Raw genomic sequence first — 52,471 nt, forward strand, 5'->3', positions numbered from 1 at the left:
CCCTTGCGCAGCGCCCCGCGCCCCCCAATATCCGGGCTATGGATGACATGCGCTCTGACGACCCGCCCCCGCCGCTTCCCGTGCCGCCCGAGGCGCGAATCGCCATCGCCGCGCTGGCTTTGCGCTGGAAGAAGGCGAACGGGCCGGTGATGGGGCTGCTCATCCGCTTCGGCGGCAGGCTGGAAAATCAGCTATCCGCCCTGCCCGCAGGCTTTCGCAACAGCATCGAACAGGTGACGGCGCGGGCGCTGGAAACCTCTTACGGCATCGCGCGTCACGGCGGGCGGCTGCCCGGCAGCGGCGAGCGCGGCACCATGGCGGCGGCGATGACCGCGGGCCTTGCGGGCGGCGCCGCGGGCCTGCCCGGCTCCATCGCGGAACTGCCGTTCACCATCACCGTGCTCTTGCACGCGATCCGGCGCGAGGCGACGAAAGCCGGGTTCGATCCCGACGATCCCTGGATCATGGCCGAGGCTTTGCGCACGCTCAGTTCCGGCAGCCCCATCGCCGCCGACGACGGGATCGACACCACCTTCCTCTCGGCCCGGATCGCGCTGACCGGCCCGGCGCTGCAACGGCTGATCGCCACGGTGGCGCCGAAACTCGCCGCGGCGCTTGGCCAGAAGCTCGCAGCCCAGGCGGTGCCGGTGCTCGGCGCGGTTTCGGGCGCGGCGCTGAACGCGGCCTTCCTGCGCTACTACCGCGAGATGGCGGCGATCCGCTTCGGCCTATTGCGGCTCGCGGAGACCCACGGCGCCGCCGCGGTGCTGGAGAATTTCGCCGAGGCCACGCGCCAGCCCCGCATCACCCGCGCCGGCTGAGCGGGATCAGCGCAGAGCCGCCAGCAGCGCGGGCGACGGCTCGCCGGTCGCCGCCATGCCGCGGCTGCGCTGGAACGCCGTAATCGCCTCGCGCGATTTCGGACCGATCACCCCGTCGGTGCCGCCGGTGTCAAATCCCGCTGCCGTCAGCCGGCGCTGCAATTCCTGACGGTCGGCTTTGGTCAGCCCCGTCGCATCGGGGCCGAAGGCCGCGCGCACCGGCCCGCCGCCGAGGATCCGGTCCGACAGATGCCCGACGCCGATCGCGTAATTCTCGGCATTATTGTAGCGCAGGATGACGTTGAAATTCTGCGTCAGCAGGAAGGCGGGCGTGCCCACGCCGCCCGGCGCGATGATCGAGCCACCCACGGCCAAAGCGCCGCCCCCGGCCCGCGTGACGCCAAGCGCATTCCACTCCGCCGCCGATTTCCCCTTGCCGCGACCCAAAAGGCCCGGGTTGAAGCCCCCCGGCAGGCTGACCTCCATCCCCCAGGGCAGGCCCTTCTGCCAGCCCGAACGCCGCACGTAATTCGCGGTCGAGGCCAAAGCGTCGGTGGGATCGTCCGACCAGATGTCGCGCCGCCCGTCGCCGGTGAAATCCACCGCATATTCCAGGTAGGATGTCGGGATGAACTGGGTATGCCCCATCGCGCCCGCCCAGCTTCCGACCATCCGCGCGGGCGGGATGTCGCCGGCCTGAAGGATGCGCAGGGCGCCGTCGAGCTGGCTCTCGAAGAAAGCGCCGCGGCGGCCATCATAGGCCAGCGTCGACAGCGCCGAGATCACCGGCACATTGCCCCGCCTCGTGCCGAAGAAGCTCTCCAGCCCCCAGAAGGCGGCGACGACATGGCCCTCCACCCCGTAGCGGGCCTCGATGGCGGCAAGCGTGGCGCCATGGCGCGCATACATCTGACGGCCGAGCGAGACCCTCTCGTCCGAGGCCGCGATGGAAAGGTAATCCTCCAGCGAGCGTTTGAACTCGGTCTGGTTGCGGTCCTTCTCGATCACATCGGGCAGGAATCCCGCGCCCTGGAAGGCGGCATTCAGCGTCGGGGCAGAGATCCCGCGGGCAGAGGCGCGGCTGCGGTAGCCCTCGACCCAGGCGTCCCAGCCCGGATTGGCGACCGGGCGCGGCGGCGGGGTCTCGCGGCTGCCGCTGCCTGCCACCGGCGCGCTGCCGCCGACGCAGCCCGAAAGCCATGCCGCGCCCGCAGCGAGAGGGGCGGTCAGAGTGAAAAATCTGCGGGAAATCATGCGCCTGCCTGCCGTTGTTTTCGATTTGGCAACAGATTAGCCCATCCCGACCGCGCCGCAAAGAGCATGAGCCCCGGACGGGCGGCCCGCCGCCCGCCTTATTCCTCGCCGGTTCTCTTCAGCTTCCAGGCGATCTGGCGCAGCATCCCGTGCAGGGTCTGCACCTCGGCCCGGGTCAGCCCCAGCCGGCCCCACATATTGCGCAGGTTCAGCTTCATCCCCCCGGCCTTGCTCTCGGGGAAGAAGAACCCGGCCGCCTCCAGCCGCTCCTCATAGTGATCGCCAAGCCGCCCGACCTCTTCGCGGCTGGCGAATTCGGTGCGCGCCAGCCCCATGACCGAGGGCGCCACATCCGCCCCCTGGCGGCCCCATTCATAGGCCAGGAGAAGCACCGCCTGCCCCATGTTGAGCGAGAAGAACTCCGGGTTCACCGGCACCGTCACGATGGCATTGGCGTGAACCAGATCGGCATTCTCCAGCCCGGCCCGCTCCGGCCCGAACAATATGCCGACACGCTTGCCTTCCGCCGACAGCGCGCGCGCCAGCGCCATCGCCGCCTCCGGCGTGAAGACCTCCTTCACCAGCTCTCGCGGCCGCGCCGTGGTGGCGAAGACGAAATCGCAATCCGCCACCGCCGCCCCCAGATCGGGGAAGATCCCGGCCCGCTCCAGCACCCGCCCGGCCCCGCTCGCCATGGCATTGGCCTTCGGATTGGGCCAGCCGTCGCGCGGATCGACGATCCGCATCCGGTCCAGCGCGAAATTCAGCATCGCCCGCGCCGCCGCCCCGATGTTCTCGCCCATCTGCGGCCGCACCAGCACGACGACCGGCGCGACCGGATCCGATTGCGACATAAGCGCCCCCTCGTGTTCAACGCCCGGCAGATAGCCCGCCCGGCGCCCCCGCACAAGCAAGCCTCATTTTCTGTCTGAAAATATCCCGGGGGGAGTCTGCGCAGCAGACGGGGGGCTGGCCCCCCGCGCCGGTAGCCAAAGCCGCCAAAGCCTGCTAATTCCCCGCCAAACCCTGCCGGAGCCCAAAATGGCCAGTGACGACCGCCCGCAGATCACCCTGATCACCCCGCCCTCGTTCCAGACGGATATCTTCGCCGACCAACTGGCGCGGGTGCTCGACGCGGTGGACATCGCCTGCCTCAGGATCTCGCTCGCCACCAAAGACACCGACAACCTCGGCCACGCCGCCGATCTGTGCCGCGAGATCGCCCATGCCCGCGACGTGGCGGTGGTGATCGACACCCATCTGCTGCTGGCCGAACGTCACGGGCTCGACGGCGTGCATCTGACCGACGGCGCGCGTTCGGTCAGGAAGGCGCGCAAGGATCTCGGCCCCGATGCCATCGTGGGCGCCTGGTGCGGCGCCAGCCGGCATGAGGGGCTGAACGCGGGCGAGGCGGGCGCGGATTACGTGGCTTTCGGCCCGGTAGGCGACACGGGTCTGGGCGACGGCAGCCGCGCCGGGCACGACCTCTTTGCCTGGTGGTCCGAGATGATCGAAGTGCCGGTGATCGCCGAGGGCGGGCTGAGCCTGGACCTGATCGAACGCTTCGCCCCGGTCAGCGATTTCTTCGCCATCGGCGAGGAGATCTGGCGCGCGGAAGACCCGCTCGCGGCGCTGAAGGCGCTGATCGCGCCGCTCGGCTGAGCCGCTTCAGGCCCGCGAAGGGAGGGCTCGCCCCTCCCCCCTCAGACCTTCCTGAACTGAATGTGGCGCTTCAGAAACCGCGTCGCATGGGCGCCGACCATCTCCGGCTCGCCGGTGGTGAGGAATTTCGACTCCGTCCCCGGGCCGAGGAATTCCGGCCTACGCGCAAGGTAATCGGCGAGGCTTTCCGCCACCAGCTTCGCCTGGGAATAGACCCGCACCTGCGGCCCGAGCGCCTGCTGGAACACCTGCTCCATCAGCGGATAATGGGTGCAGCCGAGGATCGCGGCCTCCGGATTGGGCATCCGCCGCTTCAGGGCCTCGACATGGCTTTTCACCAAAGCCTCGGCCAGGATCTCGTCGCCCTGTTCGATCGCATCGACCACGCCGCCGCAGGGCTGCGCCTCGACATCGACACCGATCGCGCGGAAGGCCAGCTCGCGCTGGAAGGCGCGGCTGGAAACCGTCGCCGGCGTCGCGAACAGGGCCACATGTTTCACCGCCACCTCGCGCGGGGGCGAGTTGTCGCCCCATTGCCGCTCGGTCAGCGCCTCGATCAGCGGCACGAACACGCCAAGAACGCGCTTGTCCTTCGGCAGCCAGCTCTCCTGCATCCGCCGCAGCGCCGCGGCCGAGGCGGTGTTGCAGGCCAGAATCACCAGATCGCAGCCCTCGGCCCACAGCCGTTCCACGGCGGCGCAGGTCAGATTGAAGATGTCCTCGGCATCGCGCACCCCGTAAGGCGCATGGGCATTGTCGCCGAAATAGACGAAGGGCACCTCGGGCAGCCGCCGCGCGACCGCATCCAGCACCGTCAGCCCGCCAAGGCCCGAATCAAAAACGCCGACCGCCATCTGCCTGCCTCTCTCTTGCCGGCGGCTTTCCCCGCCTTTTGCCGCGATCATAGGCGCAAGACGCAACCGGAGAAAGTCTTTGCTGCCCGAAGCAGCCGCAAAACCGCCAAAACGCCGCAGCCACAGCAAAATCGCGTGATCCGGTTTTCCTCTGGCGCATGGCTTGTGATAGGGTCCGCCGCGTATTGGAAAGGCGTAACGATGGACTGGGACAAGCTGAGGATCTTTCACGCGGTTGCCGACAAGGGCAGCCTGACGCATGCGGGAGATGTGCTGCATCTGTCGCAATCGGCGGTCAGCCGGCAGATCCGCGCGCTTGAGGAAAGCCTCGACGTGACCCTGTTCCACCGCCATGCCCGCGGCCTGATCCTGACCGAACAGGGCGAACTGCTGTTCGAGGCCACCCAGGCCATGGCCAAGCGGCTCGACGCCGCCGCCGCGCGCATCCGCGACAGCGAGGATGAGGTGTTCGGCGAACTCCGCGTCACCACCACCATGGGGTTCGGCACGCTCTGGCTGGCGCCGCGGCTGGCGCGGCTTTACGAGAAATTTCCCGCGCTCAAGATCGATCTGATGCTGGAGGAGCGCGTGCTCGACCTGCCGATGCGCGAGGCCGATGTCGCGATCCGCATGAAGGAACCGAGCCAGGCCGATCTGATCCGGCGCCGGCTGATGAACATCCGTATGCGGCTCTTCGCCTCGCCGGAATATATCCAGCGTCACGGCGCGCCGCAGAGCATGGCCGAGATGAGCCGGCACCGGCTGATCTGCCAGCATCCGGGCACCCCGCAGGTGGCCGCCGGCGCGCGGCTGGTGCAGGAGATCATGGCGCATGAGATCCCCTCGACCCTGCACGTCAACAATTACTTCGGCGTGCTCCAGGGGGTGATCAACCATCTCGGGGTCGGCGTGCTGCCCGATTACATCACCGAGGACAGCCCCAGCCTCGTGCGGGTTCTGGAGGATGTGGAATCGGGCGAGGTGCCGGTCTTCCTCGCCTATCCCGAGGAATTGCGCCATTCCAAGCGCGTGGCCGCGTTCCGCGATTTCGTGTCCGACGAGATCCAGAACTTCCGCCGCAGCCATCAGAGCTGAGGCGGCGCTCCGGGCGGCCAAAAATCTTCCAGGATTTTTGCAAATTCCTTTGAAGGAATTTGTCTGCCTCCTTTGACGCCGCGCCGCGGCGAAAGGCTGAATTCCGCGGCGATTTCAAAAGCGAAGGTGACAGCCATGCGTATCGCGCATGGCGGACATGCTGCACCTGCGACATCCCTGCTCTTGAACCCTTTGCAAACTGCCCATAAATAGTGCTGCGAGGCGCTGATCAGGGCAACCTGATCGCCCTCACCTCCCTGTTGGACTTAGGCCGAGCTTTGCTCGGCCTTTTTTTTGCGCCTGCCCGTTAGCGCAACCGCCGCTCTGCGGCGTCAGGGGTGCAGCGCTTTCGCGCCAGATTCGCCGCCCCGCCCCGTCCCGGCCCCTTCCCCAATCGCGCCGCATGTCCTAAGAGGCGGGCCAGATTTCCCGTCTGACGCGCCCGGAGGCAGATCCATGACCAAGAGCGAAGCCGCACAAGAGCCCGCGATCACCCCGGAACTGGTGGCCTCGCACGGGATCAAACCCGACGAATACCAGCGCCTGCTGGAAATCCTCGGCCGCGAACCCTCGTTCACCGAACTGGGGATCTTCTCGGCGATGTGGAACGAGCATTGCTCGTATAAGTCGTCGAAGAAATGGCTGCGCACCCTGCCGACCACCGGCCCGCAGGTGATCTGCGGCCCGGGTGAGAACGCGGGCGTGGTCGATATCGGCGACGGCCAGGCGGTGATCTTCAAGATGGAGAGCCACAACCATCCGTCCTATATCGAGCCGCATCAGGGCGCGGCGACCGGCGTGGGCGGCATCCTGCGCGATGTATTCACCATGGGCGCGCGGCCCGTTGCGGCGATGAACTCGCTTTCCTTCGGCCTGCCCTCGCATCCCAAGACCGCGCATCTGGTGAAGGGCGTGGTCGAGGGCGTCGGCTCTTACGGCAACGCCTTCGGCGTGCCGACGGTCGGCGGCGAGGTGCGTTTTCACCGCAGCTATAACGGCAACTGCCTCGTGAACGCTTTTGCGGCGGGGCTGGCCGATACCGACAAGATCTTCTACTCGGCCGCCTCCGGTGTGGGGATGCCGGTGGTCTATCTCGGCGCCAAGACCGGCCGCGACGGCGTGGGCGGGGCGACCATGGCCTCGGCGGAATTCGACGACACGATCGAGGAAAAGCGCCCCACCGTCCAGGTCGGCGACCCCTTCACCGAAAAGCGCCTGCTGGAGGCCTGTCTGGAACTGATGCAGACCGGCGCGGTGATCTCGATCCAGGACATGGGCGCGGCTGGCCTGACCTGTTCGGCAGTCGAGATGGGCGACAAGGGCGGCCTTGGGATCAGGCTGCAACTGAACGACGTGCCGCAGCGCGAGACCGGCATGACGGCCTATGAGATGATGCTCTCGGAAAGCCAGGAGCGGATGCTCATGGTGCTGAACCCCGAGATGGAAGACGTGGCCCGCGCGATCTTCGTCAAATGGGATCTCGATTTCGCCATCGTCGGCGAAACCATCCCCGAGGACCGCTTCCTGATCCTGCACGGCAATGAGATCAAGGCTGATATCCAGCTTTCCAAACTGTCGTCCTCGGCGCCGGAATACGACCGGCCCTGGGTGGAAACGCCCGCGCCCGCGGCCCTCGCGGAAGTGCCGCAGATCGGCGCCATCGACGGGCTGCGCGCGCTGATCGGCTCGCCGTCCTACGCCCACAAAGGCTGGGTTTTCGAGCAATACGACAGCCAGGTCGGCGCCGATACCGTTGTGACGCCGGGCCTGCCGGCGGGGGTGGTGCGGGTGCATGGCACGCAAAAGGCCCTCGCCTTCACCTCGGACGTGACCCCGCGCTACGTCAAGGCCAACCCGTATCAGGGCGGCAAGCAGGCGGTAGCCGAGGCGTACCGCAACCTCACAGCCATCGGCGCGCTGCCTTTGGCCACCACCGACAACATGAACTTCGGCAACCCGGAAAAGCCCGAGATCATGGGCCAGTTCGTCGGCGCCATCAAAGGCATCGGTGCGGCGGTCGAGGCTTTGGACATGCCGATCGTGTCGGGCAATGTCTCGCTCTACAACGAGACCGACGGCCAGCCGATCCTGCCCACGCCGACCATCGGCGCGGTGGGGATCCTCGCCTCGCTCGACGATCTGATCGCCGGGAAACCGGCCGAAGGCGACGTGGCGCTGCTGATCGGCGAGAGCTTCGGCCATCTCGGCCAGTCGGCGCTGCTGGCGGAAGCCTTCGGGATCGAGGCGGGCGATGCGCCGCCGGTCGATCTGGCGGCCGAGAAGCTGAACGGTGATTTCCTGCGCAGCCAGCGCCGCAACATCGTGGCGGCGACCGATCTGGGCGACGGCGGCCTTGCGCTGGCGGCTTTTGAGTTGGCCGAGGGCGCCGGGATCGGCGTCACGCTGACCGTCCAGGACACCGCGGCGCTGTTCGGCGAGGACCAGGCCCGCTATCTGGTCGCGGCCCGCGAAAGCGGCGCGGCGGAGATCGAGGCCGCGGCGCTGGCCGCTGGTGTCCCGGTCACGCGGGTGGGCAGGTTCGGGGGCTCCACGGTCGTCTTCGGGGCGGAAAGCGCGCCGCTCGCGGAGCTTTCCGCGCTCTACCGCAGCGCCTTCGCCTGCGCCATCGGCGGATGATCCGCCGGGCCGGGCCCGAAGATCTGGCGCGGGTGGACCTTGAGACGAAGGCCCGCCCGCGGGAACTGCTGGATCTGGGCCTTCCCTGGCTGGAAACCCTGCATGCCGACGAGACCGGCCGCATCCTGATCCTCGACGAGGAGGGTTTCGCCGGTTTCGCGGTGGTGGAGCAGCTTTATCCGGAAGTGTATTTCCTGGTGAACCTCGCCGTGACCCGCCCCGGGCGTGGCGATGGCCGCAGGCTGATCCGCGCCACGCTGGAGGCGGTTTTCGGCGAGTTGGGCGCGCACCGGCTGTTTTGCGACGTGGCCTTCGACAACGAGGCCGGGCTGAAAGCCTTCGCTCGCGCCGGATTCGTGCAGGAAGGCACGATGCGGCAATGCTGGAAGCGCGGCGGCGAATGGGTGGATTGCCACGCCTTTTCGATGCTGGCGGATGAGTGGCGGGCGGCGCAAGGGGGGCCTTCTGCCCCCCTCTGAGCCTGCGGCTCATTCACCCCCCGAGGATATTTTCAGACAGAAAATGAGGCCTGCCCCGCGCGTTGCAGCGCCTTGCGGCGCGTGGGCCCGCGGCCTAGATTGAACGGGAAGAACAGGAGGCCATCACATGCCGATGGAAGGCAAGGATATCGAAGCCCTCATCCGGGAAGCCTTTCCCGATGCGAAGATCACCATCACCGATCTGGCGGGCGACGGGAATCACTGGGCCGCCGAGGTGATCGACGAGAGCTTCCGCGGCATGAACCGGGTTCAGCAGCAGCGCGCGGTCTATGCCAGCCTGAAAGGCCGGATGGACGGCTCGAACGGCGAATTGCACGCGCTGGCGCTGACCACCAAGGCGCCGGAATGAACTGCCCCGCAACGGGGCTTTGTGAAATAGGGCAGATGCGGGCTCCGACGGCCCGGCTGCGTCCTGGAACCGGAAGGAAGACATGAGATGAGCGCGCAGGACCAGATCCGCGAAAAGGTCGAAACCAACGACGTGGTGCTGTTCATGAAGGGCAGCAAGGCCATGCCGCAATGCGGCTTTTCCAGCCGGGTGGCGGGGGTGCTGAACTATATGGGCGTCGATTATCTCGACGTGGACGTGCTGGCCGATGCCGAAATCCGCCAGGGGATCAAGGATTTCTCGGACTGGCCGACCATTCCGCAGCTTTACGTCAAGGGCGAGTTCGTCGGCGGCTGCGATATCGTGACCGAGATGACGCTGTCGGGCGAGCTGGACACGCTTTTCGAACAGAAGGGCGTCGGTTTCAACAAAGAGGCCGCAGACAAGATCCGCGAGGCGAATGCCTGATCCCCTGGCCCGGTTCCTTTAAAGGAACCGGGCCGGTTTCTTCAAAGAAACCGGTGCGAAATCTTTGAAGATTTCGCATCCTCTCCTGCTCACTCCTGTGCCTTGCAGGACAGAAGCTGCGTCTCCTCGCCGCGCTCGGCCCAGTAGAGCGTGGCCTCATCACCTTTCGTCCACCAGACGTAATGCGCCCCGTCCGAGGGCCAGCCGTAGCGGGCGCCCGAAGCCGAGGGTTCGTTCACCAGAGTGTTCTGCGCGCCCTCGACATGGATCACCGCGAGCGACAGATCGTCGGCGTTCACATAGGTCGCCGGCACCTCCACCCCACGGTCGCACAGATAGCGCGTGGTGGCGAAATCCGTCTGCCCGGCCGCCGCCGGCAGAGCCCCGAGCGCCACCAGCGCCGCCGCATAAATCCGCATCATACCACCTCCGATTGCAGTTTCTCTTCCAGCCGTTCGGCCAAAGCCTCGACCCGCGCGGCGATCTCGGCGAAGGTCTCCGGCACCTGCGGCGGGATCACCGGCACCTCGACCTTCTGCGCCTCGGGCGCCGGACGGCCCTCCAGCTCCGCCACCCGCTCGCGCAGCTGGCGCATCTCATCCTCTTGCGCGGCGGTCTTGTCGGCGAGCATCAGCCCCGCCATCAGAAGCATCTTCGCCTCGGGGAGCCGCCCCATCGAGGCGATCAGCGGCTGCGCCTCGTTGTCGAGATGCTGCGCCGCCGAGCGCAGGAAATGTTCCTCGCCGGGCTGGCAGGAGACGAGGAAACTGCGCCCGCCAATCAGGACTTCGATGTCAGGCATGTGCGGCCTCCTCCAGATGCGCCTCAAGCGCCGCGGAAATCTCGTCGAGTTCGGCCATCTCGCTCAGCCGCCCGGCGCGCAGGGCGTCAAGCTCGGCCAGCATGGCCCGGTTGATCAGCGCCGGATCCACCGCCCCGCCGGCGGCCGCCTCGTGCAGCCGGCGCAATTCCTCGCGCAGGGTGTCAGCGGTGCGGCGCAGACGCATCAGCTCCAGCCCCTGGGCGTCGATCTGGCCGGTCAGCGCCGCGATCCGGTCCTCATATCCGGCGCGCAGGGCCGCCTCGCGCTCGCGCGCTTCGGCGAGGCGTTCGCGCATCCTGACGAGCGTCGGCTCATCAGCCGGGGTTTCCGGCGGAGCCGCAGCCTCGGGTGCAACAGCCTCGGGGGCCGCAGCCACAGGGGCCTCTGGCGCCGCAGGGGCCAGCGCATCCGTCCGCGCCTGTTCCAGCGCGCCCGCCAGCGCATCTACGCCCGCGTCGATCCGCACCAGCGCGGCGGCGATGCGGCGTTCGAACTCCACGATTTCCTGCATTCCTGCCCTCGCTATTCTTCCTGCCCTGCCCGGCTGTGCCATCACGCCGCTTTCTGCCTTGCGCCTTCCCGGCCCCGCCTGCGGCGGCCGGTTCCTGTCCCCGCGCCCGAGGATAACCCGCGCGAATCGTGGAAGAAACCCCCTCGCCCGAGTTTAGCGCGATTTGCGCGCCCCCCTGCCAGGCTTTCTTCCGCCTCCGGATTTATTTCCGGCTTTCTTTCCCGGGGCTTGCCGGACAGCCGCGCGGCCCGGCTTGATCATGGCCCGGGGCGGGGGTATGGGCACTGATGTTTCCGCTATCAGAGCAGAGGATCTGTCCCGTGGATATTGCGACCCTTCGCGCCCGTCACCCCGATCACTGGATGCGCGCAGCCGCCATCCGCACCCTGACGCTCGATGCGGTCGCCGCCGCCAATTCGGGCCATTCCGGCATGCCGATGGGCATGGCAGATGTCGCCACGGTGCTGTTCTCGAAACATCTGAAATTCGACCCCTCGGCGCCGCGCTGGCCCGACCGCGACCGTTTCATCCTCTCGGCGGGCCATGGCTCGATGCTGATCTATTCGCTCTTGTATCTGACCGGATACGCCGATGTGACGCTGGAGCAGATCAAAAACTTCCGCCAGTGGGGCGCGATCACCGCGGGCCACCCGGAATACGGCCATGTCTCGGGGGTGGAGACGACGACCGGCCCGCTCGGCCAGGGCATCGCCAATTCGGTCGGCTTCGCCATGGCCGAGGAAAACCTGCGCGCGCGCTACGGGGCGAAGATCCAGGATCACTATACTTACGTGATCGCGGGCGACGGCTGCCTGATGGAGGGCGTCAGCCAGGAAGCGATCGGCATCGCCGGGCGGCAGAAACTGTCGCGGCTGATCGTGTTGTGGGACAACAACGACATCACCATCGACGGCAAGGTCTCGCTTTCCGACGTGACCGACCAGAAGGCGCGGTTCGCGGCCAGCGGGTGGGACATATTTGAATGCGACGGCCATGACCCCGAGGACATCGACCGCGCGATCACCGCGGCGAAGAAATCGCCCCGCCCGGCACTGATCGACTGCAAGACCCATATCGCGCTTGGCCATGCCGCGCAGGACACGTCGAAAGGCCATGGCGCGCTGACCGACAAGGCGCAGCTTGAGGCCGCGAAAGAGGGCTACGGCTGGAAGCACGGGCCTTTCGAGGTGCCTGCCGAGGTCAAATCCTGGTGGGAATCGCTCGGGAGCCGCGGCGCCGCCGCCCGCGCCGAATGGGAAACCCGTCTCGCCGCCCTGCCCCAGGGCAAACGCGCCGAGTTCGAGCGCACCTTCGCGCTTGAGGTGCCGGGCAAGCTCGCCTCGGCGATCCGCGCGCTGAAGAAGCAGGCGGCGGCGGATCAGCCGAAGCTGGCCACCCGCTCGGCCTCGGAAAAGGTGCTCAACGTCATCAACCCGATCCTGTCCGAGACCTTCGGCGGCTCGGCCGACCTCACCGGCTCGAACAACACCAAGACCGCCGATCTGGGCGTGTTCGACGTGGAAAGCCGTAAGGGCCGCTACATGTACTGGGGCATCCGCGAGCACGGCATGTCCTCGGCGATGAACGGCATGGCTTTGCATGGCGGCATCCGGCCCTATTCCGGCACCTTCATGGCCTTCACCGATTACGCCCGGCCCGCGATGCGGCTTTCGGCGCTGATGGGCCTGCCGGTGGTCTATGTGATGACCCATGATTCCATCGGTCTGGGCGAGGACGGCCCGACCCACCAGCCGGTCGAGCATCTGGCGATCAGCCGCGCGACGCCGAACACGCTCGTGTTCCGCCCGGCGGACCTGACCGAAGTGGCCGAGGCCTGGGAGATCGCGTTCAGCCAGAAGACCACGCCTTCGGTGATGGCGCTGTCGCGGCAGAACCTGATCGCTGTCAGGAAGACCCACACCAACCAGAACCTGACCGCGAAAGGCGCCTATGTGCTGGCCGAGGCCGAAGGCAGTCGCCAGGCGATCCTGATCGCCACCGGCTCCGAGGTCGAGATCGCGCTGAAGGCACGCGATCTCTTGCAGGCCGAAGGGATCGGCACCCGCGTGGTCTCGATGCCGTCGATGGAGCTGTTCGCGGCCCAGGACGAGGCCTGGCGCAAGAAAGTGCTGCCCGCCGGGCCGGTGCGCGTCGCCATCGAGGCGGGCGTGCGCCAGGGCTGGGACCGCTGGCTTCTGGGCGAGCGTGGACGCGAGGCGAAGGCCGGTTTCGTCGGCATGTCGTCCTTCGGCGCCTCGGCGCCCTACGACCGGCTGTATAAAGAGTTCGGCATCACCGCCGAAGCTGCGGCGGAAAAGGTCAAAGCGCTGCTCTGAGCCGCAGCTCCGCGAGAACAGGAAGGGCGGCCCCCGGGGTCGCCTTTTTTCTTTGCCCGGGGGTGCACGATGGTGCAGGCTATGGGGGCGGAGGACATGCCATGCCCCTCTCCCCTGCCCGGCTGCGGCTGAAACGCGCCTACGACCCGCCCGACGCGGCGGATGGCACCAGGGTGCTGGTCGACCGGATCTGGCCGCGCGGGGTGACGAAACAGGCGCTGGCCGCCGATCTCTGGCTGAAAGAGCTGGCGCCCTCGACCGGGCTGCGGCGCTGGTTCGGCCATGACCCGGCGAAATGGGATGAGTTTTGCCGCCGCTATCAGGCCGAAATAGCGGGGCGCGAGGAGTTGGACCAGCTCCGCGCCCTCGCCCGCAAGGGCCCGGTCACGCTGGTCTATGCCGCGCGCGATCAGGACCACAACAATGCCGTGGCCTTGCGCGAGATGCTGCTCTCAGACCAGGGCTGAGGGCCGGCTGATCTGCCCGCCGCCGACATTCGCCGCAACGCCGGTCGTGGTGCGGCACGAGGTCGGCAGACCCTTCGCCACCCGCACGGCGAGGAAGGCGAAGGCCTGGGCCTCCAGCATGTCGCCGTTCAGACCCACGGCCTCGACCGGCTCCACCGGGCAGGAAAGACGCCGCGCCAGCCCCTTCATCATCACCGGATTGTGCCGCCCGCCCCCCGTCACCAGCAGCCGCGAGACCGGACGCGGGAAGTGCTCTGCCCCCTTCACCACCGCGCTGACCGCAGCCGCCGTCAGCGTCGCCGCGGCGGAAGCGGTGTCGAGCTTCTTCGCAGCCTGCACCAGTTCCGCGAAAGCGTCGCGGTCGAGCGATTTCGGCGGGATCTTCAGGAAATACGGATGCGACAGGAACCGATCCAGCAGCGGTTTCTTCACCCGGCCTTTCGCCGCAACCTCGCCGCCCTCGTCACAGTCGCGGCCCGTCCGCGCCCGGATCAGATCGTTCAGCGGCGCATTGGCGGGGCCGGTATCAAACGCCAGCAGCGCGCCTTCCGCCTCGGGGCCGGGCTGGGTCGGGTCGATCCAGGTCAGGTTCCCCACACCGCCGAGGTTCAGGAACGCCAGGGGCCGGGTCGCGCCGATCTTCTTCGCCAGCGCGAAATGATAAAACGGCGCGAGCGGCGCCCCCTGGCCGCCCAAAGTCACATCCGCGGTGCGAAAATCCCAGACCACCGGCAGGCCCAGCACATCCGCGAGAAGCCCGCCGTTCCCCGCCTGATGGGTGCCGCGCCCGCCGGGCTCATGCGCCAAAGTCTGGCCGTGGAAGCCGACGATCTGCGCGCCCTCGAACCGCGCCAGCAATTCGGCATGGGCGGTCTCGACCACCTCGGCAGCCGCCTCGACGCCCTCGCCCGGCCAGCGGCCAAGCGCCGCGCGCAGGACAGCCTGCTCGGCGGGGGAATAGGGGCGGTAGGCATGCGGGCCGAACTCCAGCACCTGATGCCCGTCGGTCAGCACCATGGCCGCGTCCACCCCGTCGAGCGAGGTCCCCGACATCGCGCCAAGCGCCCAGACCGGGCCGTTCATCCACGGATCGCCGCGCATCTTTCCCTTTTACCCCTGCCCCGCTATACCGCTGCAATTCATTGCACGACAGCGCGGAGCGCACCATGGCCTACCATCCGAAATCAGAATTCCTGCGCGTGATGTTCGAGCGCGGCTTCGTCGCCGATTGCACGGATTACCAGGCGCTGGACGAGGCTTTGATCAAAGGGGTGGTGCCCGCCTATATCGGCTACGACGCAACGGCGGCCAGCCTTCATGTCGGCCATCTGATGAACATCATGGTGCTGCGCTGGCTGCAAAAGACCGGCCACAAGCCGATCACCCTGATGGGCGGCGGCACCACCAAGGTGGGCGATCCCTCGTTCCGGGCCGACGAGCGCCCGCTGCTGACGCCGGAAAAAATCGACGCGAACATCGCCGGGATGGGCCGCGTCTTCGCAAAATACCTCGCTTACGGCGACGGGCCGACCGATGCGATCATGCTCAACAATGCCGAATGGCTGGATCAGCTGAACTATCTCGATTTCCTGCGCGACATCGGGCGGCATTTCTCGGTCAACCGGATGCTGTCGTTCGAGAGCGTGAAATCCCGGCTCGACCGCGAACAGTCGCTGTCCTTCCTGGAATTCAACTACATGATCCTCCAGGCCTATGACTTCCTGGAGCTGAACCGCCGCTACGGCTGTCTGCTCCAGATGGGCGGCTCGGATCAGTGGGGCAATATCGTCAACGGGATCGACCTGACCCGCCGCGTGATCGACAAGGAAATCTACGGGCTGACGACGCCGCTCCTGACCACCTCGGACGGGCGCAAGATGGGCAAGTCCGCGAATGGCGCAGTCTGGCTAAACGAGCAGATGCTCAGCCCCTGGGAGTTCTGGCAGTTCTGGCGCAACACGACCGATGCCGATGTGGGCCGGTTCCTGAAGATCTTCACCGAACTGCCGGTCGGGGAATGCGACCGGCTGGGCGCGTTGCAGGGCTCCGAGATCAACGAAGCAAAGATCATCCTCGCCAATCTGGCGACCGCGCTTTTGCATGGCGAAGAGGCGGCAAAGGCCGCCGAGGCCACCGCGCGCGAGGTCTTTGAGAAGGGCGGGATCGGCGAGGATCTGCCCACCGTGAAGATCGCCCCCGCCGAAGTGGCGGACGGGCTGGGCATCGTGCAGCTTCTGGTGCGCGCGGGTCTGGCGGGCTCGGGCAAGGACGCGAAGCGCCTGATCGCCGAGGGCGGCGCGAAGCTGAACGACGAGGTAATCTTTGACGCCGGGCTGCGGATCGGTGCGGGCGAACTGGCCGAGCCGGTCAAGCTGACCGCCGGCAAGAAGCGCCACGCCCTGGTGGTGCTGGAGTGATGCGGCGCCTTGCCTGCCTTGCCGCGCTGATCGCTGCCCCCGCGGCGGCTGAGGTGGCCTGCCCGATGGAACACGCGGTCTACAGCGACGCGGCGACCGGCTTTCACCTGCGCTTCCGCCCGACCGAGCCATGGGAGAGCGTGGGGATGGTCATGGCGGTGTTCGACGCGGATCTTGCGGACGGCCGCCGCCTCTGGGGCGATGTCGCCAGCAACATGGGCACCAGCCGCGACATCGGCAGGCTCTATGACGGCTGCCCGCGCCCCGGCCAGGACGACGCCACCGACGACGAGGTGCTGGAGGGCTGCCGGGTCTGGGAGGGCGTGGTCTACGGGCTGGATTCGGGCCTGCTCATGGAAGGCCTGCCGGGGCCGGACCAGCCCGCGCCGCAAAGCCTGATCCTCGCGGACCTCGGGCGCCAGCTGCGCTATGCGGTGTTCTCCTCGCCGGGCGAGGAACCCTGGGATCAGCTGTTCCTGACCGGCTGCGGCGCCGAATGACGCGGCGGAAATGCAAAGGGGCCCGACAGGGCCCCTTTTTCGTCTTATCCTGCCGGGCGGATCACTCCGCCGGGGCGGCTTCCCCGGCCGGTGCTTCCTCAGCGGGTGCTTCCTCAGCGGGCGCTTCCTCAGCAGCAGGGGCGTCCGCAGCCGGAGCCTCGGCGGCAGGGGCTGCCGTTTCGGCCTCTTCCGCCTCACCCTCGACGGTGACTTTCGCCATCACATCGGGGGCGCCCTCGACCGCGCCGTTGCGCGCAGAATCGCCGCGCTTGATCTGATCGACCACATCCATGCCTTCGATCACCCGGCCCACGACGGTATATTGCCCGTCGAGGAAATCGCCCGGGGCGAACATGATGAAGAACTGGCTGTTGGCGGAATTCGGATCCTCGGAGCGCGCCATGCCGACGATGCCGCGCTGGAACGAGATGTCCGAGAACTCGGCCGCGATGTCGGGCAGTTCAGAGCCGCCCATGCCCGGACCGATGTATTCCACCGGGATTTCCATCCCCTGTACCTGCACGGTGCCCTCGGCCGCGCCTTTGGGCAGCGCCGCGATGGTGGCTTCCAGCTTCCCGGGATTGCCGAACTGAACGTCGCCGGTCTGGGCCATGAAGCCCTCCATCACGCGATGGAAGACCACGCCGTCATAGGCGCCGGATTTCGCCAGCGCGACGATCTGTTCGACGTGCTTCGGCGCCTTGTCCGAAAGCAGGTCGATCACCACGCGGCCATTCGCCTCGCCGGTGATCTCGATCACCAGATTCGGGCCGGGCAGATCGGGCACACCTTCGGCAAGCGCGGGCGCGGCGGCGAAGACGGAGAGCAGCGCGAGCTTACGCAACATCGGCGGCCACCCGGACGGTGATCATGCGGTCGGGCGTCACCGGCGGCTCGCCGCGGGTGATCTTGTCGACATGTTCCATCCCCGAGATCACCCGGCCGTAAACGGTATACTGGCCGTTCAGGAAATGGTTGTCCTTGAAATTGATGAAGAACTGGCTGTTCGCCGAGTCCGGGTTGGCCGAACGCGCCGCGCCGATCGTGCCGCGGTCATGCGGCAGTTTCGAGAATTCCGCCGGCAGGTCGTCATATTGCGACCCACCCGTGCCCGAGCGGCGCGGATTGTAGTCTTTTTCCATATTGGCATGTTCGACATCGCCGGTCTGGGCCATGAAACCCTCGATCACGCGGTGGAACGCCACATTGTCATAGGCCTTGTCGCGGGCAAGCTGCTTCATACGCCCGACATGCTTCGGTGCGACATCCGGGAGAAGCTCGATCACCACTTCGCCGTCCTTCAGCGTCAGGATGATGGTGTTCTCGGGGTCTTTGATCTCGGCCATTGTGCTTCCCTTGCAGGCTTTCGGTCGGGCGCGAGGGTAGCTGCGGGGCAAGGAAAGGGAAAGGGCAAACCGGCCTGATCGGTTGACGGCGGGTCATTTGTCGCCGAAAGAATTGCGCATAATCAGCGGGGCGCGCACCCTTCGCGCGCGCCACAGGAGGAGACCGGGAATGGGCTGGAAAACGCTGGACGACATCGCTTTGGCCGGAAAGGTCGTGCTGACCCGCGTGGACATCAACGTGCCGATGGAAGACGGCCGCGTCACCGACACCACCCGGATCGACAAGATCGCCCCCACGGTCGAGGACATCATCGCCCGCGGCGGCAAGGTGGTGCTTCTGGCCCATTTCGACCGCCCGAAGGGCAAGGTGGTGCCGGAGATGAGCCTCGGCCGCATCGCCCCCGCGCTGGAAGCCAGCCTCGGGCGCAAGGTGGTGTTCTCGCCCGAGAGCACCGGCGCGGCGGCGAAGGCGGCCATCGCCGAAGCCGGGCCGCATGATGTGGTGTTGCTTGAGAACAGCCGTTTCCACCCCGGTGAAGAGAAGAACGACCCCGATCTCGCCGCCGCCTTCGCCGCGCTCGGCGACATCTATGTGAACGACGCCTTCTCGGCCGCGCATCGGGCGCATGCCTCGACCGAAGGCGTGGCGCGGCTTCTGCCCCATGCGGCGGGGCGGCTGATGGAGGCGGAGCTGAAGGCGCTGGACGCCGCGCTCGGGAAGCCCGCGCGCCCGGTGATGGCGGTTGTGGGCGGCGCCAAGGTCTCGACCAAGCTGGATCTGCTGGGCAATCTGGTCGCGAAGGTCGATCACCTGGCGATCGGCGGCGGCATGGCGAACACCTTTCTGGTGGCGCAAGGCGTGAACGTGGGCAAATCGCTGGCCGAGCGCGACATGGCCGAGACCGCCCGCGAGATCCTGAAAAAGGCCGAGGCCGCGGGCTGCCGGATCCATCTGCCGGTCGATGTGGTGGTGGCGCAGGAGTTCAGGGCCGGCGCCGCCAGCCGGATCGTGCCGGTCTCGGCCTGCCCTGACGATGCGATGATCCTCGACGCCGGGCCCGAGACGGTCGCGGGCCTCAGGGCGGTGATGGGCCAATGCGCCACGCTGATCTGGAACGGCCCGCTCGGCGCCTTCGAGATCGCGCCCTTCGACGCGGCGACCGTGGCCGCCGCGCGCGAGGCCGCGCGGCTGACCCAGGCCGGGCAGCTGATCTCGGTCGCGGGCGGCGGCGATACGGTGGCGGCGCTGAACCAGGCCGGGGCGGCGCAGGATTTCACCTTCATCTCGACCGCGGGCGGCGCCTTCCTCGAATGGATGGAAGGCAAGGAACTGCCGGGCGTCGCCGCGCTGCTGGCATAAGCGCGCGCGCTTACGCTAACAGCATTGCAGCGGGGGCGGGTCTGGCGCTAAGGCGCACCGCAACAGAGTCTGATCCGGGAAGGGTATCGCGATGAGCAAGGCAGAAATGACGGCGCAGATCGGCAAGGGCAACGGCTTCATCGCCGCGCTGGACCAGTCGGGGGGCTCGACCCCCAAGGCGCTGAAGCAATACGGGATCGAATCCGACGCCTGGACCGATGAGACCGGCATGTTCGATCTGGTCCATGCCATGCGCGCGCGGATCATCAAAAGCCCGGCCTTCTCGGGCGACAAGGTGATCGGCGCGATCCTGTTCGAGCAGACCATGGACCGCGAGATCGACGGCATCCCGACCGCGACCTATCTCTGGGACAAGCGCCGGGTGGTGCCGTTCCTCAAGATCGACAAGGGCCTTGCCGACGAGGCGCAGGGGTGCCAGCTGATGAAGCCGATGCCGGAGCTGGACGCGCTGCTTTCGCGCGCGGTCAAGGCCGGGATCTTCGGCACCAAGGAACGCTCGGTGATTTCGGCGGCGGATGAGGCCGGGATCAAAGCGGTGGTCGAACAGCAGTTCGCGGTCGGCAAACAGGTGCTGTCGCATGGTCTGATGCCGATCATCGAGCCCGAGGTCACGATCACCATCGCCGACAAGGCCGAGGCCGAGGCGATCCTGCGCCGCGAGATCCTCGCACAGCTCGACGCGCTGCCCGAGGGCGTTCAGGTCATGCTCAAGCTGACCCTGCCCTCCGAGGCGAATTTCTACGCCCCGCTCGTCGATCATCCGAAAGTGCTGAAAGTGGTGGCGCTGTCGGGCGGCTATTCGCGCGACGAGGCCAACCGGATGCTGGCGCAAAACCGCGGCGTGATCGCGTCGTTCTCGCGCGCTTTGTCCGAGGGGCTGAAGGCGCAGCAGAGCGAGGGCGAATTCGACGCCACGCTGAAAGCGGCGGTGGATTCGATCCACGCGGCCTCGGTCGCGGGCTGAAGGCACGAAATCGTAAGGGAACCCCGCGAGACAAGGGATTCCCTTACGATTCGTTTCATGCGATGATTCGCCCGACGCCCCCATGCAAGAGGGGCAGCAGAGGCATCGGCATATGACACGGGTTCAGGCGCGGCGCAGCATCGGCGGGCTGATCTATTTCGCCGTCGCGATCACGCTCGGCATTTATTTCACCTTCGCCGCGGTGCAGGGCGATTACGGCGTGTTCCGCCGGGTCGAGATCAATGCCGAAGCCGCGGTGCTGCGCGGCGAGCGCGACCGGCTGGCGCTGGACCTGGCGGATATGCGCAATCTGACGCATCGCCTGTCGGACAATTACCTCGACACCGACCTTCTGGACGAGCGCGCCCGCGAAGTGCTGGGCTATATGCGCGCGGATGAGATCGTCATTCGCTGAAAGGCCCTGACCGGCGCGCGGGTTGGGCCCCGGGGTCGGCAAGACATCAGAGCATGGCCCGCGCGGCAGGCCATGCCCCGGGATGCGCTCAGGACTTCCGGCGCAGCGCCTCTCTCTCGCGCGCGGCTTCCAGCCCCTCCATGAATTCCTTGTGCTTCTTGCGGCCGGCGGCAGCGCGCTGGATCTCTGCCGGGGTTGCGGGCCGGCTCAGATATTCTGCGAGATTAAAGGGCGCCTTTTGCGAAAAATTCGTCATGTCAGCCTCCGTGCGGCGAGGTGCCGTCACTCCCCTTTAGCAGACCCGTCACCGAAAGGCCCGCGCTTGTTCGGGGCGGATGAACTCCGCTTTTGCGGGGTTCAGGTGTCGCTCACCTGCCGCGAGACAAACCACTGCGTCCCGTCGGGCGAGCGGAAGCCCCCGCGCCGGTCGCCGTCGCCCTTCTCGGTCATCGCCTGTATCAGTTCGGCCCCCGCCGCGAGGGCGTGCGCCAGGGCGGCATCGGGATCCTCCAGATAGAGATGCAGCATGGCCTGAGGCCCTTTTGCCTCGCCCATCATCAGAACGCTGTCGCCGATCCGGCATTCGGCATGCATGATGCCACCCCCCTCCCTCGGGATGACCCTGAGGCGGGTGGCCGCAAACACGGTTTCGCAGAAGGCCAGAACCGCCCCGGCGTCCTCGACCAGCAGATAGGGGGCAAGATCGGTATAGCTCTCGGGTTTGTAAGCCATCCGGGGATGATTTCGGAGGACCCCGCCCCTGTCAAGGCCGGGTGCCGTAAGCGGTATGGCCCTGAGCGGCAGAGCGGCGCTGGCCGGAAAGCGCGACCGGCGCATTTTCGCTTTGACCCAGCAAACTCCGATACACTATAAATGGTTTAACGCTAAACCATTCTCCGGGGAGGAGCGCATGGCACGAAAGCCCGAGCCGAGGCCCAATGTCTCGAAAGACGAGCTGCTGAAATACTACCGCGAGATGCTTCTGATCCGGCGGTTCGAGGAAAAGGCGGGCCAGCTTTACGGCATGGGGCTGATCGGCGGCTTCTGCCACCTCTATATCGGCCAGGAGGCGGTTGTGGTCGGCCTGGAGGCCGCCGCGAAAGAGGGCGACAAGCGCATCACCAGCTACCGCGACCACGGCCATATGCTGGCCTGCGGGATGGAGCCGAAGGGCGTGATGGCGGAACTGACCGGGCGCATCGGCGGCTACTCGAAGGGCAAAGGCGGCTCGATGCATATGTTCAGCCGCGAGAAGCATTTCTACGGCGGCCATGGCATCGTCGGCGCCCAGGTGCCGCTCGGGGCCGGGCTGGCCTTCGCCGACCGCTATCTCGGCAATGACAACGTGACCTTCACCTATTTCGGCGACGGCGCGGCCAACCAGGGCCAGGTCTATGAAACCTACAACATGGCCGAACTCTGGAGCCTGCCGGTGGTTTTCGTGATCGAGAACAACCAGTATGCCATGGGCACCAGCGTGAAACGCTCGACCAAATCCACCACGCTTTACGAGCGCGGCGTGGCCTACGGCATTCCGGGCGAGCAGGTCGACGGCATGGATGTGCTGGCGGTCAAGGCCGCGGGCGAGAAGGCGGTGGCGCATTGCCGCGCCGGCAAGGGGCCCTACATCCTGGAAATGATGACCTACCGCTACCGCGGCCATTCGATGTCGGATCCGGCGAAATACCGCACCCGCGAAGAGGTCGAGAAGATCCGCACCGAGAAGGACTGCATCGAGCATGTCCGCGATCTGCTGACCCAGGGCGGGCTGGCCTCGGACGAGGATCTGAAAGCCATCGACAAAGAGATCAAGGCGCTGGTGAACGAGGCGGCCGAATTCTCGAAGGAAAGCCCGGAGCCGCCGGTGGCGGAACTCTGGACCGATATCACCGTCTGAGGGAGGAGAGACGATATGGCAACGCAGGTTCTGATGCCGGCGCTTTCTCCGACCATGGAGGAAGGCACCCTCGCCAGATGGCTGGTGAAAGAGGGCGATACGGTGAAATCCGGCCAGGTCATCGCCGAGATCGAGACCGACAAGGCGACGATGGAGTTCGAGGCGGTCGATGAAGGGATCATCGGCAGGCTGCTGGTCGCCGAAGGGGCGGCCGGGGTGAAGGTGAATACCCCGATCGCCGTCCTGATCGAAGAGGGCGAGGACGCCTCTTCCGTCGCTGACGCTCCCTCATCGGCCCCGGCCACAGCGAAGAGCGAAAGCGATGAGCGGCCCGCGGCAGCAGTCGCGGCGGTCCCGGCCGCCCCTGCCCCGGTGCAGCCTGCGAAGGGCTGGCCGCATGCCGACCTGCCCGAAGGCGCACAGACCAAGACCATGACCGTGCGCGAGGCCCTGCGCGAGGCCATGGCCGAAGAGATGCGCGCCGCACCCAACGTCTTTCTGATGGGCGAAGAGGTCGGCGAATATCAGGGCGCCTACAAGATCAGCCAGGGGCTGCTCGACGAATTCGGCTCGAAACGGGTGGTCGATACCCCGATCACCGAACACGGTTTCGCCGGGATCGCGGTCGGCGCCTCCTGGGGGGGGCTGCGGCCCATCGTCGAATTCATGACCTTCAACTTCGCGATGCAGGCCATCGACCATCTGATCAATTCGGCGGCCAAGACGCTTTACATGTCCGGGGGCCAGATGGGCTCGCCCATCGTGTTCCGCGGCCCGAACGGCGCGGCGGCGCGGGTGGGCGCGCAGCACAGCCAGGATTACGCCGCCTGGTATGCGGCAATTCCGGGGCTGAAAGTGGCGATGCCCTGGTCGGCGGCCGATGCCAAAGGCCTGCTGAAAACCGCGATCCGCGACAACAATCCGGTGATCTTCCTCGAAAACGAGATCATGTATGGCCGCAGCTTCGAGGTGCCGGTGGGCGACGATTTCACCATCCCCTTCGGCAAGGCCTCGATCGTGCGGGAGGGCCGCGACGTGACCCTGGTCTCCTTCGGGATCGGCGTGAGCCATGCGCTGGCGGCCGCGGAAGAACTGGCGAAAGAGGGGATTGAGGCCGAGGTGATCAACCTGCGCACGCTCCGCCCCATCGACTACGACACGGTGCTGGCGAGCGTGCAGAAGACCAACCGCTGCGTGACCGTCGAGGAAGGCTTCCCGGTCGGGTCCATCGGCGATCATCTCGCCTCCACCATCATGCAGCGCGCCTTCGACTGGCTGGACGCGCCGGTGGTGACCTGCACCGGCAAGGACGTGCCGATGCCCTATGCGGCCAATCTGGAAAAGCTCGCGCTCATCACCCCGGCCGAAGTGGTCGCGGCGGTGAAGTCGGTCTGCTACCGCTGAGGGAGGGGAAAATGGCTGTGCAAATCCTGATGCCCGCGCTGTCTCCGACCATGGAGGAAGGCACGCTGGCGAAATGGCTGGTGAAAGAAGGCGACGAGGTCCGCTCGGGCCAGGTCATCGCCGAGATCGAGACCGACAAGGCGACGATGGAATTCGAGGCGGTGGACGAAGGCGTGGTCGGCAAACTGCTGATCGCCGAGGGCACCGGCGGCGTGAAGGTCAACACGCCGATCGCGGTTTTGATCGAGGAAGGCGAGGACGCCTCTTCCGTCGCTGACGCTCCGTCATCGGCCCCGGCAGCGAAGAGCGAGGCGAAGCCAGGCGATGAGCGGCCCGTAGCCCCCGCCCCCGCCCCCGCGGCAGCAGCCGCGGCACCGGCGGGCGCCCGGGTCTTCGCCTCGCCGCTCGCCCGGCGGATCGCGAAGGAAAAGGGGATCGACCTTGTCGCGGTGAGGGGCTCCGGCCCGCATGGCCGGATCGTGCGCGCCGATGTGGAACAGGCGAAGCCCGGCGCCGCGCCGGCTGCCGCCCCCGCGGTGGCGCCAGCGGTGCCAGCGGCGAAACCCGCCGCACCGGCGGGGGCACCGGCAGAGGCCGTGATGAAGATCTATGCCGACCGCGCTTTCGAGGAAATCGCGCTCGACGGGATGCGCCGCACCATCGCTGCGCGGCTCTCCGAAGCGAAACAGACCATCCCGCATTTCTATCTGCGCCGCGAAGTGCGGCTGGATGCGCTGATGGCCCTGCGCGCGCAACTGAACAAGGGGCTGGAATCGCGCGGCGTGAAGCTCTCGGTCAACGATTTCATCATCAAGGCCTGCGCGCTGGCCTTGCAGGCGGTGCCCGATGCCAATGCGGTCTGGGCGGGCGACCGGATCCTGAAGCTGAAACCCTCGGATGTCGCGGTGGCGGTCGCGGTCGAGGGCGGGCTGTTCACCCCCGTCCTGCGCGATGCCGAGACGAAGACGCTCTCGGTGCTGTCGGCCGAGATGAAGGATCTCGCGGGCCGGGCAAAATTGAAGAAACTGGCGCCGCACGAATACCAGGGCGGCAGTTTCGCGATCTCGAATCTCGGCATGTTCGGGGTCGAGAATTTCGACGCTGTGATCAATCCGCCGCATGGGGCGATCCTCGCGGTCGGCGCCGGGGTGAAGAAGCCGGTGGTGCTGGAGGACGGCTCGGTCGGCGTGGCGACGGTGATGTCGATGACGCTCTCGGTCGATCACCGGGTGATCGACGGCGCGCTCGGGGCGGAGTTCCTGAAGATCGTGGTCGAGGCGCTGGAAAACCCGATCTCGATACTGGCTTGAGACAGGAGCGGGGGTTTCACACCCCCGCCAGCCTGTTGGTTTCCCGAACCAATGGCGAAACCAACAGGCGACCCGTGGGATGTTTTCAGACAGAAAATGCTCAGCCGCGCGCGTCGAGTTGTTCGAGCAGGCGAAGCGCGCGGCGGGCGATGGTGGCGAGGATGCCGCCGGCGATCAGCCAGAGCGCGGTCTGCATGATCACGGCGCCGGTGTAGCCGATGGGCAGCAGCGCGGCCATGAGGCAGGCCAGCGTCAGCGCGGCCATCCGGTGCGGTTTCGCCATCGGGCCGCGGAAATCGGGGGTAAAACCCTCGGCCCGGCCGAATTCGCGCAGGTAGGCGGTGAGGACCGCCAGCGCGCCGCAGCCCAGACCGAGCGCGGGCGATCCGGCGAACAGCCCCGCCCCCCAGAAGAACAGCAGATCCGCCGCGCGGTCCGGCGCCTCGTTCCAGAACGCGCCGCGGGCCGAGGACTTGCCGCCTTCGACCGCCACCATCCCGTCGATCAGGTTGCACAGGAGTCGCAACTGGACCGTGAGCGCGGCGAGGATCAGCAGCAGGCTCTGCCCGATCAGGCCGGAAACGGCTGCCGCCCAGAGGAACAGGAGCCCGAGCCCCGCGAAGCCGACCGAGGCGAGGGAGATCTGGTCGGGGGTGATATCGCTCGCGGCGAGGCGGCTCGCGAGTTTCCCGATCAGCGGGTTGGAGCGCGCGCGGATCGGGCGGCGGTTGGGGCTGTCGGGGGTCTCGCTCATGCTCTCAGGTCCAGAACCAGCGGGTGAGATGGAAGAAGATCGGCGCGGCGAAGACCACGCTGTCGAGCCGGTCGAGGAAGCCGCCATGACCCGCGATCAGATGGCCCCAGTCCTTGACGCCCTTATCGCGCTTGATCGCCGACATCACCAGCCCGCCGAAGAAGCCCATCAGCGTTACCGCCAGCGCCATACCCGCGGCCTGCATCAGCGAGAACGGTGTCATCCACCAGAGCGCGGCACCCGCGGCGCTGGCGGTCAGAGTGCCGCCGATCAGCCCCTCCCAAGTCTTCGAGGGCGAGAGCTGCGGCGCGACCTTGCGCCGCCCGATCAGCTTGCCCCAGACATATTGCATCACGTCCGACAACTGGACGGTGAAGATCAGCCAGGCGATCAGGATGACGCCGCGCCCCTCGTAGCCGGGGATGTTGAGGCTCAGGAGCGCCGGGACATGGCTCACGCAATAGACGCAGATCATCAGCGCCCATTGGGTCTCGGCCACCCGGGTCAGATAGCCCTTCGTCTCGCCGCGCAAAGCCGAGACGACCGGCATCAGGAGGAAAGCGTAGACCGGGATGAAGATCGAATAGAGCCCATACCAGTCGGTCCCGATCAGCCAGTATTGCACCGGCAGGACGACGAAGAAGGCCCCGGCCAGCGCCCAGTGATCGGCGCGCGCCTTGGCGGTCAGCGTAAGGAATTCGCGCAAAGCCGAGAAGGAGAGGATCGCGAACAGGATCACCACCCCCGGCCGTCCCGCGATGAAGGCAAGCGACAGCAGGACCACCATCCCCCACCAGGCGGCGATCCTCGCATTAAGGTTCTCGATCACCGGGTTCGAGCCGTCCGGCGCGACTTTCGCCCGCAGAAGCTCGCCGATCACGGTGGCAAGGATCAGGATCAGCGCAACGCCGAGCAGAAGCCAGATCAGATGCGGGGTGGTGGTCATGAGGGCGCGCCCTCCCGCTGCGCCAGAAGCACCGCCCGGGCGCGGGCAAGGAAGGTGTCCTTCTCCTCGTCCGGCGCCAGATGCAGCGCCGGGCCGAAGGTCAGCGTGCAGATCAGCGGCAGCGGCACGATCTCGCCCTTGGGCATCACCCGGTTCAGGTTCGAGATCCAGACCGGCACCAGATCGACCCCGGGGTTCTGCCGCGCGAGATGGTAAAGACCCGAGCGGAACGGCAACAGTTCCTCCTCGGAAGTGTTGCGCAGCCCTTCGGGGAAGATGATCAGCGAGGATCCTTCGGCCAGCGCAGCCGTCATCAGCGCAACCGGATCCTGCTCGCGCTCTTCGGGGCGGCGGTCGATCAGCACTGCATTGAACACGTCACGACCGATGAAGGCGCGCAGAGGCGTTTTCAGCCAGTAATCCAGCGCCGCCACCGGCCGGGTGCGCTGGCGCAGCATGACCGGCAGAACGGTCCACAAGAGCACGAAATCCGCATTCGAGGTGTGATTGGCGAAATAGACGCGCTGGCGCGGCACCGGTTCGATTCCCGCCCAGATCGCGCGGGGCGAGGTGACGATCCGGGCGAACAGGGTGATCGCACGGCCCATGACCACCGCAGCCGCCGCGCGGATCGCCCCCTTCAGCCGTGAACCGGACACAACGGACAAAACCGGCCTGTCACTCCGTCCTGATATGCTGATCCATGGTCAGCGCGGGCTGGGCGCAGCCGGCCTTGCCGACGACACGCGCGGGCACCCCGGCGACCGTGGTCTCGGGCGGAACCTCTTCGATCACCACCGATCCGGCAGCGATGCGCGAGCAGTTGCCGACCCGGATATTCCCCAGAACCTTGGCCCCTGCCCCGATCAGAACGCCGTTGCCGATCTTGGGATGGCGGTCGCCGTCCTCTTTGCCGGTGCCGCCCAGCGTCACCGAATGCAGCATGGAAACATTGTCGCCCACCACCGCGGTCTCGCCGATCACGATGGAATGTGCGTGGTCGATCATGATGCCCTTGCCGATCACCGCCGCCGGATGGATGTCGACCCCAAAGACCTCGGACACCCGCATCTGCACGAAATAGGCCATATCCGTGCGGCCCTTTTGCCAGAGCCAGTGGCCGATACGATAGGCCTGAACCGCCTGATAGCCTTTGAAGAACAGAACCGGCTGGAGATAGCGGTGGCAGGCGGGGTCACGCTCGTAGACCGCCATCAGATCCGCCCGCGCCGCCGCGCCGATCTCGGGCGCCTGGCCATAAGCCTCGTCGGCGAGTTCGCGCAGGATCTGCTCGCTCATCTCGCCCGAGGCGAGTTTCAGCGAGAAGCGGTAGGCCAGCGCGCGCTCGAAACTGGCATGGTGCAAAAGGCCGGAATGGATCAGCGAGCCGAGCAGCGGCTCGGCCCGGACGGCTTCGACGGCTTCGCTGCAAATCCGGGTCCAGACCGGGTCGAGCGTGGAAACGCGATGTCTGGTTTCGGCCATGGGCAGCTCCTCTTGCGGCAGCCGGAACGGCGGGCGGGGCCGCCCGTTCCGGCAACGGTCCCCCGGATTATCGCGCAGCCCGGGGGAAACGGCAATCTGGAACTGCGCCGCCTTACGGACCAACCGCGATCCGCCGGAACGGCCCGGGTCCGAACCGGGTCGAGACCTGGGCGACCGCGATGGCGAAGGAACTCCCCGCGCCATCCGCCGCCTGCATCGCGGCGCTGTAGGTCAGCGCGGGCTCGCCGGTCGGGTAGCTGGCCCGCACCGACTCGCCCGACATCACCCGCACCAGATAGCTCTCGCTTTCCTCGCCCAGAGGAACCTCGCTCTGCTGCCAGTTGTCGCCGTCGATCCGGGTGCGGCGTATCCAGCTCAGATGCAGATCCTGCCCCGCTCCGCCCGCCGCGCGCAGATGCGCAACCGGCAGCGGCCGCAGGCCGATCCCGTCGAAGGCGGTGCCGATGGCGACCGCAGCAGGATCGTCATAGCCGCGCCCGAGCACCCCGATCCGATAATCGCGCGAAAGCCCCCTCGCACTGGCGGCAAGCTCGATCTGCGCGGGGGCGCCGTTCAGCAAAACCACCGTGCTGCCCTCGGGCCAGACCGCCGGCATGATCCCGTCGGTTCCCGCCTGGCCGCGCAGCCGCAGCGAGACCTCCCAGGTCTGCGGCGCCACCAGCCAGGCATCCGAGAACTGGAACACCTCCCAGTTGCCCGCCGAGCCGTCGCCGATCGCCATCGCATTCGCGCCATTGAGCACGGCGACCGGCGAGGCCGATTGCAGCGCGCCCGAGGCCAGCCGCAGCCGCAGCGCCGGGCCGCGATCCCAGACCCCGGGCCGCGCCGCGAACAGCGGACTTTCGGTGATCCCCATGACCGCGGGCTGCGTGACCAGCCGGTTCAGGCCGAAGCCGCCCTCGGGCGCCGCCGACCAGACCGCGACCGGCCCGGGCCAGGGATTGGCCGCCACCGCGACATGCGGCTGATACGGCACCTCGTTCCCGCTCAGGAGAGGCAGGTCGAGAAACACCGGCCAGACCGGCACCGGAGAGACGAAGGGCGTCAGCCGCGGCACTTCATCCGTCACATCCGGTGCTTCGTAGACGCCGCCCTCGATCCTTGTCGCCTCGATCCGGCGCACTCCGGCCTGTTCCACCCTGTCCACCCGCCAGGTGGCGCCGTCGGGCGTGGCGATCCGATGCCCCGCCCCCACGTCCAGTCGCGAGGGCGGCAGGCTCAGCCGCAACCCGTCGCGGCCGATCCGCGCCTCGGCCAGCCAGCGCAGCACGATGGTCCGCGCCTCGCCCGAGGTCAGGCAAAGCGCCAGTTCGCTCGCCGCGACCGTGCGCTGGTCCTCGTCGGGCTGACGCGCCTCGCTCATGCGGATCTCGTAATTCCCTTCGGCATCGACATGGCCGAGCCGGATCGCTGCGCCGGTCTCCGGCTCGGGCGCGCGGGAAATCTCGGCCAGCCCGTCGAGATCGTCGACCGCATAGTCCCCGGCACTCAGCCAATGATCCACCCCCGGGCGGCGGCGTGCGAAATGCAGCTTCCCCTCGCGGTCCGAGGCATCCACCCCGAACGCCTGCATCAGGGGCTGGACCGAGGCCCGCCCGCTCTGCACCTGATCGACCACATAGCCGCGCACCACGCCCTGCGCCTCCTGGGTATCCAGCGCCTGCACGCCCCCCGCCCCGCAGATCTCGCGCAGAACGGCCGCCAGCGGCTGGTTCGTCGCCCGCCCGTTCAGCCAGTGGCCGCGCAGGTAATTCGGCGCGTCGCTCCACAGATCGCCGCGCCCCGGGAACTCGGGGAACGGCCGCGCATCCCAGGCCCAGACATGCGCGCGGCCGAAATCCAGCATCGGCCCGTCATAAAGCGCCGAGACAGGATTGTTCGCAGGTTCCTGCCAGTATTCCGCCATCGCGCGCAGATACTGCATCTGAATCAGATCGTCGCGTTGCCCGTTCGAGGCCCGCGGCAAGGCCGATTCCGAGGAATGCAGATCGAGGAAACGATTGGGCTGGTTCGTTCCCTTGTCGATGGCAGCGCAGCCGTATTCGGTGAAGCGGATCGGCTTCGACCCCGGCACCCAGGGGCTCGGAGCCGCAGCGCGCACCCCGCCTTGCCGCGGATGGTGCGGATTGTTCCACCAGCCCGCCAGATCCTTGACCCGGAACATCCAGGGTTCGTCCCAGGCCTCATCCGTAATCGGTCGCCGGATCTGCGCCGCCTCGCCCTCGGGGCTGTCGTAATACCAGTCGAAATATTCGCCGCCCGCGATATTGGCCTTCAGATAGTCGAGGTTGCCGATACTGCCCCAGCCAGCATCCGCATGATCCGGCCCGTCGCGCCAGTCAGACAGCGGCATGTAATTGTCGATGCCGACAAAATCCACCGCCGGATCGGCCCAGAGCGGATCAAGCGGGAAATACACGTTCCCATCCGCCGTACAGGCGCCGTATTCCGTCCAGTCGGCGGCATAGCTGATCTTCGTGTCCGGCCCGAGAATCCCGCGCACCTCACCCGCCAGACGGATCAGTTCCGCCACCGCCGGAAAGCCGTCCGAGGCATTGCGCAACTGCGTCAGCCCGCGCATTTCCGATCCGATGCAGAACGCCTCCACCCCGCCCGCCAACCGGCACAGATGCGCATAATGCAGGATGAAGCGGCGGTATTTCCACTCCGCCGGGCCGGAGTAAAGGACGCGGCCGCCGCTCTCGCTGAAATGGCCGGGCATCGCGCTGCCGAAGAACGCCGCCACCTCGGCATCTGCCAGAGCGGTGCGGTCGCTCGTCCCCTCGCGCCCCGGCGCCACCGAGCCGGTGATCCGCCCGCGCCAGGGCAGCACCGGCTGATCCGCCGCCCCGCTCCAGGGATCTGGCAGACTGTTGCCGGCAAGCTGCTCCATCAGGATGAACGGGTAGAACATCACCTCGCGACCCTCGGCGCGGATCGCCCGGATCGCCTCGATCACCGAGCCGTCCGCGGGCGTGCCGCCATAGACCGAAGCGCCGTCAATCCGCGGCACCTCTTCCGCCGCCGCACGCGCAACACCGCCCGCGCGCCAGGCCATGCCCTGGCCGTCGTATTGCTTCTGCTCGACCCTCGGCTTCACCTCGCAGGTGCCGCAGCGCAGATCGCTGCCGAACCACGACACCACCAGCGAGACCGAGTCGCAGCCCGGCAATTCGCTGGTCAGATGGTCCAGACTGGTGCGGAAATCGGTGACGCCCGAGGGCGAATTGCTGTTCACCGCGACATTCTGCCCCGGCCCGTAGCTCAGATGCACCGGCGTGGTCGCCAGCGCGTATTCCCCGGTCCCGGGAATCATCGCCACAGCCTTCACCACCTCTGACAGGCACCGCTCCGGCGCCAGCGCAGGCCCTTGCGCGTTGCGCACCACCTCGAAGCTGAACTGCGGCACCCGGTTCCCGTAGGCGGTCACGTCGAGATCCTCGATCACCACGTAAGCCAGTCCGCGGAACGCCGGCACCTCGCCCGTCCCCTCGACCGCCTCGATCTTCGGATCGGGCAACTGGTCGTCGCTGCCGTGATAGACGCGCAGGTTCAGGCTGCCCGGGGCCACTTCGGTTCCGTCGGCCCAGATCCGCCCCACTTTCAGGATCTCGCCCTCGCAGAGCCCCACGGCCAGGCTGACGGTATAGCTGTATTCGGTGACCTTCGGCCCGCCGCCCTTGCCGCCGCGGCGACTTTGCGCATGTTCCTCGAATTGCGAGGCCCAGATCACATGGCCCGCGATCCGCATCCGGCCCCAGACCCGGGCGATGGCCGCGCCGTCGCCCGCGCCGGCCAGCCGCAGCCGGTCGATCCGTCCGACCTCGACCGCCTCGGACCCGCCCCCCAGCACCCGCTGGTCGATCGCGCGGCCCAGAGTTGCACCGATCGCGCGGCCGATCACCGCGCCCGAAAGCCCCAGCACCGTGCCGCCGAAACCGGCGCCCAATGCGGCCCCGGCCGCGGAAAGGAGAAGAGTCGCCATGGTCTAATCGCTCCGTTCAGACAGATACCGGCGGAAAGGCGAAGCGCGCGGCGATCCGGCGCTCCCAGGGCAGGGTCAGGGCGCTTTCCGCCACGCAATGACCGGAATAGGCATGGATGAACCGCGCATGGGGCGCGAGCGCGCTCTGGACGCCCAGATGTTTCGCGATGCCGCCCGCCCGCATCCGAAACAGCAGAACGTCGCCCGGCGCCGCCTCGCCCACGGGCTTTGCCCGCAGCCACAGGCCCGCGGCGGAAAGCAGGCTTTCCTCGCCGCCCGCCTCGGCCCAGTCGGCGCTGTAGGGGGGAACCGCGCAGGGCTCCGTCCCGTAAAGCCGGCGCCAGATCCCCCGGATCAGCCCGAGACAGTCGGTGCCTGCGCCGCGGCAACTCGCCTGATGGACGTAAGGGGTGCCGAGCCAGCGCCGCGCCTCCTCCAGCGCCGCCCCGCCAGGGCTCATACGCGCCCCCGGGCCGGCTGCAACAGGCTGCCGCCGGTCGCGGGCCGGTCGGCGCGCGGATAGGCCGCCAGCCAGTCCTCGCCCGGCAGGAAGGGAAAGCCGCGGAAGTTCAGAAAATTGGCGAATTTCATCCGGCAGGTCCCGGCGCGCTTGTCGCAACCCGCGAAGATGCGCAGCATGTCGCCCGCCGCCACCGGCGCGCGGATCGACTGCCACAATTCGATCCGTCGCCCCATCGCAGTCTGCCGGTCGGACTTCACCATCGCGCTCAACCCCGCCGCTGCGCCGCCTGCGACCTCCAGCCGCCCCAGTTCGAACCAGCGCGGCTCGAACCCCGGCAGCGCGGCAAAGCTGAAGACGCGGCCATCCTCGACCGTTTCCGCCGCAACCTCGCAGAGATACCCCGGCGTGGCCTGATCGAAGCCGCAGCGACTGTCGCCCAGCACGGCCGAACAGCCTTGCGTATAGGCGAAGCCCACCGGCTGGTTCAGCGGCTCGGCAAGGCCGCGCAACTCGCTGCGGAACGCGCCGCCGCGTCGGATGATCTCGCCCAGAGTCCCGCGAAAGATCTCGCGCCGCTGGCCGGGCGCGCGCCAGTTCGCCAGCCAGATCCGCACCGCGGCGCCGTCATAGCGCCCCGCCGCCAGATCCGCCTCGGTGATCGCCGCGTCAGAGAGCGCGCCGACCGCCTCGGAATTGTCCACCGACAGCCCCGACGCCTGTTGCAGCGCGCTTGCCGACAGGCCCGAGCCCGCGCGGTGCAGCACTCCCTCCACCTCCAGATCGCAATCGTGATCGGTGAAGCCCAGCACCAGCCTGTCGCGGCGCTCGACCGTCCACAGCCGGCAGACATTGCTCACGCCCGCGGCCAGATGCTCTGTCAACGCATCGCTCACAGCCTGATCTCCATCACCGGAACGCCGGGCATGTCGCCGGCCTGGAAATTCGCGACCGAGATCTGGATCCGGTCGGTGTCGAACCGCACCGGCACGTCGAACTCGAACCCCGCGGTGATCCGCGCGCCCATGGGCGGCGGCTCATCAAAGCGCACTTCGCCGGTTGCCGGATCGACGGTGAACTCCACCCCCTCGACCTTCAGATCCTCGGCCAGCGCGACGCTGACCGTCCCCGCCACCGGCTTCCTGATCGGGCGCGTGTAGGTCTGATCGCCCGAGCGGTAGGTCTTCACGAGGCCGAACACCTGCATCTCGCCGTCGCCCACGCCGATCAGCTGATCCAGCGGCCCCGGCACGCGCGAGGGCGGGCAGGACCGGAAATCCGCCCAGTCCTTCCAGCGAAACCCGTGCAACTGCCCGCGCCGCGCCTCGAAAAACGCGATCAGCGCCTCAAGATCGTCAAGCGACCGCAGCCCCACCCCCGCGTCGTAATGCCTTCGCGAATGCGCCCAGGGGGTGTTGCGCTCCTCGAACCCGTTGGCCAGCGTCACGATCTCGGTGCGCCGCTCCGGCCCGCCGACCGAGCCGAAGCTCAGGTTCGCGGGAAATCTGACTTCATGGAACATCGCCCGCCCTCACCTGTTTCGCTGGCCGCGCGTCAGCGCCCGGCCCATCTGCGCCGCGATCTGGCTCTCGCTGCGGCGGAAGCCGGCCACATCCGGCGTGGTGATGTTCATCACCACCGAAACCGCGCGTCCGCCGCCGCCCGCCGCCTGCACCCCGAGCCGCCCGTCGGCGCCACGGCTCAGCGGCATGATCGCCTCGGGCCCGGCCTCGCCCATCAGCCCGCGTCCGCCCCGCATCGGGAAGCTCACCGGCCCCGAGACGATGCCGCCATTCGCAAAGGGCATCACCCTTCCCTGCGCAAAGCCCGCACCTTTGGCGAAAGGCATCAGCCCGCTCATCAGCCCGCTGATCCCTTCGGCGATCGCGCCCCCCGCCGCATTGTGGATCGGCCGCATCGCCACGGCGTAAATCGTATCGGCGATGGTCCGCGCCACGCCCTTCAGCGCCTCCGACAGCTTCATCCCGTCGAACACCAGCCCGTCGAACGAGCGCCTGAGCCCACCCGCGATCCCGTTCGACAAAGTGGAAACCTCGCGGCTGGTATAGACTGCGGTCTGCCGCAGCCGCGCGAGTTCGCCGTCAAACGCCGCGATCACCGCCACCGAGCCGCCCAGCCGGTCCTCCAGCGCCGCCAGCTGATCGGTCATCTGTTCCGCTTCCGCCATGTCCCGTCCCTTTCCCGTCAGGAAATGCCGCGGCCAGTTCCGCCAGCCGCGCCCGCGTCAGGGGCGGAGCCCCCTGCTCCGCCCCCAGCATGATCCGCAATTCGACCGGCGTGAGCCGCCAGAACGCCCCGGGCTCCAGCCCCAGCCCGTGAAGGCCCGCGCGGATCAGACCCGGCCAGTCGAGACGGCGGCTCATCCGCCCTCCGGCAGCGCGAAGGCGCGCGCCAGCAGTTCCGCCGCCGCCCGCGCCGCGCCCACCGTGCCCCCGCCGATCTCGACCGCGACCAGATCGGCGGCGCAGCCCTTCCAGCCGCCGCCCCGCAGCCCCGCCACGATCAGCGCCAGCACGTCACGGCCCGAGAACCGTCCGGCCTCGAACCGCTCGACCAGATCCATCAGCGAAGCCTCGCCCAGTTCCGCCTCCAGTTCGGCCAGCGCGCCCAAAGTCAGCTTCGCCACATGCGTCACGCCATCCAGCGTGACCCCGACCTCGCCCGCGTAAGGATTGGCCATCAGAGCGCCGTGAAGCCGAGCACACCCGCCGAGGCCAAAGTCACCTCATAGGTCGCCTCGCCGTTGTGGCTGCCCGCATATTCCAGCGCGGTGATCTGGAACGGGCCTTCCACGATGCCGAAATCCGGGATCACCACCTGGAATCCGGGGATCTCGCCGTCGAAGAAGATCTGCCGCGCGCGCTCATCGGTTTCGGCGTCGCGGAACACGCCCGAGCCCGAGATCGTCGCCGATTTCACCCCGGCGCCCGCCAGCAACTCGCGCCAGCCGCCCGAGCTTTCGAGGCTCGTCACCTCGACCGTCTCGGCGTTGAAGCTCGCCCGGGTCGCGCGCAGCCCGGCGATGGTCTCGAACTGGCCGTCGCCAGTCTGGTCGATCTTGATCAGAAGGTCTTTCCCGGCCTGAACTGCCATGGCCATCTCCTTGAAACATTGCTTCTTTGGTCGCGCGGATCAGTCCGCAGGTCAGTCCTCGGTCCGCGCGCGGAATGTCAGGTCGATCCGGCGCACCGCGCCGGCATCAAGGCGCCGGGCCTCGGCCCGAAGGAACGACAGGCTCACCAGCCGCCCGCGCGAAAGCGGCGGCAGCGGCCCGGCCAGCGCATCGCAGACCGCTGCCGCGACGGTCTTGGCGGTAAAAAACCCCGCCGCATCCGAGATCACGCTGATCACCAGCCGGTGCTCGGCCCCCGCCGCGCTCTTGTCCGAGGCGTCGCGCACCTCCCCCGGGCCGATCAGCACGAAACTGCCCGAACCTCCCGGGGGAAGGGCATCGTGGATCCCCACCCCCGCCAGCGCCGGATCCCCCTCCAGCCGCTGCCAGACCGCCGCCTGCAAGGCGGCTGCTGCGCCATAGCTCATCGCGGAACCTCCTCGCGGCAAAAACAGGTCAGCCAGCGTCCCCCGGCATCACGCTCGGCCACGGCAAGGATCGCGAAGATCCGCTCCCCCTCCCGAAAACGCTGCCCGGGGCGTGGGCGCAAAGCCGCTCCCTGCGGCAAGGCGCGCAGGGTGATGCGCCAGGACACCGCGCCGAGGATCACCTCCTCGCCGGCGGTATCGCGCCCGGAGCCCGCCGCCACCTCGGCCCAGAGCGTGCCGAGTGGCGCCCAGCTCATCGTGAAGCCGCCCGCGCCGTCGGGCGCGCGCGCGGCATCCTCCAGCAACAGCGCGCGGCGCAGATGCGGCGCCTTCATCGCCGCCCCCCGCCGAGGATGCGCAACTGCCGCCAGCCCTCGATCAGCGCCTGAACCCGCGCGGGCAGCCCCCCGCGCTCGCCGCCGTCATGGCGGTATTCGTAGAACTCGGCCGCGAGCAGCAGCACCGCCTGGCGCAGATCGGCCGGCACATCGCCCCAGTCCGGGCCGAAACCGGCGTCGAACAGGATCTCGATCCGCCCGCCCTGGGGCGGCGCGGGCAGGGACGCCCCGGTCCCCGCCAGCCGCGGCCGGTGGGTGTCGCCGATCAGCCGGTAACGTCCCGGCGCGACCGGCGAACTCACCCCGGCCGCATCCACCAGCATCACTTCCGCCACCGCCGTCACCGGCGCCAGCGGCAGGCCCTGCGCATCGGCATCGCGCCAGCCCTCCAGCACCAGGCGGAACCGGCGCGCGATCAGCGCCTTGGCGATCCGCCCCTCGATCGCCCGGATCGCCGCCCGCAGATGGCTTTCCAGCAGCCCGTCCTGATCGGGCACCAGCGCGAAACCGCTGCCGAGGCGCAGGTGATCCTTCAGCGCGTCCAAGGGCAGCGCCGTCCCCGGCACCGCGGTTTCTTCGGTCAGTCTCATGTCTTTCCCCTCGGCTGCGAAAACGAAAGATCCGGGCGCGCTGTCTCCTGCACCGCTCGCGCGGAGGGAGAACGGCCAGACGGCGCGGGGCCGCGCGCGCCCGGTCCCGGCCCGCGAAGCGGACCGGGTTGCGTTCCCCGGTTACGAGGTGGCGACGCGCAGCAGCTTGATCGCGGCGTAATCCGCGATATCGCCTCCGACCCGCTTGGAAGCGTAGAACAGCACATGCGGCTTGGCCGAGAACGGATCGCGCAGGATCCGCAGATCAGGGCGTTCGGCGATGGTATAGCCCGCGTTGAAATCGCCGAAGGCGACCGGGAAACTGTTCGCGCCCACGTCCGGCATGTCCTCGCAGATCAGCACCGGATAGCCCATCAGCCGCGCGGGTTCGCCCGCCGCCAGCCCGTCCGACCACAGGAAGCGCCCGTCGGCGTCCTTCATCTTGCGCACCGCGCCCGCGGTCTTGGAATTCATCACGAAATTCCCGTTGGCGCGGTAGTCGGCGCCCAGCGCATAGACCAGGTTGATGATGCAGTCGGCCGGATTGGTGGTGGCGAAATCCGCCGCCGCCCCGGTGGGCACATAGCCGAGGTTGCCCCAGCTCCAGGACGCATTCGCCACCTTCGTGGGCAAGAGGATCCCCTTCGGCTTGTCCACCCCGTCGCCGTTGATGAAGGCCGCGGCTTCCGCGCGGATGAAGCGCGTGGCGATCTTGCCGGCCAGCCAGCCCTCCACGTCGAAGGCACTGTCATCGAGCAACCGCTGGCTCGCCTTCGGCATCGCCGACAGTTCATGCAGCCGGATCGAGATCCGCTCGATGGCGGGCGTCGCGGTCTCGGCGGCGGCGGTCGTCTCGGTCGCCCAGCCCGAGCCCACCTCGGAGCGGTCGATCAGCACGTCGAAGCTGGTGGCCTCAACCTGAACGACATTGGCCACCGCCCGCAGGCTCGAGGTCGAGACCAGCATCGAGCGGATCTGATCCGCCGTCTGCGGCGAGACCAGATAACCGCCATCCGCCGCCACCGCGGTGGACATCGCCTTGCCTTCCAGCATCAGCCCGCGGAAGCCCTCGTCATCGCCCGAGCGCAGATAGGCGTTGAACGCCTTCTGATGCGGCGCGTTCTCCTCCACGGCAGCGGAAAGCGCCGGGCGGCCCCAGGTGGTGGTTTTCTTCTGCAGCATGGTCAGTCGCTCTTCCTGATGTTGAAGGGATTGCTTCACTTCGGCCTGAAAGGAACTGAATTCCTTCAGGAATCCGGTCATGGCAGTTTTCACCTGCGCAGCCGGTGTCGGGGCCGGGGACATATCTCCCCCGGCCCGGGCCTCTCTCTCGGTCATCCTTTTCACCCTCTCAGTGGAAATCCGGGGCCTCAGCCCCCGGCAAGGCTCTCTCAGTTCTGCGCAAGGCTCTGGCGCGCGGCGTCGAACAGCCCCGCCAGATCCTGCAACACATCCGAGAGATCTTCCGATTTCTGCGCCACCCGCGCCTCGGACAGCATTGGGAAGGTCACCAGCGAGACCTCCCACAGATCCAGCTCGCGCAAGAGCCGCCGCCCCTTGCCATCGCGTTCCGCGCGCAACGTGCGGTAGCCGATCGACAGCCCGTCGATGGCGCCCGCTTCCAAAAGCGCCGCCGCCTCGCGCCCCTTCGCGACATCGCTCAGAAGCCGCCCCTTGACCCAAAGGCCGGTGTCGTCCTCGCGCACCTCGTCCCAGATGCCGATCGGCTGGGTCGGATCGTGCTGCCACAGCATCCGCACCTTCGCCCCCTTCGCCGCCAGCCGCTTGAGACTGGCCGCATAGGCACCTTTCGCCACCACATCGCCGCCCTGGTCCTTCACCCCGAACAGCGAGGCATAGCCCGCCAGCTCATGGCCCTCGCGCAAGACCAGCCCGGTTTCGGGCCGGCAGAATTTATGTTCCAGCATCACATCTCACCTCATCGCCGCCCGGATCAGCGCCTCGGCCCCCTGCGTCAGCAGAAAGGCCGCGACCCCGTAAACCCCCAGCCAGATGCGCCGCTCCAGCCGCTCCAGCGCCGCATCTATCTGCGCCAGCCGGAACTCCAGCCCCGACCAGCGCTCTTCCATCACCCGCTCGTTGGCCTCGATCCGGGCATGCGCCGCATCGAAACTGTCGAACAGGAACCGCGAGCCCGGCCCTTCCTTGCGCTGGCTCATTCCTCCTCGTCTCCGGGCTCCCGCAGCTTCGGCAGCCCCAGAAGCGCGCGCTTCTCGGCATCAGACAGAAACGCGGCCGCACCGACCCGCGCCCATTGCTGATCGCGCTCGACCGCCAGCGCCGGGATCTGATCCAGATCGGGCCGCAACTCGACGCAATCGCCGCCGAACCCCGCCAGCCAGTGCGACAAAGCCGCCAGCACCCGGCTTGCGAGCGGCAGCACGGTCAGCCGGTAAAACGCCCGATGCGCCTCCTGGTAATTGGCGTAAGTCGCATCCCCGGGGATCCCCATCAGCATCGGCGGCACCCCGAAGGCGACCGCGATCTCGCGCGCCGCCGCCAGCTTCGTCTCATGGAACTCCATGTCGGAGGGCGAGAACCCCATCGGCTTCCAGTCAAGCCCGCCCTCCAGGAGCATCGGCCGCCCGGCGTTGCGCGCGCCCTGGTGATGCGTTTCCATCTCGCTCACCAGCCGGTCATACTGATCCGGCGTCAGCACCGACTGGCCGTCCGCGCCCTTGTAGACGATGGCGCCCGAGGGCCGCGCCGCATTGTCCAGGAGCGCCTTCGACCAGGCCGAGGCCGCATTATGCACATCCACCGCCACCGCCGCCGCCTGCAACGGCGACAGCCCGTAATGATCGTCCTGCGGATGGAAGCTGCGGATATGGCAGACCGGGCTCTGCCCTTCCGAGACATCGAAGCGATGCACCCGCCCGCTCACCGAATATTCGTAAGCCACCGGCCAGCCATCCGCGCCCGGCACCAGCGACATCCGGTCCGAGCGCAGCACATGCAGCTCGCCCGGCAGGCCACCCGGCCCCGGCACCGCCTCGACATAAGCATTGCCGCTCAGCAGCAGATGCCCGTAGACCGCCTCCAGCAGTTCCGCCCGCCCCTGCGCCGCATTGGGCCGCGCCAGCAGCCCCAGCACCGGATGCGCCTCATAGCGGCGCTCGCAGTCCTGGCAGACCACCGGCAGCGCGGCCGCGGCCTCCGCGATCAGCCGCACCGCACGGAAACCGATCGGATTGCCCTGAAACCCCGCCCGGGTCAGCGAGACCACATCGCGCGCGCTCCAGGCCACCCGTCCGGCACTTCCCCAGGCGATGACGCGGCCGGTGGCGCTCGCCTTCTTCTCCGCCACCGGCGCCACCTGCGCATTCCGCTTCAGAAAATCGAACACCCGCCGCTCCTCTCATAAGCCATGCGACAGCCGCCCCGCAAAAGGCCCGCTGTCTTTCATCCTGACCGAAATACCCCGGGGGAGGCGCGGCGAAGCCGCGACGGGGGCAGCGCCCCCTTCCCCGTCAGATCGTCCGTACGCCCGGCCGCCCGATCCGCCCCGAGGGCAGGATCATCAGCTCCGTCAGCGCCCAGACCAAAGCATCCAGCCGGTCGGGGCTGCCCTGGCCCTGCCAGCCGGTGCGCGTCATCTGCACCATCTGCGCCTCCAGATCGCCAAGGCCGCGCGTATGCGCCACGCGCCCCTGTTCATACAAAGCCGCCACCGGCTCGGCCCGCAGCATCTTGCCCTTCGTTGCCCGCACCTCGCGCACCGGCACCAGTGGATCGACCTGACGCACCACGCCCGCGACCAGATCGCCGCCCTGGTTCACCTCGACGACCAGCCGCTCGGCCGAGAACTCCTCCATCGCCGCCAGAGCCGCCCGCGCCCAGCCGTCGGGCGAGGCGCCGCGGACCGAGCGGTCTGCCAGCACCACCGCCTTCCATTCGCCGGGCGGCCCTTCGGTATCGGCGCCCACCACCAGGATGCCGCACTCGTCCGAGCGTTTGGTCGCCGTCACCGGCGGGTCCACCGCCACCACCACCCGCCCGGGCCGCACCGCCACCGCGCCTTGCGCCGCGCGGATCATCGCGGGCGTCCACAGCGCGCCTTCGGCCTCTTCGACCAGCACGCCCTCGATCTCCTGGCGCCCCAGCGCGGTGCCGCCGTAACGCGCCTGTATCTCGGCGAGGAAACTTTCCGCCAGCCAGGCCCGGTTGGCCTCGGTCGGCGCATGGGTCACCACGGTCGAGGGGTTCTGCAAGATCGCCTTCAGCACCGCCACATTGCGCGGCGTCGTCGTCACCACCTGCTGCGGATGTTCGCCCAGCCTCAGCCCGAATTGCAGCTGATCCCAGGTCTCCGCCGCCTTCGGCCATTTCGCCAGCTCGTCCGACCAGGCCGCATCGAACTGCGGGCCCCGCAGCCGCTCGGGATCATGCGCCGAGAACAGCTGCGCCACCGCGCCGTTCTCCCATTCCAGCCGGTTGCGGCTGGCGATCCATCCGGGGCGCCGGTCCGGGGGCGAGCAGGCGAGGATGCCGCTTTCCCCCAGCACCATCACCTCGCGCGCCTGTTCCAGCGTTTCCGCCACCAGCGCCACCCGCCGCGCCCGGCCCGGGGCCGCGGGCGTCGCCCCTTCGACCATGGCGCGCACCCATTCCGCCCCGGCCCGGGTCTTGCCCGCGCCGCGCCCGCCCATGATCACCCAGGTCTTCCAGGCCCCTTCCGGCGCCAGCTGATGCGGCAGCGCCCAGAACTCGAACAGCCAGGGCAGCGCCCTGAGCGCATTGTCACCCAAGGCCCCTAGGAACTCGTCAATCTCCTCTGGCAGCGCGCAGGCAAGCCAGGCGGCGCCCGATCTCATCTCTTGCGGCGCCAAGGTCAAGCTCTCCTCCTCCGGCCTCCCCGGCAGCCTGCTTGCGGAGTTTCTCGACATTTCTTCTCTCCTCAAGAAGGGCTTTCGACAGGTCGGCCAGGTCCCTGACCGCCCGCTTGCCGTCTTTCGCCAGTTCGAACCGCCCCTCGCGGATGCCCGCGAAAGCCTCGTTCAGCTCCTCCACCGCGATGCGGTAAAGCTGCTCTGTCAGATCGAGCGCCCCCGCCGCTTCCGCCGCGGGATCGTCGCCTTCGGTGAATCTGATGGTCATCTGCGCCTGCCCTCATGCATCCCTCCGCACGAGCGAAATGAAAAACGGCCCTGGGGGTCGCCCCCGGGCCGCTTCCACACCTCTTCCAGCATGTCACAGGTTCTACATCGGACCGTCCGCAAGGTCAAGCGAAAAATCCAGTGGTATCAATGCCTTGCGCGAACTTTGCGTTAACTTTCCGTTAACTAGTCCGCCGTCTGCACGCCGCCACCCTCGCCTGCCGCCGCTTCCGCCTCGATCGCCCGCCAGCGCGCGACATTCGCGTTATGCTCGGCCAGCGTCACCGCGAACGCATGTCCCCCGGTGCCATCCGCCACGAAGAACACGTAATCCGACTCCTGCGGGTTCAGCGCCGCCCCGATCGAGGCCCGGCCCGGATTGGCGATCGGCGTCGGCGGAAGCCCCGCGATCACATAGGTATTGTAGGGGGTCGCCCGGCGCAGCTCGCTCTGGCGCAGGCCGCGGCCCAGCACGCCCTCGCCTTTGGTGATACCGTAGATCACCGTCGGGTCGGTTTGCAGCCGCATCCCCTGGCGCAGGCGGTTGACGAAGACGCTCGCCACCAGGCCGCGCTCGTCGGGCACCCCGGTCTCCTTCTCGATGATCGAGGCCATGATCATCGCCTCTTCCGGCGTGTCATAGGGCAGATCCGGCGCGCGTCCGGGCCAGAGCGCCGCCAGGATATCCTCCTGCGCCCGCGTCATCCGCGCGATCAGCGCCGCACGGTCCGAGCCCTTCTCGACATCGTAGCTCTGCGGCGCCAGCGCGCCCTCGGGCGGCACCGACGCCACCTCGCCGCTCAGGAAATCGGCGCGCTTCAGCGCATCCGCCACCTGCCAGGAGGTCGCGCCCTCGACCAGCGTCACCGTGAAGCGCATGTCCGGCTTCGCCGCGGCTTCGGTGTATTCCGCCGGCACCTCGACCGTTCCGGGCTCGAATTTCACCACCTCGACGAAGCGGTTGGTTGCCGGATCCAGCTCGCGCAGCACCGCATTGGCGCTGGCCACGCCGATCACCAGCTGGATCTCCTGACCGCAGGTCGAGGCCCCGCCCTGCGTCAGCGCGGTCAGCACATCCTCCATCGAGGCCCCGGGCCGCACCAGGTAAGAGCCGAATTTCAGATCGGCCGAGCGCCCCGAATATTCCGTCCCGATGCGGAAGATCCGCGCATCCGTCACCGCGCCGCGCGTCTCCAGATTGCGGCTGACCGCGGCAAGACTGGCGCCGCGCTCGACCTGGACACAGACCGCCTCGGTCAAAGGCCCCGGCTTGACGAATTCGTTCCGCCCCCAGGCCACGATCGCCGCCGCCGCGATCAGCAGCACGATGAACAGCGTCAGCGCATTCGAGGCGACCGCTTTCCACATCGCTTACGAGACCTTGCCCAGCACCAGGCTCGCATTGGTGCCGCCGAAGCCGAAGCTGTTCGACAGCGCGACATCGATCCTGCGCTTCACCGCCTTGTTGGCGGCAAGGTCCAGCGTCGCGCGCACCGCCGGGGTGTCGAGGTTGATCGTCGGCGGCGCCACCTGGTCGCGGATCGCGAGGATGCAGAAGATCGCCTCCACCGCCCCCGCCGCGCCCAGCAGATGCCCGATGGAGGATTTCGTGGAACTCATCGTGGCCTTCGCCGCCGCATCGCCCATGAGCCGCTCGACCGCGCCCAGTTCGATCGTATCCGCCATGGTCGAGGTGCCATGCGCGTTGATGTAATCCACCTGCGCGGGCGTGATCCCGGCCCGCTTCAGCGCCGCAGTCATCGAGCGGAACCCACCATCCCCGTCCTCGCTCGGCGCGGTGATGTGGTAAGCGTCGCCCGAGAGCCCATAGCCCAGCACCTCGGCATAGATCTTCGCGCCGCGCGCCTTCGCGTGTTCGTATTCCTCCAGCACCACGACGCCCGCGCCCTCGCCCATCACGAAACCGTCGCGGTCGGCGTCATAGGGGCGGCTCGCCTTCGCCGGATCGTCGGCGCGTTTGGTCGACAGCGCCTTGCAGGCATTGAACCCCGCGATGCCGATCTCGCTGATCGGGCTTTCCGCGCCGCCCGCCACCATCACATCGGCATCGCCGATCTGGATCAGCCGCGCCGCATCGCCGATGGCATGAGCCCCGGTCGAGCAGGCGGTCACCACCGCATGGTTCGGCCCTTTGAAGCCGAACCGGATCGAGACCTGGCCGGAAATCAGATTGATCAGCGCGCCGGGAATGAAGAAGGGCGAAACCCGCTTCGGCCCGCGCTCTTTGATCAGCACCGCGGTCTCGGCGATCGAGGTCAGCCCGCCGATCCCTGAGCCGATCATCACCCCGGTGCGTTCCTTGTCCTCTTCCGAAGCGGGCACCCAGCCGGAATCCTGAACCGCCTGAACCGCTGCCGCCATGCCGTAAAGGATGAAATCGTCGACCTTGCGGCGCTCTTTCGGCTCCATCCAGTCGTCGGGGTTGAAGGTCCCGTCCGAGCCGTCGCCGAACGGGATCTCGCAGGCATATTGCGTCACCACATTCGCGGCGTCGAAGCGCGTGATCGGCCCCGCGCCGGATTTCCCCTCCAGAAGGCGGCTCCAGGTCGCTTCCACTCCGCAGGCAAGCGGCGTGACCATTCCCAGACCCGTGACGACGACGCGGCGCATCCCTGCTCCTCCCGAAAAGGCGAATGTTTTCCTTTCCGCCTGATACACGCCGCGCCGCGCCCCCGCAACGGAAAGGGCATACGGGCGCGACACTCCGCCGGGCCCCGCCCTCTGCGCAGCATGCCCCCACTGCTGCGCCCGAAGGCTGCGCACGGGATGAGCCGCAGCGCCTTGCGGCAGAGCGCGCAAAGAGGGGGGCCAGCCCCCCGTCCCTTTCAGGGACTCCCCCCGGGATATTTTCAGACAGAAAATGAGGCAGGGAGAGACAGGATCATTTTCTGTCCTTAAATATCCCCGCCGGAGGCAGCCGTGCCCCAAGGCACGGCCCCCTGCGCAGAACGCGCAAAGAAAAAGGCTCCCCGAAGGGAGCCTTTCGTTGTCCCACCGGGACAGAATTCGTCAGGCGGCCTTCGAGATGAAGGAAACCGCGTCGCCGAAGGTCTGGATGGTTTCGGCGGCATCGTCCGGGATCTCGATCCCGAATTCTTCCTCGAAAGCCATGACCAGCTCGACCGTGTCCAGCGAGTCAGCGCCGAGATCGTCGATGAACGAGGCGGTCTCGGTGACCTTGTCCTCTTCAACGCCCAGATGCTCGACAACGATCTTTTTCACGCGCTCGGCGATGTCGCTCATGTTTCGTCCTCTACTCCGTTCGCGGGGTCATGCCCCCGGCCTGGTTATCCGCCGGGGAACGACTCCCCCCCGGCGGCAGCACCGGGGGCTTCCCCGGATTCTGGCGCGCGCTATAGCACAGCCACGCCCCATGGCAAATGCTTTCCGCCCCCGGGGTCAAGCCCCGCGCGGCGCCGCGCCGCAGGGAAACACGCCTTTTTTCGTGCAGGACGGCGGGCTGCGAAAGCTCACAGCATCGCCATGCCGCCGTTGACGTGCAGCGTGGCGCCGGTGACATAGCCCGCTTCCTGCGACGCAAGATACAGCACCGCCGAGGCGATCTCTTCCGGACGGCCCATCCGGCCCATCGGCACCACGCGCAGGAGCCCCTCCTTCTGCGCGTCATTGAGCTTGCCGGTCATCGCGGTCTCGATGAAACCGGGCGCCACGCAGTTCACCGTGATGCCGCGGCTCGCCACTTCCGAGGCCAGCGACTTCGACAGCCCCGCCATCCCGGCTTTCGAGGCCGAGTAGTTCACCTGGCCCGCATTGCCGGTGGCGCCCACCACCGAGGAGATATTCACGATCCGGCCGTAGCGCGCCTTCATCATGCCGCGGATCGCCGCGCGGCACAGCCGGAACACCGCCGTGAGGTTCACGTCGATCACGCTCTGCCAGTCGTCGTCCGACATCCGCATGGCAAGGCCGTCGCGGGTGATTCCGGCGTTGTTGACGAGGATATCCACCGATCCCATCGCCTCGGCCGCCCGCTTCACCAGCCCCTCGACCTCCTCCGGCACCGAGAGGTTGCACGGCAGCACATGCGCCCGCGCGCCCAGTTCCGCAGCCAGCGCCTCCAAAGGCTCTGTCCGGGTGCCCGAAAGCCCCACCACCGCCCCCGCGCCATGCAGCACCCGGGCGATCTCGGCCCCGATTCCGCCCGAAGCGCCGGTCACCAGCGCCGTCTTTCCCGTAAGATCGAACATCCCCCGACCCCTTTATTTTCTGTCACTAAATATCCCCGGGGCGTCCCCCGGCGCAAACATCAGCCTTTCAGCGCCGCCACATCCGCGGGCGTGCCGACAGCCCGCGTCACCGCTTCCTTCTGGATGCGTTTGATCATGCCCGAAAGCGCCTTGCCCGCGCCGATTTCCCAGTATTCGCCGACGCCCGCGCGCTCCATCCACAGGACCGACTCGCGCCAGCGGACCGAGCCCGTCACCTGCGCGACCAGCAGCCCCGCGATCTTCGCGGCCTCGGTCACCGCCTCGGCGCGCACGTTGACCACCACCGGCACCACGGGATCGGTGATCGCCACCGCCGCCAGCGCCTCGGCCATCCGCGCCGCGGCGGGCTGCATCAGCGCGCAATGGAACGGCGCGCTCACCGGCAGCATCAGCGCGCGTTTCGCGCCCTTCGCCTTCGCGATCTCCACCGCCCGCTCCACCGCGCCCTTGTGGCCAGAGACCACCACCTGCGCCGGATCGTTGTCGTTCGCGGCCTGGCAGACTTCTCCTTCGGCCGCTTCCGCCGCCACCGCGCTCGCCGTCTCGAAATCGAGGCCGAGCAGCGCCGCCATCGCGCCCACGCCGACCGGCACCGCCTCCTGCATCGCCTGGCCGCGCACCCTGAGCAGCCGCGCCGTATCCGAAAGACCGAGGCTGCCCGCCGCACAAAGCGCCGAATATTCGCCAAGCGAATGGCCCGCCACGAAATCCGCGGTGCCTTTCAGCGGGAAACCCTCGGCCTCCAGCACCCGCACCGCCGCGATCGAGGTCGCCATCAGCGCCGGCTGCGCGTTCTGCGTCAGCGTCAGCTCCGCGATGTCGCCCTCCCATATCAGCTTCGAGAGCTTTTCGCCGAGCGCCTCGTCCACCTCGTCGAACACCGCCTTCGCCACCGGCCAGGCTTCGGCCAGATCCTTGCCCATCCCGATGGTCTGCGCGCCCTGGCCGGGGAATACGAATGCGCGGCTCATGCCTCATCCTCCATTGCTTTCCCCCGCAATACCCGCTGCCGCGGGCTGCCGCAATGCGGCCGCGCACAGAGCCTGTGCCCCCGGCCGGGATTACGCCGGGCGCCCGGCCTGCTAATCTGCGTCCAAACCAGACCGGAGTCCCCCATGCCCGCCCGCAACACCGAGGCCAGCTACGGCGCCGTCAGCCGCATGTTCCACTGGCTGACCGCGCTTCTGATCCTGACCGTCTTTCCGCTCGGCATGTTCGCCGAAAGCCTGCCCTGGGCCACCCCGGAAGAGCTCGCCCGCAAGGCGCAGGCGTTTTCCATCCACAAGACGCTGGGCACGCTGGTGTTCTTCGTGGCGCTCGCGCGCATCCTCTGGGCGCTGACCGAAACCCGGCCCGCCCCCCTGCATCCCGAGCGGCGGCTGGAGACCTTCGCCGCCGAGGCGGTGCACTGGGCGCTCTATATATCTCTGGTCGCGGTGCCGCTCTCGGGCTGGATCCATCACGCCGCGGTGGACGGTTTCGCGCCGATCCTCTGGCCCCTGGGGCAGGGCCTGCCCTTCGTGCCGAAATCCGAAAGCCTCGCGGAAGCCGCCGCCACCGCGCATGGCCTCTTCACCAAACTGCTGCTTGCAAGCCTCGTGCTGCATGTCGTGGGCGCGCTGAAACACGTCTTCATCGACCGCGACGAGACGCTGGCGCGGATGACCCGCGGCACCCCCTCGCAAGCCGGGGGCCGCCCGCACAAAAGTCGCGCGCCGATGCTGGCGGCCGTCGCGGTCTGGGCCCTCGCCGGGCTGGGCGCCTGGGGCATCGCCCGACCCGAAGCGCCCGAGGCCACCAAAACCGCCGCCGCCTCTGCCCCCGCCGGCAACTGGCAGGTGGAAGAGGGCAGCCTCAGTTTCACCGTCCGCCAGATGGGCAGCGCGGTCGCGGGCCATTTCCCCGACTGGAGCGCAGAGATCAGCTTCGACGAGACCCCGGACGCCGATGGCAGCAACGGCTCGGTCAGAGTGACGATCGACACCACCAGCCTCGGCCTCGGCGCCGTCACCGACCAGGCCAAAGGCGCCGATTTCTTCGATACGACGAACCATCCGATGGCGCTCTTCACCGCCAGGATCCGCCCCGAAGGCGAAGCCTGGGCCGCCACCGGCACCCTGAGCCTGCGCGGCGCCGAGCGCCCCGTCACCCTGCCCTTCACGCTGGAAATCAGCGGCGACACCGCGATCATGCGCGGCGAGACCACGCTCGACCGCCGCGACTTCGGCATCGGCGCGAACTATACTGACGAGTCCCAGGTCGGGTTTTCGGTCGTGGTCACGGCGGAACTGACCGCGCGCCGCCGGGACTGAGCCTCTCCGGCCGGCGCGCGCGCCTTGTGGCAGAGCGCGCAAAGAGGGGGGCCAGCCCCCCGTCCCTTTCAGGGACTCCCCCCGGGATATTTTCAGACAGAAAATGAGGCAGGCAGGGACAGGATCATTTTCTGTCCTTAAATATCCCCGCCGGAGGCAGCCGTGCCCCAAGGCACGGCCCCCCGCCGCAAATCGGGGGCGATCACGCCGCAGGAGGGGTCGGCAGATCCGGCCGCATCCGACAAATGAAAAGGCCGCCGGATCGCGCCGGCGGCCTTTGGTCAGATGAGCGGGCGGTGGATCACTCCGCTTTGGCCGCCTCGATATTGATCGTCACCGGCACTTCGTCGCTGATGAAGGGCGCGAAATTGCCGAGGCCGAACTCCGAGCGCACCAGCGTGGTGGTCGCGGTAAAGCCGAGCCAGGGTTTCTTCTCCATCGGATGCTCGCCCGCCTGGTTCAGCGTGGTGTCCAGCACGACGGGCTTCGTCACCCCGTTCAGCGTCAGATCGCCGGTGATCTTCGCGGTGTTCTCGCCGGTCACCTCGATCGCGGTCGAGGTGAAGCTGACGGTCTGATCCTTCGCCGGGTCGAAGAAATCGGGCGACATGAAATGCTGGAGCCGCGCTTCCCATCCGGTCAGCATCGTATCGGCCGGGAACGAAACCGTGACCGAGGATTCCGCCGGATTTTCGGCATCGAACTGGATCTCGCCGTTGAAGCCCGAGAACAGGCCCCAGTTGGTGGAATAGCCGAGATGGTTGTAGCTGAACAGAATCTGGCTGTGGCTCGCGTCCAGCGCGTATTTCTCGGCCTCGGCCATGGCGGGCGCGGCGCCGAGCGCGAAGGCTGCGAAAGCAAGGCAAAGCGGGCGGTTCATACCTGTCTCCTGATCGGTAAAAATATGGCGCAAAGACTGCCGGTCATGCTGCATCTGCACAATCCGGCATGATCGAACAGGATCCCTGCGCCTTTGAACAGTCACAACTGCGCCAGCCGGCGTGATCGCGCCCCCGCCCCCTTCGCGCTTGCAACCGGGTCCGCCGCGTGTATAAGGCCGCATCCTTTCCGATTTACCCATGAACCGGCGATGCCTCTCGTGGACGGGCGCGGAAAGGCTCTTGCCCGTTCTTTGAAGCCGCCCCTGAAAAGCAAGGAAGCCTCATGCCGCTTTACGAGCATGTCTTCATCTCGCGCCAGGATCTTTCCAACGCGCAGGCCGAAGGTCTCATCGAACATTTCTCCACGGTTCTCGCGGACAACGGCGGCAAGGTCGTTGAAAACGAATACTGGGGCGTCAAGACGATGGCCTACAAGATCAACAAGAACCGCAAGGGCCATTTCGCCCTCCTGAAATCCGACGCCCCGGCGGGTGCCGTGCAGGAGATGGAACGCCTGATGCGCCTGCACGACGACGTGATGCGCGTTCTGACCGTCAAGGTCGAGAAGCATGCCGAGGGCCCCTCGGTGCAGATGCAGAAGCGCGACGAGCGTGAAGGCCGCGGCGAGCGCGGCGACCGCGACCGCGATGGCGACCGTGGCTTCGAACGCCGCGAACGTCGCTGATCACAGGCTGAGGAAAGGTTCATAAACCATGGCGAACAAACCGTTTTTCCGCCGCCGCAAGGTTTGCCCCTTCTCGGGCGACAACGCGCCGGCCATCGACTACAAAGACACCCGTCTGCTTCAGCGCTACATCTCGGAACGCGGCAAGATCGTTCCGTCGCGCATCACCGCCGTCTCGGCGAAGAAGCAGCGTGAACTGGCCCGGGCCATCAAGCGCGCGCGTTTCCTCGCGCTTTTGCCCTATGCCGTGAAGTGAGGGGCCTGAAACAATGCAAGTGATCCTGCTCCAGCGTGTGGCGAAGCTCGGCCAGATGGGCGAAGTCGTCAACGTCAAGCCGGGCTATGCCCGCAACTTCCTGCTGCCCCAGGGCAAGGCACTGCGCGCCTCGGAAGAAAACATCAAGGGATTCGAGACCCGCAAGGCCCAGCTTGAGGCCGACAACCTCGAAACCCGGAAAGAGGCCGAAGCCGTCGGCGCCAAACTCGACGGCCAGGTCTTCATCGTGATCCGTTCGGCTTCCGAATCGGGCGCGCTCTACGGTTCGGTCACCGGCCGCGACGTCTCCGAGGCGGCGACCGCCGCCGGCTTCACCCTCGGCCGCAACCAGGTCGTGCAGGACAAGCCGATCAAGGATCTGGGCCTGCACAAGGTGAACGTGGTGCTGCACCCGGAAGTCACGGTCAGCGTCTCGGTCAACGTGGCGCGTTCGGTCGAGGAAGCCGCGCTTCAGGCCTCGGGCAAGTCGATCCAGGAACTGGCGGCCGAAGCCGAAGCCCAGGCCGAGTTCGAGATCGCGGAACTGTTCGACGAAGTCGGCGCCGCCGCTTCGGACGAATAAGCCGCCCTTAGCGCAAGATCAGGCCGCGCCCAACCGGGCGCGGCTTTTTCATGCCGTCTGCCCGCGCCCCGGCCATCCGGGGCACGGATGATCCTCCCGCCCGACCAGGAGCGAGGCCCGGGCCAGGCATTATCCCCCTGCCTCCGGGACCAACGGGCCTGCGCAATCATCGCATCCGGCCGTCCTCTCCACGGCCCCGAATCGAACCGCCCCCAATCAGAGGCATGCAGCGCTGCCGGGATCGCGGGCCTTCCTCTCCCCCGAGCGGCCACCTTCGATCCGGCCGCATCCGGCCAGGCCGGAAGCCGCCCCCGCCCGCCTTTGAGGAAAGGCGGCATACCGGGCGAAATCAGCCCGGTTCGCGGCCAAGGCGGGCAGAGATGCCCGGATCTCTGCCCGCCGTCCAGCCTGGCGGATTTCCGCCGTTCCACCGCTCCGCCATCTGCTGCGCCACCCGGATAGCGACAAATCATGTCGCGGGCAGATCAGAACCTGCGCGCGGCTGCGTCAGGATCGGCGCCATGCGCGCCTCATCCTCTTTCTCCGGCATCCTCTGCCTGCTTGCGGGCCTTGCGATCTTTTCCGTCCAGGATCTGATCCTGAAGCTGATCTCGGGCGATTACCCGCTGCACCAGGCGATGATGGTGCGCAGCCTTGTCGCGCTGCCGTTCCTGCTGGCGATCGTGCGGATCTTCGATGGCAGGCTGTCGACCATCACCACCCCGGGCTGGTGGAAGATGACGCTGCGCGGGGTGCTCAACTTCGCGTCCTACACCTTCTATTATCTGGCGCTGGCCTCGCTGCCGCTGGCCACCACCATCGCGCTGTTCTTCACCGCGCCTTTGTTCATCACCATC

60 protein-coding genes and 1 pseudogene (1 of these 61 cut by a window edge) are annotated in these 52,471 nt (G+C 67.6%); 22 read left to right on the forward strand and 39 right to left on the reverse strand.

Features of this window, described 5'->3' with window-relative positions; all coding sequences use genetic code 11:
• Positions 1 to 47 precede the first annotated feature (47 nt).
• Entirely contained in the window at positions 48 to 821 is a 774-nt protein-coding gene (locus XINFAN_RS15725) for an EcsC family protein (RefSeq protein WP_124087821.1), read from the forward strand.
• Between the two features lie 6 nt (positions 822 to 827).
• Here the strand turns inward: XINFAN_RS15725 and XINFAN_RS15730 are convergent, their stop codons facing one another.
• Both XINFAN_RS15730 and XINFAN_RS15735 read right to left on the reverse strand, forming a co-directional pair.
• The gene (locus tag XINFAN_RS15730) at positions 828 to 2,075 is read right to left on the reverse strand and encodes a lytic murein transglycosylase (protein ID WP_124087822.1); all 1,248 of its coding nucleotides are present in this window, start codon (positions 2,073 to 2,075) and stop codon (positions 828 to 830) included.
• A 98-nt stretch (positions 2,076 to 2,173) separates the two neighbouring features.
• Positions 2,174 to 2,929 carry an RNA methyltransferase gene (locus tag XINFAN_RS15735; protein ID WP_124087823.1) on the reverse strand — a complete coding sequence of 252 codons (756 nt, stop codon included), beginning with the start codon at positions 2,927 to 2,929 and terminating at the stop codon, positions 2,174 to 2,176.
• 187 nt (positions 2,930 to 3,116) lie between these two features.
• On the opposite strand from XINFAN_RS15735, the gene XINFAN_RS15740 reads away from it, so the two are divergent.
• A complete protein-coding gene (locus XINFAN_RS15740) occupies positions 3,117 to 3,737 on the forward strand; it encodes a thiamine phosphate synthase (RefSeq protein WP_124087824.1) in 621 nt (206 codons plus the stop codon).
• Positions 3,738 to 3,778: 41 nt separating this feature from the next.
• On the opposite strand, the gene murI is transcribed toward XINFAN_RS15740, so the two are convergent.
• A complete protein-coding gene (murI, locus tag XINFAN_RS15745) occupies positions 3,779 to 4,591 on the reverse strand; it encodes a glutamate racemase (protein WP_124087825.1) in 813 nt (270 codons plus the stop codon).
• Between the two features lie 201 nt (positions 4,592 to 4,792).
• On the opposite strand from murI, the gene XINFAN_RS15750 reads away from it, so the two are divergent.
• On the forward strand, positions 4,793 to 5,686 hold the full coding sequence (locus tag XINFAN_RS15750; protein WP_124087826.1) for a LysR family transcriptional regulator: 894 nt from the start codon (positions 4,793 to 4,795) through the stop codon (positions 5,684 to 5,686).
• Here the strand turns inward: XINFAN_RS15750 and XINFAN_RS21795 are convergent.
• The gene (locus XINFAN_RS21795; RefSeq protein ID WP_160144638.1) at positions 5,677 to 5,823 is read right to left on the reverse strand and encodes a hypothetical protein; all 147 of its coding nucleotides are present in this window, start codon (positions 5,821 to 5,823) and stop codon (positions 5,677 to 5,679) included. The genes XINFAN_RS15750 and XINFAN_RS21795 overlap by 10 nt on opposite strands.
• Positions 5,824 to 6,142: 319 nt before the next feature.
• On the opposite strand from XINFAN_RS21795, the gene purL reads away from it, so the two are divergent.
• The 4 genes from purL to grxD all read left to right on the forward strand — a co-directional run bounded on the left by purL (position 6,143) and on the right by grxD (position 9,619).
• Positions 6,143 to 8,323 (forward strand): phosphoribosylformylglycinamidine synthase subunit PurL, encoded by a 2,181-nt coding sequence (purL, locus tag XINFAN_RS15755; RefSeq protein WP_124087827.1) that lies wholly within the window; start codon positions 6,143 to 6,145, stop codon positions 8,321 to 8,323.
• On the forward strand, positions 8,320 to 8,802 hold the full coding sequence (locus XINFAN_RS15760; RefSeq protein ID WP_124087828.1) for a GNAT family N-acetyltransferase: 483 nt from the start codon (positions 8,320 to 8,322) through the stop codon (positions 8,800 to 8,802). The genes purL and XINFAN_RS15760 overlap by 4 nt, the downstream gene beginning before the upstream one ends.
• Positions 8,803 to 8,929: 127 nt before the next feature.
• On the forward strand, positions 8,930 to 9,172 hold the full coding sequence (locus XINFAN_RS15765; RefSeq protein ID WP_124087829.1) for a BolA/IbaG family iron-sulfur metabolism protein: 243 nt from the start codon (positions 8,930 to 8,932) through the stop codon (positions 9,170 to 9,172).
• Between the two features lie 87 nt (positions 9,173 to 9,259).
• Complete coding sequence (gene grxD, locus XINFAN_RS15770; protein WP_124087830.1) at positions 9,260 to 9,619, forward strand: Grx4 family monothiol glutaredoxin; 360 nt, start codon at positions 9,260 to 9,262, stop codon at positions 9,617 to 9,619.
• Positions 9,620 to 9,708: 89 nt separating this feature from the next.
• Here the strand turns inward: grxD and XINFAN_RS15775 are convergent, their stop codons facing one another.
• From XINFAN_RS15775 to XINFAN_RS15785, 3 genes are read right to left on the reverse strand one after another with little or no spacing between them, the layout of a single operon-like run.
• A complete protein-coding gene (locus XINFAN_RS15775) occupies positions 9,709 to 10,041 on the reverse strand; it encodes an MliC family protein (protein ID WP_124087831.1) in 333 nt (110 codons plus the stop codon).
• Entirely contained in the window at positions 10,038 to 10,421 is a 384-nt protein-coding gene (locus XINFAN_RS15780; RefSeq protein WP_124087832.1) for a cell division protein ZapA, read from the reverse strand. Before XINFAN_RS15780 ends, XINFAN_RS15775 begins: the two co-directional genes overlap by 4 nt.
• The gene (locus XINFAN_RS15785) at positions 10,414 to 10,953 is read right to left on the reverse strand and encodes a hypothetical protein (RefSeq protein ID WP_124087833.1); all 540 of its coding nucleotides are present in this window, start codon (positions 10,951 to 10,953) and stop codon (positions 10,414 to 10,416) included. The genes XINFAN_RS15780 and XINFAN_RS15785 overlap by 8 nt, the downstream gene beginning before the upstream one ends.
• A 320-nt stretch (positions 10,954 to 11,273) precedes the next feature.
• On the opposite strand from XINFAN_RS15785, the gene tkt reads away from it, so the two are divergent.
• Complete coding sequence (tkt, locus tag XINFAN_RS15790) at positions 11,274 to 13,289, forward strand: transketolase (protein ID WP_124087834.1); 2,016 nt, start codon at positions 11,274 to 11,276, stop codon at positions 13,287 to 13,289.
• 101 nt (positions 13,290 to 13,390) lie between these two features.
• Positions 13,391 to 13,756: a DUF488 domain-containing protein gene (locus XINFAN_RS15795; RefSeq protein ID WP_124087835.1), complete on the forward strand. Its 366-nt coding sequence runs from the start codon at positions 13,391 to 13,393 to the stop codon at positions 13,754 to 13,756.
• On the opposite strand, the gene XINFAN_RS15800 is transcribed toward XINFAN_RS15795, so the two are convergent.
• Positions 13,742 to 14,857, reverse strand: a complete 1,116-nt coding sequence (locus tag XINFAN_RS15800; protein WP_233352251.1) for an anhydro-N-acetylmuramic acid kinase — start codon at positions 14,855 to 14,857, stop codon at positions 13,742 to 13,744. The two genes, XINFAN_RS15795 and XINFAN_RS15800, sit on opposite strands and share 15 nt — an antisense overlap.
• 65 nt (positions 14,858 to 14,922) lie before the next feature.
• Between XINFAN_RS15800 and tyrS the strand changes: the two genes are divergently transcribed.
• Both tyrS and XINFAN_RS15810 read left to right on the forward strand, forming a co-directional pair.
• Entirely contained in the window at positions 14,923 to 16,173 is a 1,251-nt protein-coding gene (gene tyrS / locus XINFAN_RS15805; protein ID WP_124087836.1) for a tyrosine--tRNA ligase, read from the forward strand.
• Positions 16,173 to 16,673, forward strand: coding sequence for a hypothetical protein (locus XINFAN_RS15810; protein WP_124087837.1), 501 nt, complete (start codon positions 16,173 to 16,175; stop codon positions 16,671 to 16,673). Before tyrS ends, XINFAN_RS15810 begins: the two co-directional genes overlap by 1 nt.
• A 202-nt stretch (positions 16,674 to 16,875) precedes the next feature.
• Here XINFAN_RS15810 and XINFAN_RS15815 read toward each other — a convergent pair.
• Both XINFAN_RS15815 and XINFAN_RS15820 read right to left on the reverse strand, forming a co-directional pair.
• Positions 16,876 to 17,520, reverse strand: a pseudogene (locus tag XINFAN_RS15815) (peptidylprolyl isomerase); the annotation flags it as partial.
• Positions 17,510 to 18,019: a peptidylprolyl isomerase gene (locus tag XINFAN_RS15820; protein WP_124087839.1), complete on the reverse strand. Its 510-nt coding sequence runs from the start codon at positions 18,017 to 18,019 to the stop codon at positions 17,510 to 17,512. The pseudogene XINFAN_RS15815 and the gene XINFAN_RS15820, both read right to left, overlap by 11 nt.
• Before the next feature lie 169 nt (positions 18,020 to 18,188).
• On the opposite strand from XINFAN_RS15820, the gene XINFAN_RS15825 reads away from it, so the two are divergent.
• The 3 genes from XINFAN_RS15825 (at position 18,189) to XINFAN_RS15835 (ending at position 20,779) form a co-directional block, all read left to right on the forward strand.
• Entirely contained in the window at positions 18,189 to 19,379 is a 1,191-nt protein-coding gene (locus tag XINFAN_RS15825; protein ID WP_124087840.1) for a phosphoglycerate kinase, read from the forward strand.
• 91 nt (positions 19,380 to 19,470) lie between these two features.
• Positions 19,471 to 20,364 (forward strand): fructose bisphosphate aldolase, encoded by an 894-nt coding sequence (locus XINFAN_RS15830; RefSeq protein ID WP_124087841.1) that lies wholly within the window; start codon positions 19,471 to 19,473, stop codon positions 20,362 to 20,364.
• 112 nt (positions 20,365 to 20,476) lie between these two features.
• Positions 20,477 to 20,779 carry an FtsB family cell division protein gene (locus XINFAN_RS15835; protein ID WP_124087842.1) on the forward strand — a complete coding sequence of 101 codons (303 nt, stop codon included), beginning with the start codon at positions 20,477 to 20,479 and terminating at the stop codon, positions 20,777 to 20,779.
• Between the two features lie 88 nt (positions 20,780 to 20,867).
• Here the strand turns inward: XINFAN_RS15835 and XINFAN_RS21800 are convergent, their stop codons facing one another.
• Together XINFAN_RS21800 and XINFAN_RS15840 are read right to left on the reverse strand one after the other, a co-directional pair.
• Positions 20,868 to 21,035, reverse strand: a complete 168-nt coding sequence (locus XINFAN_RS21800) for a hypothetical protein (RefSeq protein ID WP_160144639.1) — start codon at positions 21,033 to 21,035, stop codon at positions 20,868 to 20,870.
• A 101-nt stretch (positions 21,036 to 21,136) separates the two neighbouring features.
• Positions 21,137 to 21,511 carry a VOC family protein gene (locus XINFAN_RS15840; RefSeq protein ID WP_124087843.1) on the reverse strand — a complete coding sequence of 125 codons (375 nt, stop codon included), beginning with the start codon at positions 21,509 to 21,511 and terminating at the stop codon, positions 21,137 to 21,139.
• A gap of 178 nt (positions 21,512 to 21,689) precedes the next feature.
• On the opposite strand from XINFAN_RS15840, the gene pdhA reads away from it, so the two are divergent.
• Genes pdhA through XINFAN_RS15855 form a run of 3 tightly spaced genes read left to right on the forward strand, consistent with a single transcriptional unit; the run spans position 21,690 to position 25,390 of the window.
• On the forward strand, positions 21,690 to 22,676 hold the full coding sequence (gene pdhA / locus XINFAN_RS15845) for a pyruvate dehydrogenase (acetyl-transferring) E1 component subunit alpha (protein WP_124087844.1): 987 nt from the start codon (positions 21,690 to 21,692) through the stop codon (positions 22,674 to 22,676).
• A gap of 15 nt (positions 22,677 to 22,691) precedes the next feature.
• The gene (locus tag XINFAN_RS15850; RefSeq protein WP_124087845.1) at positions 22,692 to 24,080 is read left to right on the forward strand and encodes a pyruvate dehydrogenase complex E1 component subunit beta; all 1,389 of its coding nucleotides are present in this window, start codon (positions 22,692 to 22,694) and stop codon (positions 24,078 to 24,080) included.
• Between the two features lie 11 nt (positions 24,081 to 24,091).
• Positions 24,092 to 25,390, forward strand: coding sequence for a pyruvate dehydrogenase complex dihydrolipoamide acetyltransferase (locus XINFAN_RS15855; RefSeq protein WP_124087846.1), 1,299 nt, complete (start codon positions 24,092 to 24,094; stop codon positions 25,388 to 25,390).
• Between the two features lie 100 nt (positions 25,391 to 25,490).
• Here the strand turns inward: XINFAN_RS15855 and XINFAN_RS15860 are convergent, their stop codons facing one another.
• The 26 genes from XINFAN_RS15860 to fabD form a co-directional block, all read right to left on the reverse strand.
• The gene (locus tag XINFAN_RS15860; RefSeq protein ID WP_124087847.1) at positions 25,491 to 26,144 is read right to left on the reverse strand and encodes a CDP-alcohol phosphatidyltransferase family protein; all 654 of its coding nucleotides are present in this window, start codon (positions 26,142 to 26,144) and stop codon (positions 25,491 to 25,493) included.
• Between the two features lie 4 nt (positions 26,145 to 26,148).
• Positions 26,149 to 27,090: a phosphatidate cytidylyltransferase gene (locus XINFAN_RS15865; RefSeq protein WP_124087848.1), complete on the reverse strand. Its 942-nt coding sequence runs from the start codon at positions 27,088 to 27,090 to the stop codon at positions 26,149 to 26,151.
• A complete protein-coding gene (locus XINFAN_RS15870; RefSeq protein ID WP_124087891.1) occupies positions 27,087 to 27,698 on the reverse strand; it encodes a lysophospholipid acyltransferase family protein in 612 nt (203 codons plus the stop codon). Before XINFAN_RS15870 ends, XINFAN_RS15865 begins: the two co-directional genes overlap by 4 nt.
• Positions 27,699 to 27,768: 70 nt before the next feature.
• The gene (gene cysE / locus XINFAN_RS15875) at positions 27,769 to 28,575 is read right to left on the reverse strand and encodes a serine O-acetyltransferase (protein ID WP_124087849.1); all 807 of its coding nucleotides are present in this window, start codon (positions 28,573 to 28,575) and stop codon (positions 27,769 to 27,771) included.
• A 112-nt stretch (positions 28,576 to 28,687) separates the two neighbouring features.
• Entirely contained in the window at positions 28,688 to 32,581 is a 3,894-nt protein-coding gene (locus XINFAN_RS15880) for a baseplate multidomain protein megatron (protein WP_124087850.1), read from the reverse strand.
• 16 nt (positions 32,582 to 32,597) lie between these two features.
• On the reverse strand, positions 32,598 to 33,041 hold the full coding sequence (locus XINFAN_RS15885; protein WP_124087851.1) for a C40 family peptidase: 444 nt from the start codon (positions 33,039 to 33,041) through the stop codon (positions 32,598 to 32,600).
• Positions 33,038 to 33,937, reverse strand: a complete 900-nt coding sequence (locus XINFAN_RS15890; protein ID WP_124087852.1) for a phage/gene transfer agent baseplate hub protein — start codon at positions 33,935 to 33,937, stop codon at positions 33,038 to 33,040. The genes XINFAN_RS15885 and XINFAN_RS15890 overlap by 4 nt, the downstream gene beginning before the upstream one ends.
• On the reverse strand, positions 33,934 to 34,563 hold the full coding sequence (locus XINFAN_RS15895) for a DUF2460 domain-containing protein (RefSeq protein ID WP_124087853.1): 630 nt from the start codon (positions 34,561 to 34,563) through the stop codon (positions 33,934 to 33,936). The genes XINFAN_RS15890 and XINFAN_RS15895 overlap by 4 nt, the downstream gene beginning before the upstream one ends.
• Positions 34,564 to 34,572: 9 nt before the next feature.
• Positions 34,573 to 35,229, reverse strand: a complete 657-nt coding sequence (locus XINFAN_RS15900) for an RcGTA-type gene transfer agent tail tape measure protein (protein WP_124087854.1) — start codon at positions 35,227 to 35,229, stop codon at positions 34,573 to 34,575.
• Entirely contained in the window at positions 35,144 to 35,425 is a 282-nt protein-coding gene (locus tag XINFAN_RS15905) for a rcc01693 family protein (RefSeq protein WP_124087855.1), read from the reverse strand. The genes XINFAN_RS15900 and XINFAN_RS15905 overlap by 86 nt, the downstream gene beginning before the upstream one ends.
• The gene (locus XINFAN_RS15910; protein WP_124087856.1) at positions 35,422 to 35,742 is read right to left on the reverse strand and encodes a gene transfer agent family protein; all 321 of its coding nucleotides are present in this window, start codon (positions 35,740 to 35,742) and stop codon (positions 35,422 to 35,424) included. Before XINFAN_RS15910 ends, XINFAN_RS15905 begins: the two co-directional genes overlap by 4 nt.
• Complete coding sequence (locus tag XINFAN_RS15915) at positions 35,742 to 36,155, reverse strand: phage major tail protein, TP901-1 family (RefSeq protein WP_124087857.1); 414 nt, start codon at positions 36,153 to 36,155, stop codon at positions 35,742 to 35,744. The genes XINFAN_RS15910 and XINFAN_RS15915 overlap by 1 nt, the downstream gene beginning before the upstream one ends.
• 51 nt (positions 36,156 to 36,206) lie before the next feature.
• Positions 36,207 to 36,602 carry a DUF3168 domain-containing protein gene (locus XINFAN_RS15920; protein ID WP_124087858.1) on the reverse strand — a complete coding sequence of 132 codons (396 nt, stop codon included), beginning with the start codon at positions 36,600 to 36,602 and terminating at the stop codon, positions 36,207 to 36,209.
• Positions 36,599 to 36,937 carry a head-tail adaptor protein gene (locus tag XINFAN_RS15925; protein ID WP_124087859.1) on the reverse strand — a complete coding sequence of 113 codons (339 nt, stop codon included), beginning with the start codon at positions 36,935 to 36,937 and terminating at the stop codon, positions 36,599 to 36,601. The genes XINFAN_RS15920 and XINFAN_RS15925 overlap by 4 nt, the downstream gene beginning before the upstream one ends.
• Complete coding sequence (locus XINFAN_RS15930) at positions 36,934 to 37,530, reverse strand: head-tail connector protein (protein WP_124087860.1); 597 nt, start codon at positions 37,528 to 37,530, stop codon at positions 36,934 to 36,936. Before XINFAN_RS15930 ends, XINFAN_RS15925 begins: the two co-directional genes overlap by 4 nt.
• 141 nt (positions 37,531 to 37,671) lie before the next feature.
• The gene (locus XINFAN_RS15935; protein ID WP_124087861.1) at positions 37,672 to 38,868 is read right to left on the reverse strand and encodes a phage major capsid protein; all 1,197 of its coding nucleotides are present in this window, start codon (positions 38,866 to 38,868) and stop codon (positions 37,672 to 37,674) included.
• Positions 38,869 to 38,921: 53 nt separating this feature from the next.
• The gene (locus XINFAN_RS15940; protein WP_124087862.1) at positions 38,922 to 39,458 is read right to left on the reverse strand and encodes an HK97 family phage prohead protease; all 537 of its coding nucleotides are present in this window, start codon (positions 39,456 to 39,458) and stop codon (positions 38,922 to 38,924) included.
• 6 nt (positions 39,459 to 39,464) lie between these two features.
• Positions 39,465 to 39,710: a GTA head formation protein, RCAP_rcc01685 family gene (locus XINFAN_RS15945; RefSeq protein WP_124087863.1), complete on the reverse strand. Its 246-nt coding sequence runs from the start codon at positions 39,708 to 39,710 to the stop codon at positions 39,465 to 39,467.
• Positions 39,707 to 40,897, reverse strand: coding sequence for a phage portal protein (locus XINFAN_RS15950; RefSeq protein WP_124087864.1), 1,191 nt, complete (start codon positions 40,895 to 40,897; stop codon positions 39,707 to 39,709). Before XINFAN_RS15950 ends, XINFAN_RS15945 begins: the two co-directional genes overlap by 4 nt.
• A 124-nt stretch (positions 40,898 to 41,021) precedes the next feature.
• The gene (locus XINFAN_RS15955) at positions 41,022 to 42,365 is read right to left on the reverse strand and encodes a DNA-packaging protein (RefSeq protein ID WP_124087865.1); all 1,344 of its coding nucleotides are present in this window, start codon (positions 42,363 to 42,365) and stop codon (positions 41,022 to 41,024) included.
• On the reverse strand, positions 42,316 to 42,648 hold the full coding sequence (locus tag XINFAN_RS15960) for a hypothetical protein (RefSeq protein WP_233352253.1): 333 nt from the start codon (positions 42,646 to 42,648) through the stop codon (positions 42,316 to 42,318). The genes XINFAN_RS15955 and XINFAN_RS15960 overlap by 50 nt, the downstream gene beginning before the upstream one ends.
• 185 nt (positions 42,649 to 42,833) lie before the next feature.
• Complete coding sequence (mltG, locus tag XINFAN_RS15965; RefSeq protein WP_124087866.1) at positions 42,834 to 44,015, reverse strand: endolytic transglycosylase MltG; 1,182 nt, start codon at positions 44,013 to 44,015, stop codon at positions 42,834 to 42,836.
• Between the two features lie 3 nt (positions 44,016 to 44,018).
• The gene (gene fabF, locus XINFAN_RS15970) at positions 44,019 to 45,278 is read right to left on the reverse strand and encodes a beta-ketoacyl-ACP synthase II (protein WP_124087867.1); all 1,260 of its coding nucleotides are present in this window, start codon (positions 45,276 to 45,278) and stop codon (positions 44,019 to 44,021) included.
• A 399-nt stretch (positions 45,279 to 45,677) separates the two neighbouring features.
• A complete protein-coding gene (locus XINFAN_RS15975) occupies positions 45,678 to 45,911 on the reverse strand; it encodes an acyl carrier protein (RefSeq protein WP_124087868.1) in 234 nt (77 codons plus the stop codon).
• A 227-nt stretch (positions 45,912 to 46,138) separates the two neighbouring features.
• Positions 46,139 to 46,876, reverse strand: a complete 738-nt coding sequence (gene fabG, locus XINFAN_RS15980; protein ID WP_124087869.1) for a 3-oxoacyl-[acyl-carrier-protein] reductase — start codon at positions 46,874 to 46,876, stop codon at positions 46,139 to 46,141.
• A gap of 59 nt (positions 46,877 to 46,935) precedes the next feature.
• Positions 46,936 to 47,868 (reverse strand): ACP S-malonyltransferase, encoded by a 933-nt coding sequence (gene fabD / locus XINFAN_RS15985; RefSeq protein ID WP_124087870.1) that lies wholly within the window; start codon positions 47,866 to 47,868, stop codon positions 46,936 to 46,938.
• Between the two features lie 144 nt (positions 47,869 to 48,012).
• Between fabD and XINFAN_RS15990 the strand changes: the two genes are divergently transcribed.
• Positions 48,013 to 49,209, forward strand: a complete 1,197-nt coding sequence (locus tag XINFAN_RS15990) for a cytochrome b/b6 domain-containing protein (RefSeq protein WP_124087871.1) — start codon at positions 48,013 to 48,015, stop codon at positions 49,207 to 49,209.
• A gap of 301 nt (positions 49,210 to 49,510) precedes the next feature.
• Here the strand turns inward: XINFAN_RS15990 and XINFAN_RS15995 are convergent, their stop codons facing one another.
• Positions 49,511 to 50,089: a YceI family protein gene (locus XINFAN_RS15995; protein ID WP_199286441.1), complete on the reverse strand. Its 579-nt coding sequence runs from the start codon at positions 50,087 to 50,089 to the stop codon at positions 49,511 to 49,513.
• Between the two features lie 284 nt (positions 50,090 to 50,373).
• Between XINFAN_RS15995 and rpsF the strand changes: the two genes are divergently transcribed.
• From rpsF to XINFAN_RS16015, 4 genes are all read left to right on the forward strand, one after another.
• Entirely contained in the window at positions 50,374 to 50,775 is a 402-nt protein-coding gene (gene rpsF, locus XINFAN_RS16000) for a 30S ribosomal protein S6 (RefSeq protein WP_124087872.1), read from the forward strand.
• 28 nt (positions 50,776 to 50,803) lie between these two features.
• A complete protein-coding gene (rpsR, locus tag XINFAN_RS16005) occupies positions 50,804 to 51,031 on the forward strand; it encodes a 30S ribosomal protein S18 (RefSeq protein WP_011747229.1) in 228 nt (75 codons plus the stop codon).
• Positions 51,032 to 51,044: 13 nt separating this feature from the next.
• Positions 51,045 to 51,614, forward strand: a complete 570-nt coding sequence (gene rplI / locus XINFAN_RS16010) for a 50S ribosomal protein L9 (RefSeq protein WP_124087873.1) — start codon at positions 51,045 to 51,047, stop codon at positions 51,612 to 51,614.
• A 521-nt stretch (positions 51,615 to 52,135) separates the two neighbouring features.
• Positions 52,136 to 52,471, forward strand: partial view of a DMT family transporter gene (locus tag XINFAN_RS16015; RefSeq protein WP_160144640.1) — the start only. The gene runs 633 nt beyond the window's last position; only the first 336 of its 969 coding nucleotides appear in the window; it begins with the start codon at positions 52,136 to 52,138; the stop codon falls past the right edge of the window.

Source organism: Pseudogemmobacter humi, assembly GCF_900609055.1.
GTDB classification, from domain to species: Bacteria; Pseudomonadota; Alphaproteobacteria; order Rhodobacterales; family Rhodobacteraceae; genus Pseudogemmobacter; species Pseudogemmobacter humi.

Excerpts from the sequence above, each read along its gene's own strand:
- XINFAN_RS15725 (WP_124087821.1), top strand. The coding sequence starts at position 48 with ATGCGCTCTGACGACCCGCCCCCGCCGCTTCCCGTGCCGCCCGAGGCG.
- XINFAN_RS15730 (WP_124087822.1), bottom strand. The coding sequence starts at position 2,075 with ATGATTTCCCGCAGATTTTTCACTCTGACCGCCCCTCTCGCTGCGGGC.
- XINFAN_RS15735 (WP_124087823.1), bottom strand. The coding sequence starts at position 2,929 with ATGTCGCAATCGGATCCGGTCGCGCCGGTCGTCGTGCTGGTGCGGCCG.
- XINFAN_RS15740 (WP_124087824.1), top strand. The coding sequence starts at position 3,117 with ATGGCCAGTGACGACCGCCCGCAGATCACCCTGATCACCCCGCCCTCG.
- murI (WP_124087825.1), bottom strand. The coding sequence starts at position 4,591 with ATGGCGGTCGGCGTTTTTGATTCGGGCCTTGGCGGGCTGACGGTGCTG.
- XINFAN_RS15750 (WP_124087826.1), top strand. The coding sequence starts at position 4,793 with ATGGACTGGGACAAGCTGAGGATCTTTCACGCGGTTGCCGACAAGGGC.
- XINFAN_RS21795 (WP_160144638.1), bottom strand. The coding sequence starts at position 5,823 with ATGGCTGTCACCTTCGCTTTTGAAATCGCCGCGGAATTCAGCCTTTCG.
- purL (WP_124087827.1), top strand. The coding sequence starts at position 6,143 with ATGACCAAGAGCGAAGCCGCACAAGAGCCCGCGATCACCCCGGAACTG.
- XINFAN_RS15760 (WP_124087828.1), top strand. The coding sequence starts at position 8,320 with ATGATCCGCCGGGCCGGGCCCGAAGATCTGGCGCGGGTGGACCTTGAG.
- XINFAN_RS15765 (WP_124087829.1), top strand. The coding sequence starts at position 8,930 with ATGCCGATGGAAGGCAAGGATATCGAAGCCCTCATCCGGGAAGCCTTT.
- grxD (WP_124087830.1), top strand. The coding sequence starts at position 9,260 with ATGAGCGCGCAGGACCAGATCCGCGAAAAGGTCGAAACCAACGACGTG.
- XINFAN_RS15775 (WP_124087831.1), bottom strand. The coding sequence starts at position 10,041 with ATGATGCGGATTTATGCGGCGGCGCTGGTGGCGCTCGGGGCTCTGCCG.
- XINFAN_RS15780 (WP_124087832.1), bottom strand. The coding sequence starts at position 10,421 with ATGCCTGACATCGAAGTCCTGATTGGCGGGCGCAGTTTCCTCGTCTCC.
- XINFAN_RS15785 (WP_124087833.1), bottom strand. The coding sequence starts at position 10,953 with ATGCAGGAAATCGTGGAGTTCGAACGCCGCATCGCCGCCGCGCTGGTG.
- XINFAN_RS15795 (WP_124087835.1), top strand. The coding sequence starts at position 13,391 with ATGCCCCTCTCCCCTGCCCGGCTGCGGCTGAAACGCGCCTACGACCCG.
- XINFAN_RS15800 (WP_233352251.1), bottom strand. The coding sequence starts at position 14,857 with ATGCGCGGCGATCCGTGGATGAACGGCCCGGTCTGGGCGCTTGGCGCG.
- tyrS (WP_124087836.1), top strand. The coding sequence starts at position 14,923 with ATGGCCTACCATCCGAAATCAGAATTCCTGCGCGTGATGTTCGAGCGC.
- XINFAN_RS15810 (WP_124087837.1), top strand. The coding sequence starts at position 16,173 with ATGCGGCGCCTTGCCTGCCTTGCCGCGCTGATCGCTGCCCCCGCGGCG.
- XINFAN_RS15820 (WP_124087839.1), bottom strand. The coding sequence starts at position 18,019 with ATGGCCGAGATCAAAGACCCCGAGAACACCATCATCCTGACGCTGAAG.
- XINFAN_RS15825 (WP_124087840.1), top strand. The coding sequence starts at position 18,189 with ATGGGCTGGAAAACGCTGGACGACATCGCTTTGGCCGGAAAGGTCGTG.
- XINFAN_RS15830 (WP_124087841.1), top strand. The coding sequence starts at position 19,471 with ATGAGCAAGGCAGAAATGACGGCGCAGATCGGCAAGGGCAACGGCTTC.
- XINFAN_RS15835 (WP_124087842.1), top strand. The coding sequence starts at position 20,477 with ATGACACGGGTTCAGGCGCGGCGCAGCATCGGCGGGCTGATCTATTTC.
- XINFAN_RS21800 (WP_160144639.1), bottom strand. The coding sequence starts at position 21,035 with ATGACGAATTTTTCGCAAAAGGCGCCCTTTAATCTCGCAGAATATCTG.
- XINFAN_RS15840 (WP_124087843.1), bottom strand. The coding sequence starts at position 21,511 with ATGGCTTACAAACCCGAGAGCTATACCGATCTTGCCCCCTATCTGCTG.
- pdhA (WP_124087844.1), top strand. The coding sequence starts at position 21,690 with ATGGCACGAAAGCCCGAGCCGAGGCCCAATGTCTCGAAAGACGAGCTG.
- XINFAN_RS15850 (WP_124087845.1), top strand. The coding sequence starts at position 22,692 with ATGGCAACGCAGGTTCTGATGCCGGCGCTTTCTCCGACCATGGAGGAA.
- XINFAN_RS15855 (WP_124087846.1), top strand. The coding sequence starts at position 24,092 with ATGGCTGTGCAAATCCTGATGCCCGCGCTGTCTCCGACCATGGAGGAA.
- XINFAN_RS15860 (WP_124087847.1), bottom strand. The coding sequence starts at position 26,144 with ATGAGCGAGACCCCCGACAGCCCCAACCGCCGCCCGATCCGCGCGCGC.
- XINFAN_RS15865 (WP_124087848.1), bottom strand. The coding sequence starts at position 27,090 with ATGACCACCACCCCGCATCTGATCTGGCTTCTGCTCGGCGTTGCGCTG.
- XINFAN_RS15870 (WP_124087891.1), bottom strand. The coding sequence starts at position 27,698 with ATGGGCCGTGCGATCACCCTGTTCGCCCGGATCGTCACCTCGCCCCGC.
- cysE (WP_124087849.1), bottom strand. The coding sequence starts at position 28,575 with ATGGCCGAAACCAGACATCGCGTTTCCACGCTCGACCCGGTCTGGACC.
- XINFAN_RS15880 (WP_124087850.1), bottom strand. The coding sequence starts at position 32,581 with ATGGCGACTCTTCTCCTTTCCGCGGCCGGGGCCGCATTGGGCGCCGGT.
- XINFAN_RS15885 (WP_124087851.1), bottom strand. The coding sequence starts at position 33,041 with ATGAGCCCTGGCGGGGCGGCGCTGGAGGAGGCGCGGCGCTGGCTCGGC.
- XINFAN_RS15895 (WP_124087853.1), bottom strand. The coding sequence starts at position 34,563 with ATGTTCCATGAAGTCAGATTTCCCGCGAACCTGAGCTTCGGCTCGGTC.
- XINFAN_RS15900 (WP_124087854.1), bottom strand. The coding sequence starts at position 35,229 with ATGGCGGAAGCGGAACAGATGACCGATCAGCTGGCGGCGCTGGAGGAC.
- XINFAN_RS15905 (WP_124087855.1), bottom strand. The coding sequence starts at position 35,425 with ATGAGCCGCCGTCTCGACTGGCCGGGTCTGATCCGCGCGGGCCTTCAC.
- XINFAN_RS15910 (WP_124087856.1), bottom strand. The coding sequence starts at position 35,742 with ATGGCCAATCCTTACGCGGGCGAGGTCGGGGTCACGCTGGATGGCGTG.
- XINFAN_RS15915 (WP_124087857.1), bottom strand. The coding sequence starts at position 36,155 with ATGGCAGTTCAGGCCGGGAAAGACCTTCTGATCAAGATCGACCAGACT.
- XINFAN_RS15920 (WP_124087858.1), bottom strand. The coding sequence starts at position 36,602 with ATGAGCTATGGCGCAGCAGCCGCCTTGCAGGCGGCGGTCTGGCAGCGG.
- XINFAN_RS15925 (WP_124087859.1), bottom strand. The coding sequence starts at position 36,937 with ATGAAGGCGCCGCATCTGCGCCGCGCGCTGTTGCTGGAGGATGCCGCG.
- XINFAN_RS15930 (WP_124087860.1), bottom strand. The coding sequence starts at position 37,530 with ATGAGACTGACCGAAGAAACCGCGGTGCCGGGGACGGCGCTGCCCTTG.
- XINFAN_RS15935 (WP_124087861.1), bottom strand. The coding sequence starts at position 38,868 with ATGACCGAGAGAGAGGCCCGGGCCGGGGGAGATATGTCCCCGGCCCCG.
- XINFAN_RS15940 (WP_124087862.1), bottom strand. The coding sequence starts at position 39,458 with ATGCTGGAACATAAATTCTGCCGGCCCGAAACCGGGCTGGTCTTGCGC.
- XINFAN_RS15945 (WP_124087863.1), bottom strand. The coding sequence starts at position 39,710 with ATGAGCCAGCGCAAGGAAGGGCCGGGCTCGCGGTTCCTGTTCGACAGT.
- XINFAN_RS15955 (WP_124087865.1), bottom strand. The coding sequence starts at position 42,365 with ATGAGATCGGGCGCCGCCTGGCTTGCCTGCGCGCTGCCAGAGGAGATT.
- XINFAN_RS15960 (WP_233352253.1), bottom strand. The coding sequence starts at position 42,648 with ATGACCATCAGATTCACCGAAGGCGACGATCCCGCGGCGGAAGCGGCG.
- mltG (WP_124087866.1), bottom strand. The coding sequence starts at position 44,015 with ATGTGGAAAGCGGTCGCCTCGAATGCGCTGACGCTGTTCATCGTGCTG.
- fabF (WP_124087867.1), bottom strand. The coding sequence starts at position 45,278 with ATGCGCCGCGTCGTCGTCACGGGTCTGGGAATGGTCACGCCGCTTGCC.
- XINFAN_RS15975 (WP_124087868.1), bottom strand. The coding sequence starts at position 45,911 with ATGAGCGACATCGCCGAGCGCGTGAAAAAGATCGTTGTCGAGCATCTG.
- fabG (WP_124087869.1), bottom strand. The coding sequence starts at position 46,876 with ATGTTCGATCTTACGGGAAAGACGGCGCTGGTGACCGGCGCTTCGGGC.
- fabD (WP_124087870.1), bottom strand. The coding sequence starts at position 47,868 with ATGAGCCGCGCATTCGTATTCCCCGGCCAGGGCGCGCAGACCATCGGG.
- XINFAN_RS15990 (WP_124087871.1), top strand. The coding sequence starts at position 48,013 with ATGCCCGCCCGCAACACCGAGGCCAGCTACGGCGCCGTCAGCCGCATG.
- XINFAN_RS15995 (WP_199286441.1), bottom strand. The coding sequence starts at position 50,089 with ATGAACCGCCCGCTTTGCCTTGCTTTCGCAGCCTTCGCGCTCGGCGCC.
- rpsF (WP_124087872.1), top strand. The coding sequence starts at position 50,374 with ATGCCGCTTTACGAGCATGTCTTCATCTCGCGCCAGGATCTTTCCAAC.
- rpsR (WP_011747229.1), top strand. The coding sequence starts at position 50,804 with ATGGCGAACAAACCGTTTTTCCGCCGCCGCAAGGTTTGCCCCTTCTCG.
- rplI (WP_124087873.1), top strand. The coding sequence starts at position 51,045 with ATGCAAGTGATCCTGCTCCAGCGTGTGGCGAAGCTCGGCCAGATGGGC.